Annotated in this window: 53 protein-coding genes, 2 tRNA genes and 1 riboswitch (1 of these 56 cut by a window edge); of the genes, 28 read left to right on the forward strand and 27 right to left on the reverse strand. The window is 33.9% G+C overall.

The annotated features are described in order from the left end of the window. The first annotated feature begins 163 nt into the window (after window positions 1-163). A complete protein-coding gene (locus LL966_RS16170; protein ID WP_229354692.1) occupies window positions 164-2,323 on the forward strand; it encodes a TonB-dependent receptor in 2,160 nt (719 codons plus the stop codon). Between the two features lie 51 nt (window positions 2,324-2,374). On the opposite strand, the gene LL966_RS16175 is transcribed toward LL966_RS16170, so the two are convergent. Then, window positions 2,375-2,791: a Rieske (2Fe-2S) protein gene (locus LL966_RS16175; protein WP_229354693.1), complete on the reverse strand. Its 417-nt coding sequence runs from the start codon at window positions 2,789-2,791 to the stop codon at window positions 2,375-2,377. Window positions 2,792-2,947: 156 nt separating this feature from the next. Between LL966_RS16175 and greA the strand changes: the two genes are divergently transcribed. Both greA and LL966_RS16185 read left to right on the forward strand, forming a co-directional pair. Continuing rightward, window positions 2,948-3,424 carry a transcription elongation factor GreA gene (greA, locus tag LL966_RS16180; protein WP_035685867.1) on the forward strand — a complete coding sequence of 159 codons (477 nt, stop codon included), beginning with the start codon at window positions 2,948-2,950 and terminating at the stop codon, window positions 3,422-3,424. Window positions 3,425-3,494: 70 nt separating this feature from the next. Next, window positions 3,495-3,884: an HIT family protein gene (locus LL966_RS16185; RefSeq protein ID WP_229354694.1), complete on the forward strand. Its 390-nt coding sequence runs from the start codon at window positions 3,495-3,497 to the stop codon at window positions 3,882-3,884. A 70-nt stretch (window positions 3,885-3,954) separates the two neighbouring features. Here the strand turns inward: LL966_RS16185 and LL966_RS16190 are convergent, their stop codons facing one another. Beyond that, window positions 3,955-5,106 (reverse strand): sensor histidine kinase, encoded by a 1,152-nt coding sequence (locus LL966_RS16190; RefSeq protein WP_229354696.1) that lies wholly within the window; start codon window positions 5,104-5,106, stop codon window positions 3,955-3,957. Window positions 5,107-5,266: 160 nt separating this feature from the next. On the opposite strand from LL966_RS16190, the gene LL966_RS16195 reads away from it, so the two are divergent. From LL966_RS16195 to LL966_RS16210, 4 genes are all read left to right on the forward strand, one after another. Beyond that, entirely contained in the window at window positions 5,267-6,142 is an 876-nt protein-coding gene (locus tag LL966_RS16195) for a flavin reductase family protein (protein WP_229354697.1), read from the forward strand. A gap of 33 nt (window positions 6,143-6,175) precedes the next feature. Continuing rightward, window positions 6,176-6,547: a DUF3127 domain-containing protein gene (locus LL966_RS16200; RefSeq protein WP_115888273.1), complete on the forward strand. Its 372-nt coding sequence runs from the start codon at window positions 6,176-6,178 to the stop codon at window positions 6,545-6,547. 226 nt (window positions 6,548-6,773) lie between these two features. Beyond that, window positions 6,774-7,412 carry a leucyl/phenylalanyl-tRNA--protein transferase gene (aat, locus tag LL966_RS16205; protein ID WP_229354698.1) on the forward strand — a complete coding sequence of 213 codons (639 nt, stop codon included), beginning with the start codon at window positions 6,774-6,776 and terminating at the stop codon, window positions 7,410-7,412. A 2-nt stretch (window positions 7,413-7,414) separates the two neighbouring features. Then, window positions 7,415-8,209 carry an MOSC domain-containing protein gene (locus tag LL966_RS16210; protein ID WP_229354699.1) on the forward strand — a complete coding sequence of 265 codons (795 nt, stop codon included), beginning with the start codon at window positions 7,415-7,417 and terminating at the stop codon, window positions 8,207-8,209. Here LL966_RS16210 and LL966_RS16215 read toward each other — a convergent pair. The 11 genes from LL966_RS16215 to LL966_RS16265 all read right to left on the reverse strand — a co-directional run bounded on the left by LL966_RS16215 (window position 8,206) and on the right by LL966_RS16265 (window position 17,399). Then, window positions 8,206-8,916, reverse strand: coding sequence for a HesA/MoeB/ThiF family protein (locus LL966_RS16215; RefSeq protein ID WP_229354700.1), 711 nt, complete (start codon window positions 8,914-8,916; stop codon window positions 8,206-8,208). The genes LL966_RS16210 and LL966_RS16215 overlap by 4 nt on opposite strands. Before the next feature lie 105 nt (window positions 8,917-9,021). Continuing rightward, the gene (thiH, locus tag LL966_RS16220; RefSeq protein WP_229354701.1) at window positions 9,022-10,134 is read right to left on the reverse strand and encodes a 2-iminoacetate synthase ThiH; all 1,113 of its coding nucleotides are present in this window, start codon (window positions 10,132-10,134) and stop codon (window positions 9,022-9,024) included. 157 nt (window positions 10,135-10,291) lie between these two features. Next, entirely contained in the window at window positions 10,292-11,068 is a 777-nt protein-coding gene (locus LL966_RS16225) for a thiazole synthase (RefSeq protein WP_317207145.1), read from the reverse strand. Then, window positions 11,049-11,687 carry a thiamine phosphate synthase gene (locus LL966_RS16230; protein ID WP_229354702.1) on the reverse strand — a complete coding sequence of 213 codons (639 nt, stop codon included), beginning with the start codon at window positions 11,685-11,687 and terminating at the stop codon, window positions 11,049-11,051. The genes LL966_RS16225 and LL966_RS16230 overlap by 20 nt, the downstream gene beginning before the upstream one ends. Beyond that, window positions 11,680-12,432 (reverse strand): hydroxymethylpyrimidine/phosphomethylpyrimidine kinase, encoded by a 753-nt coding sequence (locus LL966_RS16235; protein ID WP_229354703.1) that lies wholly within the window; start codon window positions 12,430-12,432, stop codon window positions 11,680-11,682. The genes LL966_RS16230 and LL966_RS16235 overlap by 8 nt, the downstream gene beginning before the upstream one ends. Beyond that, the gene (locus LL966_RS16240) at window positions 12,390-13,010 is read right to left on the reverse strand and encodes a thiamine phosphate synthase (RefSeq protein WP_229354704.1); all 621 of its coding nucleotides are present in this window, start codon (window positions 13,008-13,010) and stop codon (window positions 12,390-12,392) included. The genes LL966_RS16235 and LL966_RS16240 overlap by 43 nt, the downstream gene beginning before the upstream one ends. A gap of 38 nt (window positions 13,011-13,048) precedes the next feature. After that, the gene (thiC, locus tag LL966_RS16245; RefSeq protein ID WP_229354706.1) at window positions 13,049-14,872 is read right to left on the reverse strand and encodes a phosphomethylpyrimidine synthase ThiC; all 1,824 of its coding nucleotides are present in this window, start codon (window positions 14,870-14,872) and stop codon (window positions 13,049-13,051) included. A gap of 146 nt (window positions 14,873-15,018) precedes the next feature. Continuing rightward, on the reverse strand, window positions 15,019-15,225 hold the full coding sequence (gene thiS / locus LL966_RS16250; RefSeq protein ID WP_229354708.1) for a sulfur carrier protein ThiS: 207 nt from the start codon (window positions 15,223-15,225) through the stop codon (window positions 15,019-15,021). Between the two features lie 66 nt (window positions 15,226-15,291). Continuing rightward, window positions 15,292-15,388, reverse strand: a riboswitch (TPP riboswitch). A gap of 89 nt (window positions 15,389-15,477) precedes the next feature. Next, the gene (locus LL966_RS16255; RefSeq protein ID WP_229354710.1) at window positions 15,478-16,044 is read right to left on the reverse strand and encodes a DNA-3-methyladenine glycosylase I; all 567 of its coding nucleotides are present in this window, start codon (window positions 16,042-16,044) and stop codon (window positions 15,478-15,480) included. Next, a complete protein-coding gene (locus tag LL966_RS16260; RefSeq protein WP_229354712.1) occupies window positions 16,044-16,721 on the reverse strand; it encodes a hypothetical protein in 678 nt (225 codons plus the stop codon). Before LL966_RS16260 ends, LL966_RS16255 begins: the two co-directional genes overlap by 1 nt. 15 nt (window positions 16,722-16,736) lie before the next feature. Continuing rightward, on the reverse strand, window positions 16,737-17,399 hold the full coding sequence (locus tag LL966_RS16265; protein WP_229354714.1) for a queuosine precursor transporter: 663 nt from the start codon (window positions 17,397-17,399) through the stop codon (window positions 16,737-16,739). A 168-nt stretch (window positions 17,400-17,567) separates the two neighbouring features. On the opposite strand from LL966_RS16265, the gene LL966_RS16270 reads away from it, so the two are divergent. Further along, window positions 17,568-19,685, forward strand: a complete 2,118-nt coding sequence (locus LL966_RS16270; RefSeq protein ID WP_229354715.1) for a M3 family metallopeptidase — start codon at window positions 17,568-17,570, stop codon at window positions 19,683-19,685. 230 nt (window positions 19,686-19,915) lie between these two features. Here LL966_RS16270 and tsf read toward each other — a convergent pair whose 3' ends face one another. The 6 genes from tsf to LL966_RS16300 form a co-directional block, all read right to left on the reverse strand. Then, window positions 19,916-20,878: a translation elongation factor Ts gene (gene tsf, locus LL966_RS16275; protein ID WP_229354717.1), complete on the reverse strand. Its 963-nt coding sequence runs from the start codon at window positions 20,876-20,878 to the stop codon at window positions 19,916-19,918. 140 nt (window positions 20,879-21,018) lie between these two features. Then, complete coding sequence (rpsB, locus tag LL966_RS16280; protein WP_229354719.1) at window positions 21,019-21,786, reverse strand: 30S ribosomal protein S2; 768 nt, start codon at window positions 21,784-21,786, stop codon at window positions 21,019-21,021. A gap of 176 nt (window positions 21,787-21,962) precedes the next feature. Next, entirely contained in the window at window positions 21,963-22,349 is a 387-nt protein-coding gene (rpsI, locus tag LL966_RS16285) for a 30S ribosomal protein S9 (RefSeq protein WP_229354721.1), read from the reverse strand. Beyond that, on the reverse strand, window positions 22,349-22,804 hold the full coding sequence (gene rplM / locus LL966_RS16290) for a 50S ribosomal protein L13 (protein WP_229354723.1): 456 nt from the start codon (window positions 22,802-22,804) through the stop codon (window positions 22,349-22,351). Before rplM ends, rpsI begins: the two co-directional genes overlap by 1 nt. 193 nt (window positions 22,805-22,997) lie before the next feature. Continuing rightward, a complete protein-coding gene (locus LL966_RS16295) occupies window positions 22,998-23,810 on the reverse strand; it encodes a ferritin-like domain-containing protein (protein WP_229354725.1) in 813 nt (270 codons plus the stop codon). Window positions 23,811-23,835: 25 nt separating this feature from the next. Then, window positions 23,836-24,582, reverse strand: coding sequence for a ferritin-like domain-containing protein (locus LL966_RS16300; protein ID WP_229354726.1), 747 nt, complete (start codon window positions 24,580-24,582; stop codon window positions 23,836-23,838). Between the two features lie 208 nt (window positions 24,583-24,790). Between LL966_RS16300 and LL966_RS16305 the strand changes: the two genes are divergently transcribed. Next, complete coding sequence (locus tag LL966_RS16305; protein ID WP_229354727.1) at window positions 24,791-25,816, forward strand: LacI family DNA-binding transcriptional regulator; 1,026 nt, start codon at window positions 24,791-24,793, stop codon at window positions 25,814-25,816. A 54-nt stretch (window positions 25,817-25,870) separates the two neighbouring features. On the opposite strand, the gene LL966_RS16310 is transcribed toward LL966_RS16305, so the two are convergent. Together LL966_RS16310 and polA are read right to left on the reverse strand one after the other, a co-directional pair. Next, complete coding sequence (locus LL966_RS16310) at window positions 25,871-26,380, reverse strand: hypothetical protein (protein WP_229354728.1); 510 nt, start codon at window positions 26,378-26,380, stop codon at window positions 25,871-25,873. Window positions 26,381-26,448: 68 nt separating this feature from the next. Then, window positions 26,449-29,298, reverse strand: coding sequence for a DNA polymerase I (gene polA / locus LL966_RS16315; protein ID WP_229354729.1), 2,850 nt, complete (start codon window positions 29,296-29,298; stop codon window positions 26,449-26,451). Between the two features lie 302 nt (window positions 29,299-29,600). On the opposite strand from polA, the gene LL966_RS16320 reads away from it, so the two are divergent. From LL966_RS16320 to LL966_RS16345, 6 genes are all read left to right on the forward strand, one after another. Then, window positions 29,601-29,810, forward strand: a complete 210-nt coding sequence (locus tag LL966_RS16320) for a hypothetical protein (RefSeq protein WP_229354730.1) — start codon at window positions 29,601-29,603, stop codon at window positions 29,808-29,810. Between the two features lie 182 nt (window positions 29,811-29,992). Then, a complete protein-coding gene (locus LL966_RS16325) occupies window positions 29,993-30,667 on the forward strand; it encodes a response regulator transcription factor (protein ID WP_229354731.1) in 675 nt (224 codons plus the stop codon). Window positions 30,668-30,676: 9 nt separating this feature from the next. Then, window positions 30,677-32,011: a sensor histidine kinase gene (locus tag LL966_RS16330; protein WP_229354732.1), complete on the forward strand. Its 1,335-nt coding sequence runs from the start codon at window positions 30,677-30,679 to the stop codon at window positions 32,009-32,011. Window positions 32,012-32,110: 99 nt separating this feature from the next. After that, window positions 32,111-32,299 carry a hypothetical protein gene (locus tag LL966_RS16335; protein ID WP_229354734.1) on the forward strand — a complete coding sequence of 63 codons (189 nt, stop codon included), beginning with the start codon at window positions 32,111-32,113 and terminating at the stop codon, window positions 32,297-32,299. A gap of 162 nt (window positions 32,300-32,461) precedes the next feature. Beyond that, window positions 32,462-33,697, forward strand: a complete 1,236-nt coding sequence (locus LL966_RS16340) for a metallophosphoesterase (RefSeq protein ID WP_229354736.1) — start codon at window positions 32,462-32,464, stop codon at window positions 33,695-33,697. 73 nt (window positions 33,698-33,770) lie between these two features. Further along, window positions 33,771-34,073, forward strand: a complete 303-nt coding sequence (locus tag LL966_RS16345) for a thioredoxin family protein (protein ID WP_184157845.1) — start codon at window positions 33,771-33,773, stop codon at window positions 34,071-34,073. A 21-nt stretch (window positions 34,074-34,094) separates the two neighbouring features. Here the strand turns inward: LL966_RS16345 and LL966_RS16350 are convergent, their stop codons facing one another. Both LL966_RS16350 and LL966_RS16355 read right to left on the reverse strand, forming a co-directional pair. Continuing rightward, a complete protein-coding gene (locus tag LL966_RS16350) occupies window positions 34,095-34,736 on the reverse strand; it encodes a polysaccharide deacetylase family protein (RefSeq protein WP_229354738.1) in 642 nt (213 codons plus the stop codon). 94 nt (window positions 34,737-34,830) lie between these two features. Further along, window positions 34,831-38,109 (reverse strand): glycosyltransferase family 117 protein, encoded by a 3,279-nt coding sequence (locus tag LL966_RS16355; RefSeq protein ID WP_229354739.1) that lies wholly within the window; start codon window positions 38,107-38,109, stop codon window positions 34,831-34,833. Window positions 38,110-38,354: 245 nt separating this feature from the next. Between LL966_RS16355 and LL966_RS16360 the strand changes: the two genes are divergently transcribed. Continuing rightward, window positions 38,355-38,425: transfer RNA gene (locus LL966_RS16360), tRNA-Gln, on the forward strand. A gap of 109 nt (window positions 38,426-38,534) precedes the next feature. Next, window positions 38,535-38,605 (forward strand) — tRNA-Gln (locus LL966_RS16365). Between the two features lie 71 nt (window positions 38,606-38,676). On the opposite strand, the gene LL966_RS16370 is transcribed toward LL966_RS16365, so the two are convergent. The 3 genes from LL966_RS16370 to LL966_RS16380 all read right to left on the reverse strand — a co-directional run bounded on the left by LL966_RS16370 (window position 38,677) and on the right by LL966_RS16380 (window position 41,966). Beyond that, the gene (locus LL966_RS16370) at window positions 38,677-39,483 is read right to left on the reverse strand and encodes an AraC family transcriptional regulator (protein WP_229354740.1); all 807 of its coding nucleotides are present in this window, start codon (window positions 39,481-39,483) and stop codon (window positions 38,677-38,679) included. A 61-nt stretch (window positions 39,484-39,544) separates the two neighbouring features. Next, window positions 39,545-40,966 carry an aldehyde dehydrogenase family protein gene (locus LL966_RS16375; protein ID WP_229354741.1) on the reverse strand — a complete coding sequence of 474 codons (1,422 nt, stop codon included), beginning with the start codon at window positions 40,964-40,966 and terminating at the stop codon, window positions 39,545-39,547. 175 nt (window positions 40,967-41,141) lie between these two features. Then, window positions 41,142-41,966 (reverse strand): universal stress protein, encoded by an 825-nt coding sequence (locus tag LL966_RS16380; protein WP_229354742.1) that lies wholly within the window; start codon window positions 41,964-41,966, stop codon window positions 41,142-41,144. A gap of 171 nt (window positions 41,967-42,137) precedes the next feature. Between LL966_RS16380 and rimP the strand changes: the two genes are divergently transcribed. From rimP to LL966_RS16400, 4 genes are all read left to right on the forward strand, one after another. Beyond that, window positions 42,138-42,602 carry a ribosome assembly cofactor RimP gene (gene rimP, locus LL966_RS16385; protein ID WP_229354743.1) on the forward strand — a complete coding sequence of 155 codons (465 nt, stop codon included), beginning with the start codon at window positions 42,138-42,140 and terminating at the stop codon, window positions 42,600-42,602. Window positions 42,603-42,621: 19 nt separating this feature from the next. Further along, entirely contained in the window at window positions 42,622-43,875 is a 1,254-nt protein-coding gene (gene nusA / locus LL966_RS16390; RefSeq protein ID WP_223707140.1) for a transcription termination factor NusA, read from the forward strand. A 60-nt stretch (window positions 43,876-43,935) separates the two neighbouring features. Beyond that, window positions 43,936-46,818 carry a translation initiation factor IF-2 gene (gene infB / locus LL966_RS16395; protein WP_229354744.1) on the forward strand — a complete coding sequence of 961 codons (2,883 nt, stop codon included), beginning with the start codon at window positions 43,936-43,938 and terminating at the stop codon, window positions 46,816-46,818. 124 nt (window positions 46,819-46,942) lie between these two features. Beyond that, window positions 46,943-47,452 carry a DUF4920 domain-containing protein gene (locus LL966_RS16400; protein WP_229354745.1) on the forward strand — a complete coding sequence of 170 codons (510 nt, stop codon included), beginning with the start codon at window positions 46,943-46,945 and terminating at the stop codon, window positions 47,450-47,452. Between the two features lie 83 nt (window positions 47,453-47,535). Here LL966_RS16400 and LL966_RS16405 read toward each other — a convergent pair whose 3' ends face one another. Beyond that, the gene (locus LL966_RS16405; RefSeq protein ID WP_229354747.1) at window positions 47,536-47,925 is read right to left on the reverse strand and encodes an SPOR domain-containing protein; all 390 of its coding nucleotides are present in this window, start codon (window positions 47,923-47,925) and stop codon (window positions 47,536-47,538) included. 219 nt (window positions 47,926-48,144) lie between these two features. Between LL966_RS16405 and LL966_RS16410 the strand changes: the two genes are divergently transcribed. The 7 genes in view from LL966_RS16410 to LL966_RS16440 are tightly spaced (at most 34 nt apart) and all read left to right on the forward strand, a layout consistent with a single transcriptional unit that may run on beyond the window. After that, on the forward strand, window positions 48,145-49,473 hold the full coding sequence (locus LL966_RS16410; protein WP_229354749.1) for a c-type cytochrome: 1,329 nt from the start codon (window positions 48,145-48,147) through the stop codon (window positions 49,471-49,473). A gap of 32 nt (window positions 49,474-49,505) precedes the next feature. Then, window positions 49,506-52,565 carry a TAT-variant-translocated molybdopterin oxidoreductase gene (locus tag LL966_RS16415; RefSeq protein ID WP_229354751.1) on the forward strand — a complete coding sequence of 1,020 codons (3,060 nt, stop codon included), beginning with the start codon at window positions 49,506-49,508 and terminating at the stop codon, window positions 52,563-52,565. Window positions 52,566-52,599: 34 nt separating this feature from the next. After that, window positions 52,600-54,000: an NrfD/PsrC family molybdoenzyme membrane anchor subunit gene (nrfD, locus tag LL966_RS16420; RefSeq protein WP_042566279.1), complete on the forward strand. Its 1,401-nt coding sequence runs from the start codon at window positions 52,600-52,602 to the stop codon at window positions 53,998-54,000. Further along, the gene (locus tag LL966_RS16425; protein ID WP_229354752.1) at window positions 53,993-54,517 is read left to right on the forward strand and encodes a DUF3341 domain-containing protein; all 525 of its coding nucleotides are present in this window, start codon (window positions 53,993-53,995) and stop codon (window positions 54,515-54,517) included. Before nrfD ends, LL966_RS16425 begins: the two co-directional genes overlap by 8 nt. An 8-nt stretch (window positions 54,518-54,525) precedes the next feature. Then, window positions 54,526-55,071: a c-type cytochrome gene (locus LL966_RS16430; RefSeq protein WP_057117453.1), complete on the forward strand. Its 546-nt coding sequence runs from the start codon at window positions 54,526-54,528 to the stop codon at window positions 55,069-55,071. Window positions 55,072-55,098: 27 nt separating this feature from the next. After that, window positions 55,099-56,496, forward strand: a complete 1,398-nt coding sequence (locus tag LL966_RS16435) for a quinol:cytochrome C oxidoreductase (protein WP_229354753.1) — start codon at window positions 55,099-55,101, stop codon at window positions 56,494-56,496. Window positions 56,497-56,515: 19 nt separating this feature from the next. Further along, window positions 56,516-57,671 carry the 5' portion of a cytochrome c oxidase subunit II gene (locus LL966_RS16440; protein ID WP_229354754.1) on the forward strand. The gene runs 35 nt beyond the window's last position, so 1,156 of the gene's 1,191 nt are visible here — the first part of the coding sequence; its start codon is at window positions 56,516-56,518; its stop codon lies beyond the right edge, outside the window.

Raw genomic sequence — 57,671 nt, forward strand, 5'->3', positions numbered from 1 at the left:
TGCTCTAAATAACGAGCTGAGATCATACCCAAAGAACCTGAGCGAGTAATGTTGCTAAGGGAAAAAACGACACTTTCAAGTTTGTATACTTTATCTTGTCGTGAAACACATTTATTAATTTAACAAAAGAATAATTCCCCCTTTTATTCGTAAATATTTACGAATGAAAACTATTTTTAAAGTTGCTGAGGTACTAAGGTACAAAAACTCAGAGGTTTTTAAAAACAGAACCAAATCTGTTTTCTTTACTCTTTTATCTGTTTTCTTTACACTATTCTCTTTTGCCCAACAGCAAGATTCAACAAAAGTAAATTCTCTTGATGAGGTTTTGGTTTCTGCTATTCGTGTTACTTCAAAAACTCCGGTAAGTTTTAGTAATATGGACAAAAAAGAAATTAAGTACAGAAATTTAGGTCAAGATATTCCTGTTTTGATGAATTATCTTCCATCGGTTGTAACAACTTCTGATGCTGGAAATGGTGTTGGTTATACCGGAATTCGTGTGCGTGGAAGCGATGCCACACGTGTAAATGTAACCATCAACGGAATTCCATACAACGATGCCGAAAGTCAGGGAACTTTTTGGGTAAATATGCCCGATTTTGCTTCTTCTGTAGAAAGTCTTCAATTACAGCGCGGTGTCGGAACTTCTACAAATGGTGCAGGTGCTTTTGGTGCAAGTTTAAATATGCTGACAGATAACTATGTTAGAAAAGCAACAGGCGAAATTTCAAGTTCTGCAGGATCGTTCAATACATTAAAAAATACAGTAAAATTTAGTACTGGTCTATTAAATGATCATTTTGAAATTGCAGGCCGTTTGTCTGCTATTCAAACAGATGGCTATATCGACCGGGGCAGTGCAGATTTAAAATCATATTTCTTGCAGGGAACTTATGTCGGAAAAACAACTTTGATCAAAGCTCTTGTTTTTGGAGGAACTCAAAAAACTTACCAGTCTTGGAATGGAATTGATAGCGAAAAATTAAGCGAAAACCGCAGGTATAATTCCGCAGGAGAATATACAGACGAATCTGGTGTTACTCGTTATTACGATAATGAAACAGACAATTATAACCAGGATCATTATCAATTACACTGGAACGAATCAATTTCTGACAAGTGGAGTACAAACTTTGCACTTCATTATACAAAAGGGAAAGGGTATTATGAAAACTATAAAGAAGATGCCGAAATGTCTGAATATGGTTTAGCTGCCGTTGGAGCAGTTACTACGACAGATTTAGTGCGTCAGAAATGGTTAGACAATGATTTTTACGGAACTACTTTTTCTGCAAAATACGTAGCAGATGGACTGGATGTTATTTTAGGCGGAGGATGGAATAAATATGAAGGCGATCATTTTGGAAAAGTAATTTGGGCCAGATATGCTTCAACATCAGAATTAGGAGATCATTATTATGATGATTTTTCAACAAAAACGGATGGTAATATCTTCGCGAAAGCCAATTATCAATTAACAGAAAAACTGAGTTTTTACGGCGATTTGCAATATAGAAATGTGCATTATAAAGCGAATAGTGCAGAAACAGGTTTGGTTAATGATAATTTCAGTTTCTTTAATCCAAAAGCTGGTTTAAATTATGCATTTACTCAAAAAAGCACTTTATACTTTTCGTATGCAAGAGCGAACCGTGAGCCAAACAGAACGGACTACGAGGGAGGAAACGTGAAACCAGAGAAGTTAAATGATTATGAATTAGGATGGAGATTTAATTCGGAGAAATTTCAATTGAATTCTAATTTCTACTACATGGCTTACAAAGATCAATTAATTTTGACAGGAAGATTGGACGATGTTGGAAATCCAATTCGAGCAAATACAGAAAAAAGTTATCGTTTAGGATTTGAATTTGATGCAACAATTGCACTTACTGATAAATTTACTTTAAGACCCAACTTCACTTTGAGCAGCAACAAAAATGTTGATTTAGCTGTTGATGGCGAATATTACGGAACAACAAAAATTGCATATTCTCCACAAGTTATTGCTGGAAACGTCATTGTTTACAAACCAATTGAAGGATTATATCTTTCTTTATTGCAAAAATACGTTGGAGAACAATTCATGAATAATATAGAATTACCTTCGGCAAAATTGGCAGATTATTTTGTAAACGATTTTAATGCTTCTTACGAAATAAAACCAAATTCAATATTTAAATCAATTACCATTACCGCTTTGGTTAATAATATTTTAGACAAAAAATACATTTCAAACGGAGCAATGTGGGATATTTATCCTTATTACTATCCACAAGCAGGAAGAAATTTCTTGATTGGTTTGAGTCTAAAATTCTAACTAATCTTTTCAATAAAAAAAGCCTGAATTTACTTTCAGGCTTTTTTTTATTTAATTATAAACGTGAATCACAGTTCCAGATCCTTCTGCGCGATATTGTTTCATTGGATATTCTTTTCCTCCAAGTCCAGTAAACAGATTATATTGTGCTTTATCACAAGAACAAACAGCATAAATACCACTAATTGTCATGGCCGAGCAAGATGTAAGCGCTTGATTTGGGCACGCGGCATCAAAGGCAGTATAAGTTCCCTCACCAGTTTTCATTACAATAATTCCTTTTGCTCCGTAGTTGGCAACATAAACAGGATTACTTACATATTTTAAGTTGTTATAAGTCGGAAGATTATTATCTAAATAGACATTAACAGCGTAATTTGGAATGTAAGGATTATTGTTACTTCTGTTATTGTCGCTGCAAGAGAACAAAACAGCGGTAAAGGCGATAAAGAACCAGATTTTTTTCATTATTTGAATAAGAATTAGTTAAACAAAAATAATTTATTTAGATTTGAAATCTATATGATTAACATATAATTATGTACTATTAAAAATAATAGTATATTTGTGATAAGAAAATCCCGTCGCGATGGGATTTTTTGTATTTATATAAACGATGAAGTTATGAGTAAAGTATCTTATTATACAGCTGAAGGATTAAAAAAGTTAAAAGATGAATTGGAGCACTTGAAAAGTGTAATGCGTCCAAAGGCATCTCAAGATATAGCAGAGGCAAGAGATAAAGGAGATTTGTCTGAAAACGCCGAGTATGATGCAGCAAAAGAAGCACAGGGTTTATTAGAAATGAGAATTGCTAAGCTGGAAGAAGTCTATTCTAACGCCAGATTAATTGACGAATCACAATTGGATGTTTCGAAAGCATTGGTGCTTTCTAATGTGAAAATTAAGAATCAAAGCAACGGAATGGAAATGAAATATACGTTGGTTGCAGAAAGTGAAGCCGATTTAAAAACAGGAAAAATCTCTGTAACTTCTCCGATTGGAAAAGGTTTACTTGGAAAATCTGTTGGAGAAGTAGCAGAAATCACAGTTCCAAACGGAATTTTGAAATTCGAAATTTTAGAAATTTCAAGAGACTAAATTTTCTTTTATTTAATCGGTTAATTGTTTAATCGGTTAAAAGAATCAACGATTAAACAAATAAACAAAAATGGCATCAATATTCACTAAAATAGTAAACGGAGAAATTCCGGCTTATAAAATTGCTGAAGACGATAATTTTTTGGCATTTTTAGATGTAAATCCAAATGCTAAAGGACATACACTTTGTATTCCAAAACAAGAAATCGATAAGATTTTTGATATGGATGAAGAACTGTATTTAGGTTTAATGAAGTTTTCTAAAAAGATTGCTGCAGCCCTAGAAAAAACAGTTTCATGCAAAAGAATCGGAATAGCTGTTGTTGGACTTGAAGTGCCGCACGCGCACGTACATTTGATACCATTAAATGAAATGGATGAAATGCGTTTTATTAATAAAGTCTCTCTTTCTAAAGAAGAATTTGAAGCTTTAACAAAAGATATTCAATCGAATTTATAAAATTTTACGAGTGTCAGGCAGAGCGAAGTCGAAGCCTTTCTTAATAGAATATAAAGTGCAGTAAAATTATTTACTGCACTTTTTTATTTAGTAAAATCTGAAATGTAGTTCCTTTACCAATTTCAGAATGTAAAACCTTAATTCTTCCGTTGTGGTATTCTTCAACAATTCTTTTGGTTAAAGAAAGCCCAAGTCCCCAGCCACGTTTTTTGGTAGTAAAACCAGGTTCAAAAATGGTTTTAAATTGTTTTTTAGAAATTCCAGTTCCAGAATCTTTAATGTTGATTTTTACATGATGAGCATCTTGTTCAATTTGAAGATCTAAAGTTCCTTTTCCTTTCATAGCATCAATAGCATTTTTAACTAAATTTTCAATAGTCCAGCTATGCAAAGTCGGATTAATCATGCCGAAAATAGCATTTTCTGGCGCTTTAAACGAAAAAGCAACTTGTTTAGAAAATCGAGATTGCAAATACTCGTATGCATTTTTTGTTTCATCAACAATATCATAAAGTCCTAAAACAGGCACTGATCCAATTTTAGAAAAACGATCTGTAATAGTTTGCAGACGCTCGATATCTTTTTCTATTTCTAAGGAAATTGAAGGGTCAATGTCTTCCGTTTTTAAAATTTCAACCCATCCAATCAAGGAAGATAAAGGTGTTCCAATTTGATGTGCCGTTTCTTTAGCCATTCCCGCCCAAAGTTTATTTTGGGTCGCCATTTTTGTACTCTTGTAAAAATTATAAATTAAAGCAATACATAAGAAAATAATAAGAGCTAAAGCGATTGGATAATACTTAAGTTTATTGAGCAATTCTGAGTTTCCGTAATACAATGTCTGATATTTTCCAGGCGCATATTCAAAAGTTATAGGTTCATTCTCGTTTTTTAATTTATTCAAAAAAGCAGTTCTTTTTTTCTTGTCAATAAGAACTTCGTCTGGAACATTTTTAGCGCTCACGACTTTATCATATAGCATTATAATACCCGGAATTGTAGTGTTGTTGCTGAAAATTTGGAGAGGTAGCTCTACGTCGGTGTTTTCATTTGCATTTACAAGCGTAATTTGTGCATTTACAAAAAGCTTCATTTTTAAGCGTTCCTCAATTTTAAATATCTGGAAGAAAGTATAAGTGTTCCAGAGAATTAGAGAAATGATAAGGAAGCAAACCGAAATAATAATCCAGCGGGTTGTGTTTGTTCTTTCAGAAAAAGACATATCAATTATTTTGAGGTATAAATATAACGAAATATACACATTTTATATTTTGCGTATACCGAAAGATTTTTAGTTTTATCTGGAAAAGTATTTCTTCTAATTAAACGATTTCAATACTTTTGCAATTACCAAAATGAGGTTTGGTTAAAAAAGAAAAATTATGATTAGCATCGATCCAAAAGAGATTCCGACAGCCAAATTGCATGGATATTTGCAAAGCGCAGTGGGGCCGAGACCAATTGCTTTTGCAAGTACAATCAGTTCAAAAGGAATTCCGAATTTATCGCCTTTTAGTTTCTTTAATGTATTTAGTGCCAATCCGCCAATTTTGGTTTTTTCGCCAGCACGACGTGTTCGAGACAATACGGTCAAACATACCTTAATAAATGCGCAAGATACCCGCGAAGTGGTTATTAATGTTGTAAATTTTGATTTGGTACAACAAACATCTTTGGCGAGTACAGAATATGCAGAAGGTGTAAACGAATTTATTAAAGCTGGTTTAACACAAATTCCTTCTGATCTTGTAAAACCATATCGAGTAAAAGAATCTCCAGTTCAATTTGAATGCAAGATAACGCAGATTATTCCGTTAGGAACTGAAGGGGGAGCAGGAAATTTGATTTTGTGTGAAGTGGTAAAAATGCACATTCACGAATCTATTTTAGATGAAAATGGGGCAATAGATCAGCATAAAATTGATTTGGTTTCTAGGTTAGGAAAAGATTGGTATTCGAGATCAAATCAAGGTCTTTTTGAAGTAGTAAAACCCTTGACAACACTGGGAGTAGGTGTAGATGCGATTCCTGATTTTGTAAAAGAAAGCGCTGTTTTTGATGGAAATGATTTAGGCAAACTCGGAAACGTAGAAGTATTGCCTACAACGGAAGAAGTTAGTATATTTGTGAAAGAAAATTTTTCTGTGAAAGGAGTTTTAAGTTCCGATGATCAGCAAAAAGTGCACTTGGAAGCCAAAAAATACTTGGATAATGGCGATGTAGAATCGGCTTGGAAAGTGCTTTTAGCAAAAAAATAAAAAGAATAGAAACAATAATTAATATAAACGAAGATGGAAGTTATAGGAAAAGTAAAAGTGGTTAACCCAGAGCAGCAAGTTAGTGCATCATTCAAAAAAAGAGAATTGGTTGTAACTACAGATGAGCAGTATCCACAGCATATTTTAATCGAATTTACACAAGATAAATGCGATTTATTAAGCAGCTATAAGCAAGGAGAGCCGGTAAAAGTTTCTATCAATTTAAGAGGAAGAGAGTGGGTTAATCCACAAGGAGAAACGAGATATTTCAATAGTATTCAAGGTTGGAGAATCGAAAGAGTAGGTAACGAAGCGCCAACACAAGCGCCACCAATGCCAACTGCACAAACTTTTGCTCCAGCAACAAATGTAAGCGAAGACGAACCAGACGATTTACCGTTCTAAAAAAGGTTTAAATTCCAATATATTAAATTCCAAATTCCAATTCATTCGACTGAATTTGGGATTTGGAATTTTTTGTTTTTTTTGTCATTTCGACTGAAGGGAGAAATCACACAAGTAATTCCATAAAGTGAATCGACAATCTTTGGCGAGTTTCGAGTGTGATTTCTCCCTTCAGTCGAAATGACAAAATCGCATAAATTTTTTCAACATTGATTATTGTAGAAAGATGTATTATTTATTCAACGATTTATTTTTTCCGCCTGTTACTGAAGCCGATGAAGAAGGCGTTTTGGCTATTGGTGGCGATTTAAGTTCAGAACGTTTACAATTGGCTTACAAAAGCGGTATTTTTCCTTGGTTTAATGAAGGAGAACCGATTCTTTGGTGGGCGCCAGATCCGAGAATGGTATTGTTTTTTGATGAATTGGTCATATCGAAAAGCATGAGAAATATTCTCAATAGAAAGATGTTTAAGGTTACATATAATAAAAATTTCAGAGAAGTAATTTCGAATTGCCAGCAGATAAAACGCGATGGACAAAACGGAACTTGGATTTCTAACGAAATGATTGATGCGTACTGTAAATTAAACGAAGAAGGAATTGCAAAATCTGTTGAGGTTTGGCAGGACGAAACTTTGGTTGGCGGTTTGTATGGAATCGATTTGGGAAATATATTTTGCGGAGAAAGTATGTTTTCTAAAGTTTCAAATGCTTCAAAAGTGGCTTTTATTGCTTTAGCTTTACATTTGCAAAAACAAAATTACAAATTATTAGATTGCCAGGTTTATAATCCTCATTTAGAGAGTTTAGGTTGTCGTGAAATTGAACGTGAAGAATTTATGTCTATTTTAAAAAGTAAATAAAAATGAGCGCAGTTTACAGTGTAAAAGAAATCTATATTTATCCGATAAAAAGTTTGGCGGGAATTAGTTTAAAAAGTGCCAATGCAGAAGAAATGGGCTTTGAAAATGACCGTCGCTGGATGCTTATTAATACTGAAAATGTTCATGTTACTCAAAGAGAATATCCTAAAATGAGTCAGTTTTATCCTGAAATTTCGGGAGATAAAATTAGAATCAATTTTGAAGGAGAAACTCATGAATTCTTGATACATGAATATCTTGAAAATGCTATCGATTCGCATGTCTGGGATGATAAAAGCGAAGTTTTCGAAGTAAATAAAAATTCTTCGAAATGGTTTAGTGATAAATTAGGTTTTGAATGTAAACTGGTAAAAATTATAAAAAACGGAGACAGAAAACATGAAAGTTCTAAACTAAAAGAAACCTTCAATGTTAGCCTTGCTGACGGATATCCTTATTTATTAATTGGAACAGAAAGTCTTGATTTTTTGAATGAAAAACTAGAAGAAAAAATTACCATCAAAAGATTTCGCCCAAATATTGTTGTTAGTACCCAAAACGCTCACGAAGAAGACGATTTTAAGAGTTTTAAAATTGGAGAAGTTCAGTTTAAAAACATTAAACCTTGCGGAAGATGTATTATGGTTAATAATGATCCTCAGAAAGGAATTGTAAAAAAAGAACCTCTAAAAACGTTGAGCAAATACAGAAATGTTGATAATTCTGTTTTGTTCGGAACCAATATTGTGAGTTTAAATTCAGGAATTATTAATGTTGGTGATGAAGTTATTTTCTAAAAATTCAACTTTGTAAAATTCCAATTTAACGTATTAAAAATTACCAATTCATTCTTTAAAGCAGGTAATTCTAGAATCAGTTTCAGAGTTTCGTGTGCCATCATATTTCCAATAATTCCGGGCAAAGTTCCTAATACACCATTCAAATTACAATTAGGAACTTCTTTTGGATTAGGCATTTCTGGAAATAAGTCACGAAGATTTTTACTTCCGTTATGATTGAAAACCGCAATCTGGCCTTCAAATTTTAAAATACTTCCGTAAACCAAAGTCTTTTTTAGAAGAACGCAGGTATCATTGACTAAATATCGAGTCGAAAAATTATCAGAACCATCTACAATAATATCGTATTGTTCTATAATTTTTGATGCATTTTCTGCAGTTAACTTTTCATTAATTGCAAGAGCTTCAATCAACGGATTTAATTTGGAAACTACTTTCTGCGCCACAATGGCTTTTTGCTCTCCAATTTCATTTTCGGTGTATAAGATCTGTCGATGAAGATTATGAATTTCAATGGTGTCAAAATCCATAATTCCGATAAAACCAACTCCAGCCGTTGCAATATATTGTAAAATAGGACAACCTAAACCGCCAGCGCCAATTACTAAAATGCGTGCTTTTTTTAGTTTTTCCTGACCTTCATCACCAATTTCTGGAAGGATAGTTTGTCTGTTGTAACGCAGAAATTCTTGAATTATGCTCACTTTAAATTTTAGATTTTAGATTGTTGATTTTAGATTGTTGATTTTATATTAGAATTTGGACTCGACCGATAGCGAACAGGCGAAGCAATTTTAATATTTGAATTTTTAAATAAAACTTTTGCTCCAATCTTTCCAAACGGGTTCGTAACCTGCATTTTTTATGATTTTTGAAATTTCCTCCGCGGAACGTTCATCGCTAATTTCGAATTGTTCCAAAGATTGAGGATCTACAACATAACCGCCCGGATTTGTTTTAGAGCCCGCACTCATGCTCGTAACTCCGATTGGAATTATATTATTTCTGAATTTCTCGTTTTCTCTGGTTGAAATCGAAATTTCTAAATCTTCATTCCACAAGCGGTAAGCGCAAATTAATTGGGTTAAATCTTTATCGTCCATAATAAAATTCGGTTCGATAATACCTTCCGCAGGACGCAAACGCGGAAAAGAAACTGAATATTTGGTTTGCCAATATTTTTTTTGAAGATAATCTAAGTGCAGAGCATTAAAAAAACTGTCCGTTCGCCAGTCTTCCAAACCTAATAAGACACCTAAACCAATTTTATGAATTCCTGCAGTTCCGATTCGATCAGGAGTTTCCAATCTATAATCGAAGTTTGATTTTTTGCCTTTTGTATGATATTTTTTGTAAACTTCCTGATGATACGTTTCCTGATAAACCAAAACCGAATATACTCCAGCGTTATGCAAACGCTCATAATCTTCGGTAGAAAGAGGTTGAACTTCGACAGAAATAATTGAAAAATCTTCTTTAATTAAATTAATGGCATTTAGAAAATAATTGATGTTTACGGTATAATTAGCTTCTCCAGTAACTAATAAAACATGATCGAAACCAGTTTTTTTTAAGGATTCGACTTCTAGTTTTATTTCAGCATCAGAAAGTGTTTTTCTTTTGATTTTATTGTCTAAACTAAATCCGCAATAGGTACAAATGTTTTGGCATTCGTTGCTTAAATAAAGCGGGGCATACATTTGAATGGTTTTTCCGAAACGTTTTTTTGTTATTTCATGACACTTTTGTGCCATTTGTTCTAAATAATTTTGAGCAATTGGAGAAATCAAAGTCAGAAAATCATCAAGATTGTATTTGGTTTTGGCCAAAGTTCGTTCGACATCTTTTGATGTCGTTTGATATATTTTGGATTGAATTTTATCCCAATTATATTGCTCAAAAATAGCTTTAAATGTGTTCATTTTGAATGTGTTTTTTTACCGCAAAGTGCGCTAAGAATACGCAAAGTTCACAAAGCTTTGGGTTCTTGTTTTTGACTTTAAAGCACACAAAGCTTTGTGAACTTTGCGAAAAAACTTTGCGTTCTTTGCGGTAAAAAACTTTTGCGGTTAATATTATTTAGTCATATAAAAATGAAGTCAAAGGACTTGAAGCAACTGCATAATTTTGCTGATTAGCAACTTTGGCTTCAAAAGCTTTTCTTCCTGCTATTACAGCTTGCTTGAACGCCTCTGCCATTAATTTTGGATTTCCAGCAACAGCAATTGCAGTGTTTACCAAAACAGCATCGGCACCAATTTCCATTGCTTTTGCAGCGTCAGAAGGAGCGCCAATTCCCGCGTCGACAATAACTGGAACATTACTTTGATCGATTATAATTTCTAAAAAATCAATTGTTTTTAAACCTTTATTGCTGCCAATTGGTGATCCAAGAGGCATAACGGCAGCAGTTCCAGCGTTTTCTAAATGTTTGCATAAAACTGGATCAGCATGAATGTACGGAAGAACGAGAAAGCCTAGTTTTGCCAATTCTTCTGTGGCTTTTAATGTTTCAATCGGATCTGGCATTAAATATTTGGGATCTGGATGAATTTCTAATTTTACCCAATTCGTTTCTAAAGCTTCACGAGCCAATTGCGCTGCAAAAACGGCTTCTTTGGCATTTCTTGCTCCAGAAGTATTCGGTAATAAATTGATACTCGGATGTTGCAAATGCGATAAAATGGCGTCTGTGTCGGTTTCTAAATCAATACGTTTTAATGCAACCGTTACCAATTCGCTTTCTGAAGCCAAAATCGCTTGTTCCATTTCTTCATTCGAACCAAATTTTCCCGTTCCTAAAAATAAGCGAGATTTAAAAGATTTATCTCCTATGTTAAGCAATGATGTTTGCATATAATTTTTCGTTTAGTTGTTGAATCAGTTTCTCTTTTTCATCACTTTCTGTAATGATTCCAGAAACGGCAATTCCGTGAATCCCAGTTTCTAGTAACGGACTCACATCACGTACTGTAATTCCTCCGATAGCGTAAACAGGAATTTGGAGTTTGTTTTTTTTAAGTTTTTCAAGAATGTCAAAATAACCTGCTAAACCTAAAATCGGGCTTAACTTTTCCTTTGTGTTTGTAAATCTAAATGGTCCCAAACCAATATAATCACAGCCATTCTTGATATGGTTTTCAATATCTTCAAATGTATTTGCCGTGCCTCCTATTATTTTGTTTGTGCCTAAAATAGCTCTGGCTTCGTCAATTTTGGTATCAGTTAAACCTAAATGAATACCATCTGCGGCGATTTGTTCGGCAAGATGTAAATCGTCATTTATAATAAAATTCGCAAGATATTCTTCACACAAAGGTTTTACAGCTTCCGCTAAAGTAAAAGTATCTTTGGAGGTTTGGTTTTTAAATCGCATTTGCACCCAATTGCATCCCGCATCAAGTGCCTGATGAATGTTATACAGTTGCTGTTCGATAGTTTCGCCTTGTGAGATGTATTGCAGTTTGTTATACATAATGGTATCCGATTAAGGTTGAAGTTGAACTTAGATAGTTTTCTATATAGTTTTTAGCATTTTTACAAGCTTCAAGATTGTTTTGATTTAAAGCTAAATTTGAAGCAATTGCCGAAGAAAGCACACAGCCAGAACCATGTTTTTCAAAGCATTTTTTATCAGATGGAGGCAATTCTAAAATTTCATTTTTTAGAAATAAAAGATCTGTTCCAAGAGCAGTTTTATTATGGCCGCCTTTTAAGAGAATATGGGCTGAAGTTTCCTTTTTTCTCCAATACTCTTTTGAGATAAATCCTGGAAATAGCATTTCGATTTCATGATAATTCGGTGTTATGAGATCAATTTTTGATATGATTTTATTTAAATCCAAATAATCTTTAATATTTAAAAACTCAAATTTAGTCGTCGATTTTAAAACAGGATCCCAAACAATTTTTGTTGATGGAGAAAGCAGTTTTATTGTTGAAACAATTCGGCTTAAATCATATAAAGAAGAAAGAATTCCGATTTTCACAGCGCTTATTTTATAATTCAAAAACAAAGTTTCAATAGAACCAATGACAAAACTCAAATCTGTCCATTGAATTTCATAAAATTGATTCTCAGTCTGAATGGTATTTGCGGTTGAAATAGCAAAACCATTTACTTTATGCTGCTCAAAGGTTTTGATATCAGCCAAAATTCCGGCTCCTCCTGAAGGATCTAAACCTGCGATTGTAAGCACGAAAGGGCGATCTTCTGACATATTTTAAATTGTTTTATTGGGTTTTCATTATTCCAGATACTTCCTAAAAGAGCAATATCATCAAAACCATTTTTCATTGTTTTTTGAATATTTTCAAGATCAATTCCGCCTAAAGCAATCACTTTTGTTTTATAATTTGTTCTTGATTTTAAAGCTTCAAAAAAATCTGTTTTTGGCTCATAATTTTCTTTTGAAATGCTTTTAAAAACGGGACTTAAGAAAGCGTAATCGAAATTTTCAAGGGAATTAAAATCTTCTATCGAATGTGTTGATGTTGATTTAGATTCGTTTTTAGACCTACAAGGTTTTGAAAACCTTGCAGGACGACCAAAATTGTTTTTTCTTTCTTTTTCAGAAAAATGCAAGCGATTAATGCCAAAATCTTCCGCTAAGTGATGATGATTGTGCAAAACCAAATTTGTTCGAAATTCCAATTTTATTTGATGAATAAACTCCGCCATTTCTAATTCAGAAAAATCAGGTTTCCGAACATGAAACAAAGACAATCCTTCTTCACATAAAGAATGAATTATCTTGATTTCATCAGCAACAGCAAAAGGATTAGAGATCACAATCATATCTTTTCTCTTTATTCTTTCTTCTATTTTCTAAAACTCTAAATATAAATCTCTTTCCCTTGCTCAATAAATTCTTCTGATTTCTCCTGCATTCCTTTTTCAGCCGCAGCAACATCCCTAATTTCCTGAGATATTTTCATAGAACAGAATTTAGGACCGCACATCGAGCAGAAGTGCGCTACTTTTGCGCCATCTGCAGGAAGTGTTTCATCGTGAAATTCTCTTGCTGTATCAGGATCTAGCGCCAAATTAAATTGATCTTCCCAACGGAATTCAAAACGGGCTTTACTTAATGCATTATCGCGATATTGCGCTCCTGGATGGCCTTTTGCTAAATCTGCAGCATGAGCCGAAATTTTATAAGTGATCACTCCATCTTTTACATCTTTTTTATTTGGTAAACCGAGATGTTCTTTTGGAGTTACATAACACAGCATTGCGCAACCGTACCAGCCAATCATTGCCGCTCCAATTGCCGATGTAATATGATCGTAACCTGGTGCAATATCTGTTGTTAAAGGACCTAATGTGTAAAAAGGCGCTTCATGGCAATGTTCTAATTGTTTGTCCATGTTTTTTTTAATCATGTGCATCGGAACGTGTCCAGGCCCTTCAATAAAAACCTGAACATCATGTTTCCAAGCAATTTTGGTCAATTCGCCTAAAGTTTCTAGTTCGGCAAATTGTGCAGCATCATTCGCGTCAGCAATCGAGCCTGGACGCAAACCATCTCCAAGAGAAAAAGCGACATCATATTGTTTCATAATTTCGCAGATTTCTTCAAAATGAGTGTATAAGAAGTTTTCTTTATGATGAAATAAACACCATTTTGCCATAATTGAACCGCCTCGAGAAACAATTCCAGTCACACGATTTGCAGTTAAGTGAATATATCGAAGCAAAACTCCAGCGTGAATGGTGAAATAAGAAACACCTTGTTCTGCTTGCTCAATTAAAGTATCGCGGAAAATTTCCCAAGTCAAATCTTCGGCAATTCCTTTTACTTTTTCCAATGCCTGATAAATCGGAACGGTTCCAATTGGAACGGGTGAATTTCGGATAATCCATTCTCTGGTTTCATGAATGTTTTTTCCTGTTGATAAATCCATAATCGTGTCAGCTCCCCAACGGCAAGCCCAAACGGCTTTTTCTACTTCTTCTTCAATGCTGGAAGTGACAGCACTGTTACCAATGTTGGCATTAATTTTTACCAAGAAATTTCGACCAACAATCATCGGTTCGCTTTCTGGATGGTTAATATTGTTTGGAATTATGGCTCTTCCGCAAGCTACTTCAGAACGAACAAATTCTGGAGTGATTTTACTTTTTGGCGTATTAGCACCGAAACTATGACCGCCGTGCTGGCATTGCATAGCTTTGGTTTGCTCATTTAAAAGTTCAATTCTTTGGTTTTCGCGAATGGCAATATATTCCATTTCAGGTGTGATAATTCCTTGTTTGGCGTAATACAATTGCGTTACGTTTGCTCCTTTTTTGGCACGTTTTGGCTGATGTAAATATTCAAAACGAAGATGGTTCAGACTTTCATCACGTAATCTGCTTTGTCCGTAATCAGATGTTATTTCGCCCAAAATTTCAACATCATTTCGATCTAGAATCCAACTTTCGCGTAAGCGTGGCAGTCCTTTTCGGATATCAATTTCAACATTTGGATCTGTATATGGTCCTGAAGTATCGTAAACTGTTACAGGTGGATTTTTTTCTATTCCGCCATTTGAAAGTTTTGTGTCGCTAAGATGAATCTCGCGCATCGCTACTTTTATAGGGTGAATTTCACCATCTATATATACTTTTTTAGAATTTGGAAATGGGGTTCTGGATATTTGTTCTTCTGTTGTCATAGTTTTTTGTTTCAGGTTTGAAGTTTAAAGTTTCAACTTGTTCGGATTGCGTTTATTTACAGTATTTTTCCGTAGAGGCGCACTGCTGTGCGTCTACGTCCAGTGTGTAATTGGAATTTGGATTTTTAATTATTGGAATTTAAATTCTATCCTCCTTGAGTAGCAGAAATAATCAGAATTTCATCAGTTTCTTGTACGAAGAATTCGTTCCATTTGATTTTTGGAACAACAGTATTGTTAATAGCAACGGCGATTCCGTTTTGTTTGTTGGGAATTTCGAGATCGAGCAATGATTGAACGCTTAGCGATTCAGCATTGAATTTTTTTGTTTGTTGATTGATTTTTAGTTCCATTCCTTTTTGAGTTTAGTGTATAGTTACACGTTAGGAATGGCTACAATTACGCATAAAAATGCGCGCAGAAGTCATCTTACTTTTCCCTACGCTAGTATGAACTAGATCAGGTTCAGAGGGTAAAATCTCAGCCTACAAGTTGTAGACACCCCTAAAGTGTGAAGCAAATATAGATAATTTTTGTTTAAAAGTTTCAGGTTTCAAGTTTCAAGTTGTGCAAAATTTAAAACTTTGACTTAAAACGGAGGTTGTTTATTGGGTGTTTTTCCAGCAGTTTTCCGCGTGATCATTGATCATTCCTGTAGCTTGCATGTGTGCGTAAACAACAGTGGAGCCGACAAATTTAAATCCTCTTTTTTTTAAATCTTTACTGATTTCGTCTGAAAGAGGCGTCGTGGCTGGAACATCTTTTGAGGTTTTTGGACTGTTTATTATTGGTTTTCCGTTAGTGAATTTCCAGATATAATCTGAAAAACTTCCAAATTCTTCCTGAATTTTTATAAAAGCCTGGGCGTTTGAAACGGCTGCTTTTATTTTAAGTTTATTACGAATGATTCCACTATTTTGAAGTAGTTCTTGTATTTTATCTTCAGAATAATTGGCAATTTTTTTATAGTCGAAATAGTCGAATGCATTTCTGAAATTTTCTCTTTTGTTAAGAATTGTAATCCAGCTTAAACCGGCTTGAAACGTTTCTAGAATTAAAAACTCGAATAAAGTAGGGTCGTCGTAAACGGGAACTCCCCATTCTTCGTCGTGGTATTTTTTGTATAAATCGCTGGAAGTGCACCAGCCACATCGAATAAGATCTTTTTCCATTATTTTCCGATTTGCCAACTGTATCCTTTTACGGTAGGAATATACGCTGAACTGCCAATTATTACTAAATCAGTATAAATTTTTTTATCGTATTTAATGCCAATTGCTGTTCCTGAAGTATATAATTTATTGGCTTTAAAGGTAATTTTCATTAACCCGTCTTTGAATTTTGCATCAGAAACTTTTTCTAAAAACCAAGTCGATTTCCATTTTACCTCTATTTCATCTTCTGCAGTTTTGGTGATACTTTTAACTATCTTGACAGCTTCTCTTGGAATTTCAAAATTTTGCGTTAGTTCTTTTTGAGTAAACGTTTCCCCAATTTCACTGCTGGAAAGTATTTTTTTTAAATTATCAAATGTCATTAAGCTCTTATTCGATTGTTTTGGATCTATTAAATTGCTTTCAGCAGTCGTTTCTAAATTTTGTATTTGAGGTTTATTTTCTGTTTTTGGGCTCAACGTAAAATTGTTTTTTTGATAAGATTTTGAGCCTTTTTCCAGATTTTTTACTCCTGACTTTTCTAAATAGCTTCTTTTGAATTTTTTTTCAGAAGCGGGTTTTAATTTATTGACAGAAGAAATTAGTTCCTTTTTTGGCTGTTTTTTAGCATCATTGCTACAGCTTATTAGGAAGTAAGTTGTTGAAAGTAATATGATTGCGCAAATTTTTTTCATTATGTTAAGGTAATCTTATTCCTTGAGAGAAGTGTGCTCATTTAAATATTTTTTTATCAAATAATGACCTAAATAAATTGCAGGAGTTAAAACAATAGCGATAGCTAATTTAAAAGCGTATCCAACCAATCCTGAAGATATAAAGGTGTTGAAATCAATCTTTCCGGGAAGCCAGAAAGCAATTCCTAATACGATGAAAGAATCGAATAATTGTGAAATTACAGTTGAACCTGTTGTTCTAAGCCATATTTTTTTATGGCCTGTTCGGTTTCTAAAGAACCAAAAAACACTGACATCGATCAATTGTGAAACCATAAAAGCAATAATACTACCAACAATAATCCACATACTTTGTCCGAAAACTGCTTGAAATTGTTCGTCATTTACAGGACTAATTCCTTTTGCTGCGGGAATTACAATTGCCATAAACAAGATTAAAAAAGCGTATGCAATTAAACATGCCGTAATGAAAGAAAGTTTTTTTACGCCCTTTTCTCCAAAATATTCATTAATTAAATCTGTGGTTAAAAATACAATAGGCCAAGGCAAAATTCCTATACTCATAACAAAAGGTCCAATCTGAATTAATTTCCCTCCAATAAGTTCAGCTACAACGGCATTGGTGATAAATATTCCTGCAAGAACTACAAAAACGATCTCTTTTCTGGTTTTAAACATACTTATTTGATAATTGATGTTTCAAATTTAAGCTATTTCCTTTTAATTGATAATGGTTTTTTGAATTTGAAATTGGCTCAAGTTAAAAGTTAAAAATTATTCTTTGGTTTTCTTTTTAGTTATTTTTGGAACAATAACTAGTTCTATTATTGAATCAAATTAATGAGAATGAAAAAAATAGTATCAATTTTTATGATGAGTACAACTTTTTTTGCGTCTAACGCACAAACAAATTCTGATAATCCACTGCTGAAAAAATGGACAGGACCTTATGGTGGTGTTCCAGCTTTCAATGAGTATAAAGTGTCAGATTTTAAACCAGCAATCGAATTTGCAATTCAGGAAAAACTGAGTGAAGTAGATGCTATTGCAAACAATCCGAAAGTACCAACTTTTGACAACACGATAGCGGCAATGGAGCGCTCTGGAAAGACTATTTCGAGAATTTTAACGGTTTATGGTATCTATCGTTCCAATTTAAGCAGTCCAGAATTTAGTGTTGTAGACAGAGAAATGTCTCCAAAATTTTCTGAGTTTAGTGATAAAATCAATCAGAATAAAAAATTATTTACTAGAATTGAAACAGTTTATAATTCTAAAGAAAAGAGTAAACTTACAAGCGAGCAGCAACGTTTAATTTGGCTGTATTACAACAATTTTGTTCGTCAAGGTGCTCAGCTTAATGATGCAGATAAAGCAAAAGTAGCGGCTATCAATAAAGAATTAGCGACGCTTTTTACACGTTTCAGTCAAAATTTACTTGCAGAAGAGCATAATCAATATGTTGCTTTAAAGACAGAAAGTGATTTTGATGGTTTGCCAGCAGAAGTTAAAAATGCAGCTATAGCAGAAGCAAAAGAAAGAAAACTTGGTGTAATGGGATGTGTTGCTAATACACGTTCTTCAATTGAACCATTTTTGACATTTTCAACACGTAGAGACCTACGAGAAAAAGCCTTTGAAATTTTTGTTAAACGAGGAGACAACGGTAATGAAAATGATAACAATGCAACACTTGTTTCTATTTTGCAGCTGCGTACTCAAAAAGCGAAATTATTAGGATATCCTACTTTTGCTGACTGGAGTTTGTCTAATAAAATGGCAAAAGATCCAAAAAAGACTTTGGCTTTGATGGAGTCAGTTTGGGAACCGGCTGTTGAACAAGTGCACAAGGATGTTGCAGAAATGCAAAAAATAGTTGATGATGAAAAAGGAAATTTTAAGATTCAGCCATGGGATTACCGCTTTTATGCTGAAAAGGTTAGAAAAGCAAAATACGATTTAGATCAGAATGAAGTTAAGCCATATCTTCAGTTAGAAAACTTACGTGAAGGTATGTTTTGGGTTGCGGGTGAATTGTTTAATTTAAGCTTCAAACAAATTACCAATGTTCCAGTTTATCATCCAGATGTACGTGTGTGGGAGGTAAGTAATAAATTAACAGGCAAAGTGGTTGGTTTATGGTATTTTGATCCTTACGCGCGTGCGGGAAAACGCTCTGGAGCTTGGATGAATGCTTACCGTGATCAGCAAAAACTTGATGGCGATGTACTTACAATTGTTTCTAATAACTGTAATTTTGTTAAAGGAGCACCAAATGAGCCGATTTTAATTTCTTGGGAAGATGCAAGTACACTATTCCATGAATTTGGGCACGCACTTCATGGATTGTGTTCAAATGTAACGTATCCAAGTCTGGCAGGAACATCTGTAGCGCGAGATTATGTTGAGTTTCCTTCGCAGTTATTAGAACACTGGCTGGCAACCCCAGAAGTGTTGAATAAATTTGCGTTGCATTATAAAACAAACCAGCCTTTGCCAAAGACTTTAGTTGAAAGAATTGAAAAAGCATCTAATTTTGGAGAAGGCTTTGCTACTGTCGAAACAATTTCGAGTTCTTTGGTAGATATGAAGCTTCATTTGGCTACACAACCAATTGATCCTCATAAATTTGAAAAAGAGACTTTAGATGCGCTTCATATGCCTTCAGAAATTGTGATGCGTCATCGTATTCCTCAATTTGGACATATTTTCTCAAGCGATGGTTATGCTGCTGGTTATTACAGCTATTTATGGGCAGATGTTATCAATGCTGATGCATGGGAAGCTTTCTTAGAAGGAAAAGGACCTTATGATAAAGAAGTGGCCAAAAAGCTTTATGAAAATGTTTTTAGCATAGGAAACACTATTGATCAGGAAAAGGCATATGAGAATTTTAGAGGAAGAGCTCCAAAATCTGATGCTTTGATGCGTGCAAGAAATTTCCCGATTAAGGGTAAAAAATAATAAGATGAAAATCTGATTAAAGTCCTCGAATAATTATTTATTCGGGGATTTTTTTTGAATTGTCATGCAATTCGATCTTATAAAATAATTAAAGTCAAAGTCTTCTTTTTAGTAGTTCCAAAAGGAAGGACTTATATTATAGAGCTGGACTTCAGTCCAGTTTATGTCGAATAACAAAAAAAGCCCGAATAAATAAATATTCGGGCTTTTTTATATTGAAAAAAAATAGATTAACCTAAAGTTACTCTTTTGAAACCAGTGATTTCAACATTGAATCCTTTAACATAATCACCAACTTTTTTACTGTCATCTTTGATGAAGTTTTGATCTAGTAAAGCTTTTTCTTGATCTAAAGTAGTGTTGTCAGAAATGAAACGTTGCACTTTTCCTGGAAGAATTTTGTCCCAGATTTGTTCTGGTTTACCTTCAGCTTTTAATTCAGCTTTAGCATCTTCTTCTGCTTGTTTGATAACTTCAGGAGTTAATTGAGAGAAAGAGATGTATTTAGGAACATTTTTTAAAGTTTTTCCTAAACGTTTTGCTTCTTCATTATCTTTTTCGATTACAGCAATACGAGCAGCAAGTTCAGATTCAACGAAAGCTGGATCAAAATCTTTGTAAGATAATGTATCAGCACCCATAGAAGCAACTTGCATAGACACGTCTTTTGTTAAAGTTTCTGCATTAGCAATTGGAGCAGAAATAGCTGTTAAAGCAGCAATTTTGTTTACGTGAACATAAGATCCAACAAAAGCACCTTCTAAAATTTCGAAACCACCGATTTCGATTTTCTCACCGATAACACCTGTTTGCTCGATTAATTTTTCAGCAACAGTAATTCCGTTGAAGTCAGAAGCTAAGAACTCTTCTTTAGAAGAGAAATTGATAGCTCTTTCAACTAAATCTTTAGCTAAAGTTACGAAAGCTTCATTTTTACCTACGAAGTCAGTTTCACAGTTTAAAGTGATGATAGCTCCTTTAGTGTTGTCTGCATTGATAAAAGAAACAGCAGCTCCTTCAGAAGACTCACGGTCAGAACGGTTAGCAGCAACTTTTTGTCCTTTTTCTCTTAGGATTTGTATCGCTTTATCGAAATCTCCTTCAGCTTCAACTAAAGCTTTTTTACAGTCCATCATTCCGGCACCTGTAGATTGTCTTAATTTATTTACGTCTGCAGCAGTAATTGTTGACATAATATTTTGAATTTTTAATGTTAAAAGTAAAAAATTCCAGCTTTTAAATCCCAAACTCCAATTTTAATAAATTATCAACATAACGTTTTTAATTTTGTATTTGGAATTTGGAATTTAAAATTTGGAATTTAAAATTTGATTTATTCTTCAGTTGCAGGAGCAGCTTCAGCTTCAACAGCAGGAGCAGCTTCTTCAGTAGCTTCAACTTCTTTTTCAGAACCTCTGTCAGAAAGACCTTCGATTACTGCAGTAGTTACTAAAGATAAAATTTTGTCAATTGATTTAGAAGCATCATCATTTGCAGGAATCACGTAATCAACCTCTCTTGGGTCAGAATTCGTATCAACCATTGCGAAAACTGGAATGTTTAATTTTTGAGCTTCTTTTATTGCGATGTGTTCAGCTTTGATATCTACTACGAACAATGCTGCAGGTAGTCTAGACATATCAGCAATTGAACCTAAGTTTTTCTCTAATTTAGCACGTAGACGATCAACTTGCAAACGCTCTTTTTTAGATAACGTCATGAAAGTACCATCTTTCTTCATTTTATCAATAGAAGACATTTTTTTAACTGCCTTTCTGATAGTTACGAAGTTAGTTAGCATTCCACCAGGCCATCTTTCAGTGATGTAAGGCATGTTTGCAGCCTTTGCTTTGTCAGCAACGATGTCTTTAGCTTGTTTTTTGGTAGCTACGAATAAGATTTTTCTACCTGATGCAGCGATTTTTTTCAAAGCTTCGTTAGCTTCTTCAATTTTAGCTGCAGTTTTATATAGATTGATAATGTGAATACCATTACGCTCCATATAAATGTAAGGAGCCATGTTTGGATCCCATTTTCTAGTCATGTGTCCGAAGTGAACACCTGCTTCTAGTAATTCTTTTACTTCTATTTTGTTTGCCATTTTTGTACTAGTTTACGTTCTGTTGATTAGCAATGTATAAATGGCGATTTCTCTGGCTTTATACATTTAGATGCTAAACTATATCCTACCTCGGTAGGAGAGCAACAATAACTGTGTTTTTTAATTTCAATAAATAATTGATAATGTCTTGTCCCATTTGAACAAGACAGGTAATATTAACGTTTAGAGAACTGGAATCTCTTACGAGCTTTCTTCTGACCGAATTTCTTACGTTCAACCATTCTTGGATCTCTTGTTAATAAACCTTCTGGTTTAAGAATTCCTCTGTTTTCAGCGTTAACTTCACACATTACGCGTGCTAATGCCATTCTTACAGCCTCTGCCTGACCAGTTGAACCACCTCCGTAAACGTTTACTTTTACATCAAAGTTGTTTACATTTTCTGTCATAGACAATGGTTGTAAAACTTTGTATTGTAAAGTTGCAGTTGGAAAGTAAGTTGCGAATTCTTTTTTGTTTACAGTGATGTTTCCAGTTCCTTCAGAAACGTATACACGTGCAACAGCGGTTTTTCTTCTACCGATTTTGTGAATAACTCCCATTACTTAAGATCATTTAGGTTAACAGTTCTAGGTTTTTGAGCTCCGTGAGTATGCTCAGCACCTACAACAACATTTAGATTTCTAAAAAGTTCAGCTCCTAATTTGTTTTTAGGTAACATTCCTTTTACAGCTTTTTCTACTAATAATGCAGGGTTTTTAGCTTGCAATACTTTAGCAGTTAAAGTTCTTTGTCCTCCTGGGTAACCTGTATGACGCATGTAAATTTTGTCATTCAATTTTGTACCTGTAAGGTTAATTTTTTCTGAGTTGATAACAATTACGTTATCTCCACAGTCAACGTGCGGTGTGTAACTTGGCTTGTACTTACCTCTTAAGATCATTGCAACTTTAGAAGCAAGACGTCCTAAGTTATGACCTTCAGCGTCAACAACAATCCACTCTTTAGTTACAGTGGTTTTGTTAGCTGAAACTGTTTTGTAGCTTAATGCGTCCATAATATTATTTTAATTAAACATTCCATCCCCAATAAAGGGGATGCAAAAGTACAATTAATTATTTTAAAACCAAATACCTGAAAGAATATTTTATCTGCTGAAAATCAGGGCTTCAGTTTTTTAATTAATTAAGGAATAAAAAAACCGTCTCCACAATAAAGTGAAGACGGTTAAATATTTAGAAAAAAAATAATTATACGATAAATATATTGGCAATATCAACTACTTGCTGTGTTGTAAGTGGTTCATCATAAGCTTCGGAGCCGGCTGCAGCGCCAAAAGCGGTTGCTGTATTAAATCCTGCTTGAATGGTTACACCTTCGCCATCGTAAACAGCTTGGGTTGCTGCGGGCATTCCTGCACCTCTTTCTGCATTAGAGATCCATCCTTTTAGACCTCGTAATCTTCTAACTTCTGAAGCGTGACGAGCTTCAACAGAATGAATCTGCAATGCCGCGGTCAATAAATCGGGTGTTGTAATTAGGTTTGCGGCTTGTCCTTTATATGCTCTAACCCCAGTATCCTCGAAAGCTTGTGCTAATGCTAAAAAGGTTGGGTAATCTCCAAACGGATTAAAAGCGCCTCCGACTGTAAAGTCAAAAGTGGGTTTCGGAACAAAGTTGGCACTTGCTGTACCGCCTAATCCTGCAATCAAAAATTTTACGTGATCAGATTCGTGAGCGGCAATTTGTTGAAATACTTTTAAATCGCGCCCGCCATTTTCAGAAGCTGGAATAACACCTGAATCTAATGCCATGGCGTAAAATTCGTTTTCAAGGTATTCTAAAGTCAAAGCAAATTGTAAAGCTCCGATAGGAGTTGCTGGTGTTGCTGTAATGTCTTTAGCGAAAGCTTTATTAGTAAGAGCCGACAATCCGAAAGGAATTGAAGCTAAGGCTAAATTTTTTCCAATATTTCCAAACTGCGAAAAACTGTCTCTTCGAGAACCAGTACTATTCATTAAATTATCGTCAGTAAAGGACTCTATAAATTTTAAAATGTTCATAATTTCTAAGTTTTAACGGTTAAGATTAAGGCAAGTATTTAGCTGTAAATTTTGTGGTAATAAAATTGGCAGCAATCGGCAGTATTTTAGACGGATCTTTTGCATCGTCTAAACCTGTTGACATATTTACAATATCATCTCCGGCAAAATCTTTAGAATTCGGATTAATCAAACTTCTTATTGCAGCGGCATGTCTTGCTTCTACAGAAACAATTTTTCCTGCTAATAATAGGTAGTCGGCTGTCTTAATCAATTTACCAGCACCGTTATAGGCCGCAACTCCTGTATCTTCTAATGCTTTTGCAGTAGCCAGAACTTCGGTACGGCTGTTGAAATTTAAGGAACCATAATTAAAGGCCAAAGTAGGAAGTAATTGTGAGCTAGGATCGGGAAGTGCTCCATTTAAAGCAGCTTTGAAAAAATCTCTGTGAACGACTTCGTGGTGGTACAAGTCTGTTAAAACTTCGCGTTCAAGACTGCTGAATGCGCTATTAAAATTGCTGGCATTAACAACTTTAGTGTAAAAATCGGCTTCTAATTGTTCAAGAGCGTACGCATATGTTAATACTCCAAAATCTCCAGAACCTAAATCGAAGACACCATTTCTGATTCCTGGCAGAGAAGTGTCTGGCATATTGTTATCATTGTCGTTGTCGCTGCAACCAGCTAGAACTAAACCTGTGGTCACTAATGTTAATCCACTGAGCTTAAGAAAGCTCCTTCTGCTATTCAGTGAAGGGTCAACTTCATGAATTTTAACTTCGTTTTTCATAATCAAGTTTTTTAATAGGTTAACAACATTGGTCATTAGTTGTTTGGTATTTAATTATTAACGAAATTTTAGGAGATACGGTTTCAGAAAAATCTGCTTTTTTAATATTATTTCGAATAAATGGTATAATTTGAAATACTGCTAGTTGTTTTTTGTTGTATTTTCGGTAATTCTACTATATTTGTATTAATTACATAAACTTTTATAGATGAAAGCTAAAGCAACTCTAAAACAAATTGCCAAAGAACTAGGAGTTTCGGTATCAACAGTATCTAAAGCGCTGAATGACAGTCCGGAAATTAGTGAGCAAACAAAGGTTAAGATTAAGGAGTATGCCAAACTCAAAAATTATAAGCCGAATGTTATTGGTTTGAATTTAAAAAATCGTAAAACAAAAACGATCGGCGTAATTATTCCTAATATTTTGAATTCATTCTTCGCGAAAGTTTTTAGCGGTATTGAGAAAGTTGCCGATAAAAAAGGATACAATGTAATTACGTGTATTTCGAATGAATCTTTAGAGAAAGAAGTTCATACTTTAGAAATGCTAAGTAACGGAACAATTGATGGCTTCATTTTGTCTGTTTCGCAAGAAGCGCAAAAACTTCAAGATTACAATCATTTTTCTGAAATTATTAATGATGGAACGCCAATTGTAATGTTTGATCGCATTGCTGATGAAGTGGATTGTGATAAAGTTGTAGTAGATGATTTTGATTCGGCTTTAAACTCAACACAGCATTTAATTGATTTAGGATGTAAAAATATTGCGTTGATTTCTTCTGTAGATAATATAAGTGTTGGAAGATTAAGAACAGAAGGCTATTTGAAAGCTTTAAAAGACAATAATATTCCGGTTAACGAAAAAATTATTCTTCGTACCGATTCTGAAGAAGATATGAAAGCTAAAATCGAAGGCATTTTTGATCATAAAATTGACGGAATTTTTGCTTTGGATGAAAATGATTCAGTTGCCGCTCTAAGAGTAAGTTTGAAAAAAGGATACAGAGTTCCAGAAGATATCTCAATTATTGGTTTTGCTGACGGAATTTTAGCTTCAAGACGTTTATCGCCAAGTTTGACAACCGTAAGTCAGCACGGAGTTGAAATTGGAGAAGTAGCGGCGAAAAGATTAATCGAAAGATTAGAAGAGCCAGAAGGAACAGTTTCTGAATATGAAACAATCGTCATCAAGACAAAATTGAAAGAAAGAGAATCGACTCGAAAAAAATAAAAATAAAAAAACCATCAGCTGATGGTTTTTTTTATGAAAATAGATTTGCAGTTGTTAATTTGTTCCATCAAATACGAGATTGTCTCCATAAACATTTTTGCATGCGACGTAAATTTCTTTCGGCAATCCATTTTTGAAACTAATTTTTGAAATAATCTTTTTGTCGCATTCGTGATCTTTATTAGCAAAGATTAAAATACGATCTTTAATTTCCTTAGGTAAATTACTTTCTCTTGGAGCGTAATAATTTCCTAAATATTGATTTTTGCCATTAAATACTAATATTCTACTGGTACTTCTACATGACATGCCCCACGTCCAGATATAATTCATGATTTTGTAGGTTCTTCCTTTGTTGGTTTTTAAAATACCTAAATAGGTTAAAGAAGTTTCAGTTCCTCCTTTATCATTCCATTTCCCGAAAACATACTCTTTTCCAATTCTGTTTTTTCGAAGAACTTCCAATCTAATGTTTTCATCATTTACTTGGGCATATCCTAATTCAGAAACTCCCATTGTAAGTAAAACAAAAAATAGCTTAATTATGATTGTTCTCTTAATCATTAAAAGGTACAGTTTAGATTATTTAGAAATCTAAAATCTAAAATCAAAAATCTGAAATCTAAAATAAATTAATGCGCTTCTAACCAATCTTTCCCTAAACCTAATTCAACTTCAAGCGGAACTGCCATTTTAAATGCATTTTCCATTTCGTGTTTAATCATCGGTTGGATTTTTTCGAGTTCATCATTGTGAACATCGAACACAAGCTCATCATGTACTTGAAGCAACATTCTTGATTTCCAGTTTTCGTCACGAAGTTTTTTATGAATGTTAATCATCGCGATTTTAATTACATCGGCTGCGCTTCCTTGAATTGGTGCGTTTACAGCATTTCGCTCTGCGGCACTTCTTACAACCGCATTGGCAGAATTGATATCTTTAAGATAACGGCGACGACCTAAAATAGTCTGTACGTAACCTTTTTCTCTAGCAAAATCAACTTGTTCTGAAATATAAGATTTAAGACGAGGATATGTTTTGTAATACGCATCAATTAAAGCGGCACTTTCGCTTCTTGAAAGAGAAGTTTGGTTACTCAATCCAAAAGCAGAAACACCATAAATAATTCCAAAGTTTACAGTTTTGGCATTACTTCTTTGTTCGCGAGAAACTTCTTCTAAAGCAACATCAAAAACTTTTGCTGCTGTTGCTCTGTGAATATCTTCTCCATTTTGAAAAGCTGCAATCATATTTTCTTCACCGCTCAAAGCAGCAATAATTCGCAATTCTATTTGAGAGTAATCGGCAGAGATTAAGGTATGGTTTTCATCGCGTGCCACAAAAGCTTTACGAATCTGACGGCCTCTTTCGGTACGAATCGGAATGTTCTGCAAGTTCGGATTGTTAGAACTCAAACGTCCAGTTGCAGCAACAGTTTGCATATAATCGGTATGAACGCGCAAAGTCTTTTTATCAACTTGTTCTGGTAAAGCCAAAATATAAGTACTTTGTAATTTTACCATTTGACGCCAATCTAAAATCTGTTTTACAATCGGATTGTCATTTGCCAAATAAGTTAAAACTTCTTCTCCAGTCGCATATTGACCGGTTTTAGTTTTCTTTTGTTTTGTGCCTCCAATTTTTAGTTTGTCAAATAATATATCTCCTAATTGTTTTGGAGAAGCCAAGTTGAATTTCTCACCAGCAGTCTCGTATATTTTTTCTTCTAAAGATTTGATTTCAACTTCCATTTCAGAAGACATTCCTTTTAAGAAATCTACATCCAAACGAATTCCTTCTGTTTCCATGTCGGCTAAAACACTTACTAATGGAATTTCGATTTCATCAAATAACTTTTTAGTTTCCGTTTTGTCTAATTCTGTGGTAAAAATTTCTTTTAATTGTAAAGTGATATCAGCATCTTCGGCAGCATATTCTTTTATATCTTCTAAAGGAACATCGCGCATAGAAAGCTGATTTTTTCCTTTTTTGCCAATTAAAGTTTCAATAGATTTTGGAGAATATTTTAAATACGTTTCTGCCAAAATATCCATGTTATGACGCATATCTGGATTAATCAAATAGTGCGCAATCATGGTATCAAAAAGTTTTCCTTTTACAGTAACACCATAATTAGAAAGAATTTTTAAATCGTATTTTAAGTTTTGTCCGATTTTCTCAATATTTTCATTTTCAAAAAATGGAACAAATTTATTAATCAAAATTTGAGCTTCTTCCTGACTTTCCGGAAACGGAACATAAAATGCTTTTCCTTTTTCATAAGAGAAAGACATTCCGACTAATTCTGCATGAAGTGCGTCAATTCCTGTTGTTTCAGTATCGAAGCAAACTGAAGTCTGTTTTTCTAAATTTTGTAAAAGCATTTTAATACCTAAATCGCCTTGAATTGTTTGGTAAAAATGCTCTGTATTTTCTAAAGTACTGTAAAATGAATTTCTTGCTGCTTCGGCACTTTCATCAAGTGTAGTGCCGCCTCCGCCAAAAAGATCAAATTGGTCTTCGTTTTTAGGCTGCGGTTTTTTGTATAGTTTTGCATCTTGCTCTGGAGTTGAAGCCAGTTCATTTCCGCCACCCACTTTAAATAAATTATCAAATTGTTCTGCCATTCTTCTAAATTCCAATTCTTGAAAAATAGCGTCTGTTCTTTCGATATCAGGACGCGAAAGTTCATAATCATCTTCATTAAAAACAACATCACAGTCACAGATAATTGTGGCTAGTTTTTTAGATAAAATACCTTTTTCTTTATTAGCCTCGATATTCTCTTTCATTTTACCTTTTAATAAATGGGTATTTTCTAAAAGGTTTTCCATTGTGCCGAATTCTTTCAGGAATTTTTTGGCAGTAACTTCACCAACACCTGGTAATCCTGGAATATTATCCACGGCATCTCCCATCATTCCAAGAAAATCAATTACTTGTTCTGGTCTTTCCACTTCAAATTTTGCCAAAACTTCAGGAATTCCCCAAATTTCGATTCCATTGCCCATTCGAGCCGGTTTGTACATAAATATATTTTCAGAAACCAATTGGGCAAAATCCTTATCAGGAGTTACCATATAAACCTTGTAATTCTGTTTTTCGGCTTGTTTAGCGATTGTTCCAATCAAATCATCGGCTTCACAGCCTGCAATTTCAATAATTGGAATATGCATGGCTTTCAATAATTCCTGAATATAGGGAATAGCAATTTTAATAGCCTCTGGCGTTGCGTCACGATTGGCTTTATATTCTGCGAACATTTCGGTTCTAACCTGGCTTCCTTCTTTATCAAAAGCTACAGCCAAATGATCTGGTTTTTCTCTTTTAATAACATCCAAAAGTGAGTTCATAAAACCCATAATTGCAGATGTGTCCATTCCTTTTGAATTGATTCTCGGGTTTTTTATAAAAGCATAATAACCACGAAAAATTAATGCATAAGCATCTAGAAGAAAAAGGCGTTTTTGAGTCGACATATAAAAAATATTAGTGTGTAAAAATAAACAATTGGAGGCTCAAAAAAGAAATTTTTTTTACCATATAAGTTATATAAGTTCATTTTAGCACAAACGCGCAGTGTAGAGGCGCACCGCAGTGCATCTAAATATTTACTATGAATTTTTAAATGAACTTATATAACTTATATGGTAGAAAAACAAGAAGAGTTAATATCAAGTTAAAATTTTTTATTTGGTGGATTCTTCATTTTTTCTTCATGTTGTGAAGCTAATTTTGACATATAAATTAAAAGGTTATTAATTCTTAAATCTTAGAAATCATGAGAAATTTATTAATGTTACTAGTAGCAGTTTTAGGAACAAGTGCAATGGTTCAAGCATTTCCAGCGAAAGCAGCAAAAGAAGTTGCAACAAAAGAAGTAAAAGCAACAAAACATCCTAAACACAAATCTTCTAAAAAAGCTAAAGCAGAAAAAACAGAAGCTAAAGCAGAAGCTCCAAAAACAGAAACTGCAAAAATGAATAAATAGTATGTTTTTTGTTTTGTTTTCAGAAGATTGTATGAAGGCAAAACAGGAAGGATAATTATAAAGAATGCAGGTGTTAAAAGCTGATAAAGAAATTTGTCAGCTTTTTTCGTTAATATTTTAATAACGCATAATTTGGTTTTTTATAAATGATTACTTTTAATTGTGCTTAAACACGTTTGGTTATGAATATTTTAATTGTCGAAGATAATCGAGAACTTGCATTAGAAGTTTATGATTTTTTGTGTAATGCAGGATATGTATGTAAAATTGCGCATACTTGTGCTGATGCTTTAGAAGAATTCAACAGCAATGATTATAATGCCATGCTTCTCGATTTAGGGCTTCCGGACGGCGATGGTTTTGAGGTTTTACAAACGGTCAGAAAGACAAAATCGAAAATGGCAGTAATTGTCTTAACGGCAAGAGGCGAACTAGACGACAGAATTAATGGTTTGCATCTCGGTGCCGATGATTATTTGACCAAACCTTTTGCTCTAACCGAACTTAGCGCCAGATTATTTGCTGTTATCAGAAGAATTCATGGTTTTACTTTAAATAACCTTTCTATTAATGGTTTTGTTTTACAGCTTCAGGATTATAAAGTCAGTTTTAATGAGCAGCCAATTAATCTGACCAAAAAAGAATTTGATATTTTTCAATATTTGGTTTTGAATAAAAATCGGGTAATAACGCGTCTTCAGCTTACAGAACATATTTGGGGCGATATTTTAGAAGTCAACTCAGATTCTAATTTTATAGATGTTCATGTTCGAAATCTTAGAAAAAAGTTGGACAAACACGCTCCCATAGATTGGTTTGAAACAGTTCGAAATGTCGGTTATCGTATAAATGAATAATACATTCTTGTGAAAATAAAACATCAATTAGCCATTTTTAATGCACTGACAAGATTGTTGGTGATTTTGATTTTATGGCTGATGCTTCCTATTCTGGTTCAAAATGTGGTTTATCATCACATTAATAATAGTCTTCTCGAAAAAAAGAAGAAATTTATAGAGCATTTAAATCAAGAGGAAATTAATGATTTTATAGAAAATCCTGATGATTCAACCGAAACCTTTTCAGAATTTTCAACCCTTCATAGCGAATTTCTTGTTTTATCTCGTGTTCCGATAAAACCGCATCAGAAAAAAACAACTTTTACCAATGAGTTTCGTAAGATTGAAAATGAAGAAAGCGAATATCGAATTTTGCAACATCATTTTACTTACGAAGGCGAATATTATCAACTTGAAATCGGAAGCAGTTTGTCTGAAGTTAATGATTTGACTTTTGTGATTCGTTTCTTCATACTGATTGTTTTTGTCGTAATCTTGTTTATTACTTTTTTGGCCGATACCTTTTATATAGAATATCTTCTCAAGCCATTTTATAAAATTATTGATACAAAAATCAGACGTGTAAACGAACCCGAAACATTTGATCACACTCCGATAAAAGCGCTTTCTCGAGATTTTAGAGAGTTAGATTTTGTTTTGAACCAGATGATGGATCGTATCTCGGAAGTTTTTAAAAAAGAAAAACAATTTATCTCTAATGTTTCGCATGAACTTCTAACGCCGATTGCGCTTCTAAAAACCAAGTTAGAGAATTTATTGCAAAATGAATCTTTAGATGACAATGCATTCGATAAAATTGCTGGTTCATTGAAGACATTAGATATGCTCAAAAAAATCATTAATAATTTATTGTTGATTTCTAGAATAGATAATAATCAATATGAAGCCAATGAGGAAATTAATCTCAAAGAAATCGTTTCAGATTTACAAGAAGATCTTCAGGATCGTATTGACGACAGAGAAATTGAGTTTGTAAATAAAATGCAAAACAGTTTTGCCTTTTTAGGAAACAAAACTTTAATTCATATTCTTATTTATAATCTAGTTACAAATGCCATAAAATATAATAAGCCAAATGGAAGTATTATCGTTGAAGATGGTTTTACAACAGATCATTATTTTATTTTGGTAAAAGATTCTGGAATTGGAATGGACGAATCTCAATTGGAAAAAATATTTAGCAGATTTGCTAGAATTAGTTCAGATCAAGAAGGGCAGGGGTTAGGACTTGCTATTGCTCAAAGTATTGCTTCTTTTCATCATGTTGAAATTACAGTAGAGTCTGAATTAGGTAAAGGAACTTCTTTTGGATTGTGGTTTCAAAAGCCAATTAAAAGTTAAAAATTTCCTGTAAGACTTTTTCTTCATTTTGTCTTCATTTTACGATTATATCTTTGACTTATAAATAATGAAATAATAATAATCATAAAATTTAAAGTCATGAAAAAATTAGCAATTTTAGCAGTAGCAGTATTAGGAACTTTCTCAATGGTAAATGCACAAACAGCTCCAGCTGCAACACCAACAAAAGAAGTAAAAGTCGCTAAACACGATAAAAAAGGAAACAAAAAAGCTAAAGGAGAGAAAAAAGCAGAAGCTGTAAAAGCAGAAGCGCCTAAAGCAAAATAAAACAACATTACATGTTGAAGATTAAATAGTTTTAAAAAGGTTGGTAGGAAAAAAGCTGAAAGAGCCATCTTTCAGCTTTTTCTATTTAATAGCGTTAAATTTTTTATAATAATAAGCGATAGGATTTTTATTCTTTGCTACTTTTGTTTAAAACTATAACAAATGATCCTTCGTTTTGTAATTCTATGCGCTCTTTTTCTATTTATTGAGTTCTATTCTTATCAAGCTTTTCGAACTTTAATTAAAGTGAGATGGGTTTTGGTTAGCTACCAAGTAATAAGTTTCTTGCTTTTATTGTTTATCATATATTCTTTTTCTCAAGTAGATCGTTCCGTTGGACAAACTAGACAATTTATGTTTACAACAGGTTTAATGTTGTTAATATATGTGCCAAAAATTGTACTTACTTTGGTAATGTTCGGAGAAGATATTTTTAGAATCGGAGCTAGTATCTTGAACTATTTTGTTTACAATGCTCCTCGAAAAGAAATGATGCCTGATAGGCGAAAATTTGTAAGTCAGATTGCATTAGGCTTAGCGGCAATTCCTTTTTTATCTATAATTTACGGAATCCTTGAAGGAAAATATAATTTTAAAGTAATCAAACAAACTATATTTTTTCCAGATCTGCCAGATGCCTTTGATGGTTTTAAAATCACTCAGATTTCGGATGTTCACAGTGGAAGTTTTGATAATCCAGAGAAAATAAATTATGCGATTGACCTAATAAATCAACAAGAATCAGATTTGATTTTGTTTACTGGAGATATTGTAAATACACATGCAAAAGAAATGCATCCTTGGTTGGAGACTTTTAATAGAATAAAAGAGTACAAGTATGGAAAGTTTGCAGTTTTAGGCAATCACGATTATGGCGAATATGTAACATGGCCTTCTGAAAAAGAAAAAGATGAAAATTTTCAAGAAATAAAAAAACTTTACGGTCAGATTGATTTCAAGCTCATGCTGAATGAACATACTTATATTCAGAAAGGTGATGATAAAATTGCGCTGATTGGAGTAGAGAATTGGGGTGTGAATTTTAAGAAAGCTGGAGATTTAAATAAAGCTTCAGAAAATGTGCATCAAGACGATTTTAAAATTTTGATGAGCCACGATCCAAGTCATTGGGATGCCGAAATTAAAGAACATCCAAAGAATTTCCATCTAACTTTCGCGGGTCATACACACGGTATGCAGTTTGGAATTGAAATTCCAGGATATTTCAAATGGAGTCTAGCACAATATATCTATAAACAATGGGCAGGCTTGTACGAAAATCTCGGAAGATACGTTTATGTTAATCGCGGATTTGGTTTTCATGCCTATCCTGGACGAGTTGGAATTATGCCTGAAATAACAGTGATTGAACTAAAAAAAGGCCGTAATGTCGCTTAATTCGTTAAAAATGCTAAATTTGTATTATATTTAATTCTATTAATAGATTTAAAAACTTAAATTTTTTGGTTTTATGTCAAAATTCGGAGAACTAATAAATGCTCAAGTTCCAGTGTTAATTGATTTTTACACCGATTGGAATGAATCTTCAGTTTCAATGCATCCTGTAATTAAGGATGTTGCGGCTGCGCTTGGCGATAAAGCCAAAGTAATCAAAATTGATGTAGATAAAAATCAGGAACTAGCAGAAGCACTTCGCATAAAAGGACTTCCAACTTTAATGATTTATAAAGATGGGCAAATGATCTGGAGACAATCTGGAGAACTAGATGCGAATACAATAATAGGAATTGTTCAAGACCAATTCAACGTTTAAATAACTTCTTATTGATGTTATTTAATGAATAATGTCAAACTTATATCCGTTTTCTTTTAAAAAATGAAGTGTTCTTGGTAAAGCAAATCTCAAATTTGGAGATGCCTTGATGCTATCATGAAAAACAATTACACTGCCTGATTTTACATTTTTGGTTACGTTTTCCAGACATTTTTCAGGAGTAATGCTTTGGTCGAAATCGGCGCTCAAAACATCCCACATTACTATTTTATAGCCTAATTTTCTTAGAACTTTAGATTGTGCTTTTTTGATTTTTCCGTAAGGAGGACGAAATAATAAACGGCGTGGCGCTTTTTCTTGTTCGTCTAGAACTTCTGCGCAGTTTTTTACGTTTTCAATATAATCGTTAGTATGGATTTTCCATCCATTTACATGGTTCATCGTATGATTGCCAATAGAATGCCCTTCTGTAATTAGTTTTTCGAATAAGGCAAGATTGGCTTTAATGTTTTTTCCGATGCAAAAAAAAGTAGCTTTTGCATCAAATTTTTTCAATTCAGATAAAACCCAATCTGTGATTTCTGGAGTTGGGCCATCATCAAAGGTTAAGTATATTTTCTTTTCATTGTTGGGAATGTCCCAGCAATATTTAGAAAATACCCTTTTAATGAATGAATTTGTTTTTACCCAATAAAAGCTCATCTGGAGTGGAATTTAATTGTTGTATAAAATTAAAAAATGCAGCGCTATTTATCAAACAGTGCTGCATTTTTTTAATTGTTAAAAATTTCGTATATTATTCTTTTTCACGCCCAAAACGTTCAAAAATATTTACATACGTATTAAAAGTTGTTTTATGTTTAGCGTAAAAAGCATTGTCTTTGTTTTCCTGCATTACATGCAATAAACTTCTGTAGCGCTCAATATCTGTAATGATATCAATTGCAAGATCAGATTGATCAGAAGGAGTTAATGTGCTGTAATAGTTTAGGTTTTCTTTATACTTTTCAACTAATTTATTTAATAGGTCTTGTGCTTTCGCAGTTTCTCCAACTTTGTAGTAGCCACCAGCAAAAGGTTCAACCAAAGAATAATAGCCATACTTTTCTAAAGGCAGTTTTGTCATTGCTAAATTAATTACTTTTTTAGCTTTATCAATTTTGCCTTCAGCAATAAGCTGATTCATTAATCTAGAAAGATTAGTACGGTAGGTAATGCTGTTTCTTCTTGTTTCAGGATCATGATAGATGTTTCCATTACTATTTCCCCAATCCCATTTCATTACAATATCATACATTTTTTCTGAATCAATTTGTCCCATATCTAATGGACCTCCATCTTTAGAAGGAGTAGTTTTTACAGGAACTAGTTTGTAAACCATTCCATCCAATTGTAAATAGTCTTTCAGCCATAAATAATCTTCGTCATCAAATGCGCCTCCACTAAAGTAAATTGGTCTTTTCCAATTATTATTAGCTAAGATATCTAGCATCATCAAACGGTTTTTGTATAAAGCACTTCCTTTAATGTCAATATCTAAATAAGGAACAATAGAATCATTGTATTTAGGATTAACAATTTTATTCTGAATGATAGCGTTTTTGTCAACATTCACTCTGATTTTATTTGTTGGGTAAAAATGAATTGTTTGCCCATTTTGCAATCCGACAGTTGATTTAGGATTTTTAATAAAATCAATGAAATCCTTAATATTCCAACGGGTATCAATTTTTTGAATGTAAGCTGTATAATCTAAGTTGTCTCCTACGTATTGTTTGTGCTCAAAAGAAATAGGAAGCGGGTTAGATTCGTATGATTTAGCTTTCATTTGATCAATGTACCAATCTGTCATGAACAAACTAGTGTTTACAATCTTAACGTCTGTTCTAAAATGCTCAATTTCTTGCGCATACCAAAGAGGGAAGGTGTCATTATCTCCGATTGTAAATAAAATGGCATCTTTGTCACAAGAACTTAAATAAGCTTTTGCCATTGCAACTGCTGTGTATCTGCCAGATCTATCGTGATCGTCCCAGTTTTGAGAGGCCATTAAAATAGGAGCAGCAAGTAAACTTCCTGCAATAATAACTGGTCCCGCAATTTTAGGTGCCAGATATTTTTGAATACTTTCATAGAGCGAATAAACTCCAAATCCGATCCAAATCGCAAAGACGTAAAACGAACCTACAAGGGCGTAATCTCTTTCACGAGGTTCAAAAGGTCTTTCGTTTAGGTATATTTTTAGCGCAATTCCTGTAAATAAAAATAAAGCTAAAAGCACATAGAAGCTTTTCAAATCTTTATTTGCATGATACATTAAACCAATTAAACCTAATATAAATGGAAGGAAATAATAAGCATTTCTTCCTTTATTGTTTAATACATCTGAAGGTAAGTTGTCTTGAGAACCTAAATGAATAGAATCTAAAGCTTTAATACCGCTGATCCAGTTTCCATCCAAGTTGTCATATTTACCCTGAATATCATTTTGACGACCAACAAAGTTCCACATTAAATATCTCCAGTACATGTATCCGAATTGATATTCAAACATAAAACTAAAATTGTCAGCAACAGAAGGTTTTTCAATAAGTAAATATTGACCGTAACTTCTTAAGAATTTAACATAGCCCTCGTTGTCAATTTGTTTTTGTGCGTAGGCTTTTCTGAATTCAGAAATCGTTTTTTCAACTTCGTTGCGTAATTGAGCGGTAGCTTTGTTGTATTCATCTTCACTCAGTTGGCTCGCATCGATTCCGTATTTTGCCAAATCGTCATCATAATCGTAATTTGGGTTGATTCGGAATTTAGGAGGATTTGTAAAGTTGATATAGTTTTGAATGTGTGGTGTTTCGGTACTCCACATTCTAGGAAGAACTGTTTTCTGATTGTCATCAGAATTTTGTTCCGCATTTTTATAATTGTTGGTAATAATATATTTACCTGTTTTATAATCTCTCTCGTAGTTGGGTTTTTTATCCGAGTAAGGATTTTTTGCGTCAAGTCCAGCGAAAACTTCAGTGTATTGCGGTCCATAAAACAAAGGGTTCACGCCATATTGTTCACGATTGTAATAAGCAAGAACCTCGGTAGCATCAGAAGGTTTATTTTCGTTAATTACTGTATTGGCATTAGCACGAACAGGAAGCATTATCCAAGTTGAGAAACCAATTAAAATGAATAATACACATAAGATTATGGTGTTGTAAAATATTAAACCTTTTTGTTTAGTATATTTTAATCCGAAATAGAAAAAGGCAATAAATAATAGTGCAACAAATATAGTTCCTGAGTTAAATGGAAGTCCCATACTGTTTACCATGAAAATTTCAGTTTTTCCGAAAAATGCCATAGTTAGTGGAAGAAGTAATTTGAAAATAAATAACAAAATTCCAATAACAACTACGTTGGCAATAAGGAAATTTTTAATAGTAACTTTTTCGTAGTGTTTAAAATAGTATAGAAATCCAATTGAAGGAATTGTTAGAAGAGCCATAAAGTGAACTCCAAAAGAAAGACCAACAACGAGTGAAATGATTAACAACCATTTGTTTCCTTTCGGTTTATCCATATCTTGTTCCCAGCGTAAACCAAGCCAGAAAAGCAATGCAATTAATAATGATGCCATTGCATAAACTTCGGCTTCAACTGCATTAAACCAGAAACTGTCAGAAAATGTATAAGCTAGTGCTCCTACAAAAGAGCTTCCTAAAATAACAATTGAATTGTTTTGGTCAATCTCTGCAAAACGAGCCACAATCTTTTTTAAGATCATAGAAGAAGACCAGAACATAAATAATATAGTAAATGCGCTAGAGAAAACAGACATCATGTTAACCATTAGAGCAACATGCTGAGCATCTATTGCAAACATTGCGAAAAATGCGCCCATCATTTGAAAAAGTGGAGCTCCTGGTGGGTGACCAACTTCAAGTTTAGCTGCGGTAGCAATATATTCTCCGCAATCCCAAAAACTCATTGTAGGTTCAACTGTTAAAGTGTAAGTAATTAAAGCGATTGCAAATGCAAACCAACCAATAATTGTATTCCATTTATTGAAATTGAATTGTGCCATATTTAGGTGTTAAAAATTTGAATGTTTTCTATCCTACAAAGAAAATGTTTTTTTATGTAAAGAATCGAGCATTAACAAAAAAATCTATAAAACTATCAGGAGATAGTAATTTGTTGTATATGAAGTGTTTTGAATGATGAAGGGAATTTTAAAGTAAAAAAAAGCTAAAAAAAATATTTTTTTTAGCTAAAAAGTTTGCACAAACTAAATAAAGCCTTAAATTTGCACTCGCTTAACAGCACTGCTGGTCTATGGTGTAATGGTAACACAACTGTTTTTGGTGCAGTCTTTCTAGGTTCGAGTCCTAGTAGACCAACATAAAAAGCCTCTCAGAAATGAGAGGCTTTTTTTATGCAAAAAAAATGTTTAAAAAGTTTGCGTAAACTAAATAAAGTTATAATTTTGCACCCGCTTAACAGCACTGCTGGTCTATGGTGTAATGGTAACACAACTGTTTTTGGTGCAGTCTTTCTAGGTTCGAGTCCTAGTAGACCAACATAAAAAGCCTCTCGGAAATGAGAGGCTTTTTTTTATGCGGTAAAATTAGGATTTAGAATCTGGTGTTTTTTATTTGTGTTTTAAAGAAGAAGGTGCAATTCCGAATTTCTTTTTAAAAGTAAAAGAGAAATGAGACAAGTCTTCAAAGCCAACTCCAATATATACTTCTGAAGGTAATTTGCCTTGACTGATTAAGTAATATGCTTCTTGCAATCTTTTATTTAGCAACCATTTTCCAGGGGTTTCTTGGAAAATTTTTTGAAAATCTCTTTTAAACGTCGCTAAACTTCTTCCGGTCAAGTAAGCAAATCGTTGCATTTGTACGTTGAAATGAAAATTTTTATTCATAAATGCTTCCAGATCAATTTTTCCAGGTTCGTTAAAATCGAATAAGATATCTTTTAATTCAGGATTGACTTTTAATAAAAGATGGACGGCTTCTTTAATTTTTAAATTGAATAAAGTTTCGTTGCTTTCTTCTTCAACTTCAAGATACGATAATAGCGATTCCATGAAAGATTGGTAAAGCAGATTTGGAGCTAATGAAAACATGGCTTCGGAATTTACCTTTTTGGTGGCTGTGTAACTATATTCTTTGCTGATTTCTCGTAAAATTTCTTGGTCTAAAAAAAGAGAAATCGTTTTGAATTCTCCTCCTTCGGGTGGAATTTTGATAAATTTTGCCAAATGATTTCTTCTGCTGAAACGAAAATCTCCTGGTTTGGAATGAAAAGTGTTTTTGTTGTCTGAAGCAATCATTTCGCCAGAAATCTGATAGCTGAAAACGTGCTCAGGTATAAAATGTTCACCTTCACGACTACGTGAATAATAACAGGAGTAAAGAATCTTTGGTTTTATATTCGTTTTTGGATTCATATTGTAAAGTTACTAAAAGATCCGGATAATCTTTTTAATGTAAGACGTCCGGATCTGTAAATTATTTTTGTTGAATTAGAGCTCTAGGTTCTAAATAGGCTTCAAGGCCTAATATTCCAAATTCACGGCCGATTCCTGATTGTTTGAACCCTCCAAAAGGAGCCATTGGGTCGTGACTTATTCCATTTATTTGAACTCTGCCTGCGTTAATTTGAGAAGCAACACGTTGAGCTCGTTTAGGGTCAGATGAACTTATGTATGCTTGTAATCCGTAATTGGTGTCGTTGGCAATTTCAATTGCATCTTCTTCTGTTTTGTAAGTGATGATGGATAAAACAGGGCCGAATATTTCTTCTTGAGCAATTCGCATTTTATTGTTTACGTGAATAAAAACAGTTGGTTTTACAAAATTTCCTTTTTCTAGTCCTTCGGGTTTTCCTAATCCGCCAGTTAAAATTTCTGCGCCTTCATTAATTCCGATTTGAATATAATCCTGAACACGATTAAATTGTTTTTCGCTTACCATTGGTCCAACGGCTGTATTTGGATTTTTAGGGTCTCCTACAATTGTATTTGAAATTACTTCTTTAATAATAAGTTTGGTTTCCTCTAATTTGCTTTCTGGAATTAACAATCTAGTTCCGGCAATGCACGCTTGTCCGCTGTTCATATAGGCGGCGATTACAGCTAGTGGAATTGCTTTAGAGAAATCGGCGTCATCTAGGATAATGTTCGGAGATTTTCCGCCAAGCTCAAGTGTAACGCGTTTCATTGTGTTTACAGCCTCTTTGGCAATGATTTTTCCAACGGATGTAGATCCTGTAAAAGAGATTTTAGCAATGTCTGGATTGCGGCTTATTTCGTTGCCGACTACTTCGCCTAATCCGTTTACTATGTTAAAAACGCCTTTAGGCAGTTTTGCTTCATGCAGACATTCTGTTATTAATTGTGTTTGCTGAGCGCTCATTTCACTCGGCTTTATAACAACTGTGCATCCTGCTGCGATTGCTGTTGATAATTTGCTGCAAATAAAACCATTGCTTGAATTCCAAGGAATGATAATTCCGACAACTCCAATTGGAGCCATTTGAACTTCAGATTCTCCCATTGTTTTAGTAAATTCGTAATTCTTTAGAAGATTAATAGCAGAGTCAAAACTCTTTTGCATATAAGTAAAGCTGTTGGAGGCAAATTGAAATGTTCCTCCGTATTCCTCTACTACAATATCAATAAATTCACTTTTTCTTTTTTCAATTTCGATTTTAATGTTTTCAAGATATTGAATTCTTTCGCTTGCTGTTGTTTTTGAAAAGGTTTTAAAAGCGGTTTTAGCAGCGTCGATTGCGTTTTGCGTGTCTTCGGTATTTCCTAAAATAACCTCTCCAAGCTTTTCATTTGTTGTTGGGCTAATAAGGTTGAAATATTCTGTTCCTTTTGGAGAAACGAATTCTCCATTAATGTAGATTTTGTCTATTGTTTTCATGTTGTGTGATTTAATGAATTTTTATTTGACAAATTTCTTTAATAATAGGCTTGGCTATTTTGTTGGAAAGCTCATTTTTAATTATCTCATTTTAATCTTTAAAAAGTTAATTTGTAAATAAAAAAAAAGCCTCTCGGTTGAGAAGCTTTTTATTGTTTTTGAAAGTTCATGCTTTTTATATTTTTAAAGTGATTACAGGTTTGACTGCATGATTGACCAATCCTTCGCTTATACTTCCGTTAAAAAAGTGTGCAAAACCTGTTCTGCCGTGCGTACACATTCCGATGATGTCGGCATTTATTTTATTAGAAAAATTAATAATTCCTTTTTCAATATTAGTGTCGTTGTAAATTTGAGTGGTGTAATTGCTAATGTTGAATTGAGATACAAAATCCTGCATTGCTTTTTCGCTGGTATGCGTGGGTTTAAAGCTATTTGGTGTGCAAATGGTTACTAAGTGTAGTTTTGATTCGAATAAATTGGTGAAGTTTAGCAGTTTTTTAAAAGGTTTTTTTGCTTCTTCGGAAAAATCAGATGCAAAAACAATATTAGTAGCATTGAAATTTGAAATGTTTTTCTTGATGATTAAAACGGGAATTTCAGAATTCCGAACTACTTTTTCAGTGTTAGAGCCAATCAATAATTCTTCAATTCCAGAAGATCCGTGAGATCCCATTATAATTAGATCGACTTCGTAATCTTTGCTTATTTGTGTAATGCCGTGTATTGGCTTGTCCATTTTTACAACTTCGGTAATCGATATTCCGTCAAGATAAGATCTTGAAGAAACTTCGTCAAGCATCTCATTTGCTTTCTTCATGAAAAGCATGCTCTCAGGAATGCTGATTCCGCCCATTATCGCGTCATTTGACTGATGCGGTAGTTCAAGCATATGCAGAATGATAATTTCGGAATTATTTTTTTTTGCGATTTGAGAGGCGACTTTTAAAGCGTCTTCTGCATGTTCTGAGAAATCGGTAGGTACTAAAATTCGTTTCATAATTTTGAAGTTAAATATGAATAATTCTCTGTTTTAATGCTCTTATAAAGGTAAGAAATATTTTTAGAGCAATCAATTTATTTGATTTATAAAAAAAACACTATATTTGCACAGTTATTTATTAAAATCTAAATAATGAGGGGACTAAGTGTCCCCTCTTTTTATAAAATTATGACATTCAAAGAAAAAGTAAACGGATTAATTACAGAAGCTCTTCTGGAAAAGCCATCAGTCTTTTTGATTGATTTAGCGGTTTCGGATTCTTTTAAAATTAGTGTTGGTTTAGACGGAGATAATGGAGTGGCACTGCAGGATTGCATTGATATTAGTCGTGCAATCGAGAATAATCTTGATCGTGAAGAACAGGATTTTTCGCTTGAAGTAGCGTCAGTAGGAGTAGGATCGCCTTTGAAATTGATAAGACAATATAAGAAAAATATTGGTAGAACGCTGATTGTTACTACAAATACTGAAAAAATTGAAGCAGAATTGATAGAAGCTAACGATGTTTTTATAATTTTGTCTTGGAAAGCAAGGGAACCGAAAAAAGTAGGAAAAGGAAAAGAAACAGTTCAAAAGGAGCAACAAATACCTTATACAGAAATTAAAGAGGCAGTTGTTACAGTAACATTTTAATTTTAATTAAAGAATTCGCATGGAAAATTTAGCATTAATCGATTCATTCTCAGAGTTTAAAGATAATAAACTTATTGATCGTGTAACGCTTATGGCAATTTTAGAGGATGTGTTTAGAAATGCATTGAAGAAAAAATACGGATCTGATGATAACTTCGATATTATTATAAATCCTGATAAAGGAGATATGGAGATATGGAGAAGAAGAGTAATCGTTGCTGATGAAGATCTTGATTTTGAAAACGAAGAAATTACCTTGACGGAAGCAAGAATGATCGAAGCGGATTTTGAAATTGGCGAAGAAGTTTCTGAAGAAGTTAAATTGATTGATTTAGGAAGACGAGCTATTTTGGCACTTCGTCAAAACTTAATATCTAAAATTCACGAACACGATAATACTAATCTTTACAAGCAATTTAAAGATATTATTGGTGATATCTATACTGCAGAAGTACATCACGTGCGTCCAAGAGTAGTAATCTTGGTTGATGACGAAGGAAATGAAATTGTACTTCCGAAAGAAAAACAAATTCCATCTGACTTTTTCCGTAAAGGAGACAATGTTCGTGGAATTATTGAAAGTGTAGAATTAAAAGGAAATAAACCTCAAATCATTATGTCTAGAACTTCAGAGAAGTTTTTAGAGAAATTGTTTGAGCAAGAAATTCCAGAAGTTTTCGACGGATTAATTACAGTAAAAAATGTAGTTCGTATTCCTGGAGAAAAAGCAAAAGTAGCTGTAGATTCTTATGATGATAGAATTGATCCAGTTGGCGCTTGCGTTGGAATGAAAGGTTCTCGTATTCACGGAATTGTTCGAGAATTGGGGAATGAAAATATTGACGTAATCAATTATACAAACAATATTCAATTGTTTATTACAAGAGCATTAAGTCCTGCAAAAGTTTCTTCTATTAAAATTGATGAAGAAAACAAAAGAGCTGAAGTTTTCTTGAAATTGGAAGAAGTTTCTAAAGCAATCGGTAGAGGAGGTCATAATATTAAATTAGCAGGTCAATTGACAGGTTATGAATTAGATGTAATCCGTGAAGGAGATGTTGCAGGTACAGTTGCAGATGAAGATGATGTTGAATTAACAGAGTTTTCAGATGAAATTGAAGAATGGGTAATTGAAGAGTTTGCTAAGATAGGTTTGGATACTGCTAAAAGTATTTTGAAACACGACGTAGAAGATTTAGTAAGAAGAACAGATTTAGAAGAGGAAACTATTCTAGACGTTATGAAAATACTAAAAGAAGAGTTCGATAGTTAGGCAATAGCTGAACATTTGGCTCTAACAACACAACGAAAAAGGTAATAATAAAAAGGTTATATGTCTGAAGAGAGAGTAATAAGAATAAACAAGGTTTTAAGGGAATTAAATATTTCGTTAGAAAGAGCTGTAGATTATCTAAAAGATAAGGGAATTGCTATTGATGCAAATCCGAATGCAAAAATTTCTGACAGCGAATTTAATATCCTTCAAAGCCAATTTGCGGGCGATAAGGGGAATAAAGAGGCTTCTAAAGAGGTTGGGGAAGAGAAAAGAAAAGAAAAAGAGGCATTGCGTGTAGAGCGTGAGAAAGAGATTGAAGACAAACGCAGACAAGAAGAAGAGCGTCAAAAACAGCAAGAAATAATCAAAGCGCGAGCGGTTGTTTCTGGACCTGTGCAAGTTGGAAAAATTGACTTAAATCCAAAAAAACCTGCGATTACTCCTTCTGAGGAAACTGCTAAGGTTGAAGAACCAAAAGCTGTTGTTGCACCTGTGCAACCAGAAAAACCTGTTCAAAATGAAACTGTAAAGCCAGAACCAGTTGTGGCTCCTCCGGTTTCAGAAACAAAAAAGATTGAGCCTGTTATTACTGAGAAAAAAGAAGTTAAAGTAGAATCTCCTAAAGTTGCGCAAGAACCTATTGTGTCTACAGACCCAACAACTTCAGAAGAAACTATTACTACGCAATATCAAAAGCTTTCAGGAACTACTCTTACTGGGCAGACAATTGATTTGTCTCAATTTAATAAGCCTAAGAAAAAGAAGGAAGATCCTAAAGCGGCTCAAAATAATAAACCTGGAACTCCTGGAGTAGGTGGTAATAACGCAAATAAAAATAAGCGTAAAAGAATCGCTCCTAAACCAGGTGCGCCTGGAGCGCCAAAACCTGCTACAGGAAATAATAATGCTCCTGGAACGCCAAATCCAAATAAAATTACACCAAATAATAATGGTGGAGGTTTTAATGCTAACAGAAGTGCTAGACCTGGTTTCGTAAAAGGAAACCGTCCTGCAATTGTGGCTAAAGTAGAGCCTACAGAAGAAGAAGTAAAAAACCAAATTAGAGAAACTCTTGAAAAACTTCAAGGTAAAGGAGGTAAATCTAAAGCGGCTAAATATAGAAGAGATAAAAGAGAAACACACCGTCAGAAATCTGATGATGAGCAAAGAGCTCTTGATGAAGGAAGTAAAACAATTAAGGTTACAGAATTCGTTACAGTAGGTGAAATTGCAATTATGATGGATGTGCCGATTACTAAAGTAATTGGAACTTGTATGTCTCTTGGAATCATGGTTACCATGAATCAGCGTCTAGATGCTGAAACTCTAACAATTGTAGCAGATGAGTTTGGTTATGAAGTAGAGTTTATTACAGTTGATATCGAAGAAGCGATTGAGGTTGTTGAAGATAGAGAAGAAGATTTAGTTACTAGAGCGCCGATTGTTACTGTAATGGGTCACGTCGATCACGGTAAAACATCTTTGCTGGATTATATTCGTAAAGAAAATGTTATTGCAGGTGAGTCTGGAGGTATTACACAGCACATTGGGGCTTACGGGGTAACTTTAGATAATGGTCAAAAAATCGCATTCTTAGATACACCAGGTCACGAGGCGTTTACCGCAATGCGTGCACGTGGAGCTCAGGTTACAGATATTGCTATTATTGTTGTTGCGGCGGATGATGATATCATGCCACAGACAAAAGAAGCAATCTCTCACGCACAAGCTGCTGGAGTGCCAATTATATTTGCAATCAATAAAATTGATAAACCAAATGCTAACGTTGATAAAATTAAAGAGCGTTTAGCTGGTATGAATTTACTTGTTGAAGATTGGGGTGGAAAAATTCAGTCACATGATATTTCTGCAAAAGTTGGAACAGGAGTTAAAGAATTATTAGAGAAAGTTTTATTAGAAGCTGAAATCTTAGATTTAAAAGCAAATCCAAATAAAGCGGCTCAAGGTACTGTTGTGGAGGCTTTCCTTGATAAAGGAAAAGGATATGTTTCAACAATTTTAGTTCAACAAGGAACTTTGAAAATTGGAGATTATATGCTTGCAGGAAAACACCATGGTAAGGTTAAGGCAATGCATGATGAAAGAGGGCATACGGTTTTATCAGCAGGTCCTTCAACTCCGGTATCAGTTTTAGGTTTAGATGGAGCTGCAACGGCTGGAGATAAATTCAACGTTTTTGAAGATGAAAAAGAGGCAAAACAAATTGCATCTAAACGTTCTCAATTAATGCGTGAACAATCAGTTCGTACACAAAGACATATTACACTTGATGAGATTGGTCGTCGTATCGCTCTTGGTCAGTTTAAAGAATTAAACGTAATCCTTAAAGGAGACGTTGATGGATCTGTTGAAGCCTTATCAGATTCGTTCTCTAAGCTTTCTACTGAAGAGGTTCAGATTAATATTATTCATAAAGGAGTTGGAGCTATTACCGAAACAGATGTTAACTTGGCTTCTGCGTCAGATGCGATCATTATCGGATTTAATGTTCGTCCTGCAGGAAATGCAAGACAACTTGCAGATAAGGAAGAAATTGACATTCGTTACTACTCTATTATCTATGCCGCTATTGATGACTTGAAAGATGCAATGGAAGGAATGTTGGCGCCAGAGATGAAAGAAGAAGTATTAGGAAATGCTGAAATTCGTGAGATTTTCAAAATTTCTAAAGTGGGTTCAATCGCTGGATGTATGGTTACTGATGGTAAAATCTTAAGAACTTCTAAAATTAGAGTTATTAGAGACGGAGTTGTGGTTCATACAGGTGAACTTGTGGCTTTAAAACGTTTCAAAGACGATGTTAAAGAGGTGACGAAAGGTTATGATTGTGGTATCCAGATAAAAGGATTTAATGATATCGAAATTAACGATGTTATTGAAGCGTACCATGAAGTAGCAATTAAAAAGAAATTGAAATAAAATTCAATAATTATAAAAAAAAGTCTCAATGAAAATTGGGACTTTTTTTATAAAAAAGAATTTGTTCTGCTATGATTTATTTCAAGTTTTAATATTATTTTTGATTCAATTAAATTGATTTAAAATGAAATTAGGTATATATTCGGTCGTTTTGTTTTTAAGCTTTTCTTCTTTTTGCCTTGCGCAGGAAGATGTAGAGAAGTCAGCTCCACCTCCAGGAAATGCATTGGTAGGAGATTATTATGGAGCAGATGTTTCAGGTTCTTCTGTAAAAAATGCTATTTCTGTTAGTGAATTGGGTAGTAAGTTGCAATCTTCAGTTAAAATTGAAAATGTTGCTGTTAAAGGTGAGGTTACTGGTGTCTGTCCAAAAAAAGGCTGCTGGGTAAGTGTTAAGGCAGATGATGGCGCGTCTTTCTTTGTTAAAATGAAAGATTATGCTTTTTTTGTGCCAACAGCTCTGAAGGGTAAAAATGTGGTTCTAGAAGGAAATGCAGAAAGAAAAGTTACCTCTGTAGAAGAGCTGAAGCATTATGCAAAAGATGCTAAAAAATCGAAGGCAGAAATAGATGCAATCAAGGTGCCGAAAGAAGAAATACGATTCCTGGCAAGTGGTATTAAAGTTGTAAATTAACTATGCTGATGTTAGTGAAAAGCTATGGTTATATAAAATAAAAAGCGGGATAATATTATCCCGCTTTTTTATTTTAGGCTGTTTTATTTTCCTGGTTTAAGAAGAAAAACAGTTTTATATCGTCTTTTAATTTCTGCCAGATTTTTTTCTGCTTCGATTCTGGTTTTAAAATTACCCACAATAACCTTGTAGTTTGGTGTGTTGAAAATTATTGTTCCATCGATATTTGAATTTTCTCTTTTGAAATCTGAAAGTGTTTTCTTGGCTTCATCACTTTTGCCGCTAAAGATTTGAATTCTATAAGTATCGTTTGTATTTATTGACGTGTTAATTTTACGCTTCTCATTTAACAATTGCTCAAATTTGGGATCTTGGTTCAATGTTAAATTTTGTTCTTGTGCGTTAATATTATGTGTAAAAGCAATAGTTGTAATTGTTAATAACAATTTTTTTGAAGGACTTAAAATTCTCATAATGTGATGGTTTTTATGCAAAAATACTATTTAAAGTTTGAGTGTAAAATTTTAATATTATTTAGAATTGATATAAATTGATATTTAAGGGTATTTTAAGGTTTTGAGAATAGTTCATAAGTCGTATTTTTGTGCAAGTTTTAAAAGAGGGTCTGTGTTTTTACTGCTTTAGTACAGAAAAAATCATACCAAAAATTAGTAGACAATTATTTATACTATATGAAAAAGGTGGGTAACCATAATTCGATCTCAAGAAAATTGCTGTTTGGCTTATCGCTGACGTTAATTTTCTCCCTAACTTCATTTGCTCAAGATGCTGCTGCTCCGGCGGCGCCTGAAGCTGCTGCTGCTGCTCCTGCTGCAGGTGGCGGTGATCCAGTAAAAGGGAAGGAACTTTTTAATGCAAATTGCGCTGCATGTCACAAATTAGATGCTAAATCAACAGGTCCTGCTTTAAGGGGTGTTGCTGCTAAGCATGATATGGCTTGGATTTACAAGTGGGTGCATAACAGTTCTGACATGATTAAGTCAGGTGATCCTGTTGCTGTTAAACTTTTTGAAGAAAATAACAAATCTGTTATGACTTCTTTTCCTCAGTTATCTGAAGGTGATATTGATAACATTATAGCTTATACTTCAGAGGTAAAAGCTGAGCCTGCTCCAGGAGCTACTACATTGCCAACTGGTCCTCAGGCAGAAGGAAGTGGAATTTCAAATAATATTATTTTAGGAGCTCTTGCTCTTGTAATGGCTATTTTAGTTGTGATGTTGTTCATGGTGAACAAAGTATTGACTAAAGTGGCGAATAAAAACGGTATTGAAGTTGCTCCAAAAGAAGTTAGAACGCCAATTTGGAAAGCATTCGTTAAAAATCAATTCTTGGTTTTAGTGACTTCTATCTTTTTGCTTTTGGCAAGTGGTTATTTTGTTTACGGATACTTAATGCAAGTAGGTGTAGATCAGAATTATGAGCCAATTCAGCCAATTCACTACTCTCACAAAATTCACGCTGGTGATAATGAAATCAATTGTAAATATTGCCACTCTGCTGCACGTGTAAGTAAAACAGCTGGTATTCCTTCATTAAATGTTTGTATGAACTGTCATAAGAATATTTCTGAGGTTGCTGAAACAACTGCTACTCCTGAGTACAGTAAGGCTTTTTATGATGCGCAGATTCAAAAATTATATGATGCTGTTGGATGGGATAAGGCAAAACAAGCTTATACTGGAAAAACACAGCCTGTAAAATGGGTTCGTATTCACAATCTTCCTGATTTTGTTTACTTCAATCACTCACAACACGTTTCTGTTGCTGGAATTGAATGTCAAACTTGTCACGGACCAGTGCAAGAATTTGAAATCATGAAGCAATACTCTAAATTAACAATGGGATGGTGTGTTGATTGCCATAGAAAAACTGATGTTAAGATGGAAGGTAACGCTTACTATGATAAAATTCATGCTGAACTTTCTAAAAAATACGGTGTAGAGAAATTAACTGCAGCGCAAATGGGAGGTTTAGAATGCGGTAAATGCCACTATTAATCGATTTATTAAGATTTTAATATATATATACAATGTCATCAAACAAAAAATACTGGAAAAGTGTTGAAGAGCTAGAAAATAGCTCTATTGTTGAGGCGCTTAGAAATAACGAATTTGTTGAAGAAATTCCTACTGATGAGTTTTTGGGTAATGCTGATGCTTTATCTACATCTGGGACTTCACGTCGTGACTTTTTAAAGTACGTAGGGTTTAGTACTGCAGCTGTTACTTTAGCTGCTTGCGAAGGTCCAGTTCACAAGTCTATCCCTTATGTTTTACAACCAGAACAAATCATTCCTGGTGTTGCAGATTATTATGCAACTACAGTTTTCGATGGTTTTGATTTTGCTAACCTTTTGGTTAAAACTCGTGAGGGTCGTCCAATTAAAATTGAAAACAATACAATTGCGGGTGCTAAATTTGCAGCGAATGCAAGAATTCATGCTTCTATTTTAGGATTGTATGATAGTGCTCGTTTGAAAGAGCCAAAAGTAGATGGTAAAAATTCTACTTGGTCTGCAGTTGATTTAAAAATTAAATCAAGTTTAGCTGATGCAAAAGCTAAAGGTGGTCAAGTTGTATTATTAACTAATACTTTGGCAAGTCCATCTACAGAAAAATTAATTGCTGAGTTTATTGCTAAAAATCCAAATGCTAAGCACGTTGTTTATGATGCAGTTTCTTCATCTGAGGCATTAGATGCTTTTGAATCTGTATACGGACAAAGAGCTTTAGTTGATTACGATTTCTCAAAAGCTTCTTTAATTGTATCTGTTGGTGCTGATTTCTTGGGAGATTGGCAAGGTGGTGGATATGATTCTGGATATGCGAAAGGGCGTATTCCTCAAAATGGAAAAATGTCTCGTCACTTCCAGTTTGAATCAAATATGACATTATCTGGAGCAGCAGCTGATAAGCGTGTTCCTATGACTACAGCTGTTCAAAAACAAGCTTTAGTTCAAATTTATAATATTATTTCGGGTGCTTCTGTTCCTGTAGCTTTAGACGGAAATGTTAAAGCTGAAGTAGTAAAAGCTGCACAACAGCTTAAAGCTGCTGGATCAAAAGGAGTTTTGGTATCTGGGATTGAAGATAAAAATGCTCAATTATTAGTTTTAGCAATCAATCAAGTATTGGCTAGTGAAGCTTTTAGTGCTGCTGGAGCAAGACAAATTAGAAAAGGTTCTAATGCTGTCGTTTCGCAGTTAATCAAAGATTTGAATGCGGGAAGTGTTCATACTTTAATTATGAGTGGAGTTAATCCGGTTTATACATTAGCTGATTCTATTGCTTTTGTATCTGGGTTGAAAAAAGTTAAAACATCTGTTGCATTTTCATTAAAAGAAGATGAAACAGCGTCTGTTGTTACAGTTGCTGCTCCAGCTCCTCATTATTTAGAGTCTTGGGGAGATGTTGAAATAACAAGCGGAACTTACAGTTTAACTCAGCCTACTATTCGTCCTATCTTTAATACAAAACAATTTCAAGATGTTTTATTGTCATTAAATGACGCTGCTGGTACTTTTTATGATTACTTAAAAGTAAATTCTGGAGTATTTACTGCAGGTTCTTCTTGGAATAAAGTATTACATGATGGTGTGGCTGTTGTAGGATCTACGGCATTATCAGGAGGGGCTATTGATGCTGCTTCGGCTGCAAATGCTGTTGCAAAATCTAAGTCTGCTGGTGATTTCGAATTAGTACTATATACTAAAACGGGATTAGGAGATGGACAACATGCAAATAACCCATGGTTGCAAGAGTTTCCAGATCCAATTACAAGAGTTTCTTGGGATAACTATGTTACGGTTTCAAATGCTGATTCTAAAAAACTTGGTTTATCAAATGAAATTGTTGCAAACGGTGGTTTAAATGGTAGTTATGCTACAATTACTACAGCTGACGGTATTAAGTTGGAAAATGTTCCAGTTATCGTTCAGCCAGGTCAAGCAGTTGGAACTTTAGGTTTGGCTCTTGGTTATGGTCGTAAAGCTGCTTTAAAAGAAGAAATGCAAGTAGGTTTAAATGCTTACTCATTATATAAAGGATTTAATGGAGTTCAATCTGTATCTATTGTTAAAGCTGGAGGAGAACATGAGTTTGCTTGTGTTCAAGGTCAAAAAACTTTAATGGGTAGAGGAGATATTATTAAAGAAACTACATTAGAGGTGTTTAATAGTAAAGATGCAGAACATTGGAATGAAAAACCAATGGTATCTTTAGATCACCAAGAGGTTGAGGCTACTACAGTTGACTTATGGGAATCATTTGATCGTTCAACTGGTCACCACTTCAATCTTTCAATTGACTTAAATGCTTGTACTGGTTGTGGAGCTTGTGTTATCGCATGTCACGCTGAGAACAACGTTCCTGTTGTAGGTAAAGCTGAAGTTAGAAGAAGCCGTGATATGCACTGGTTACGTATCGATAGATACTATTCTTCTGAAAGTACTTTTGAAGGTGATAATGAAAGAAAAGAAGGAATTGCTGGTTTATCTAGTTCATTGTCTACATTCAATGAAATGGAAAAACCTGGAGATAATCCACAAGTAGCATTCCAACCAGTAATGTGTCAGCACTGTAATCACGCACCTTGTGAAACTGTATGTCCAGTTGCTGCAACATCTCATGGTCGCCAAGGTCAAAATCACATGGCTTATAACAGATGTGTTGGTACTCGTTATTGTGCAAACAACTGTCCTTATAAAGTTCGTCGTTTCAACTGGTTCTTATACAACAAGAACAGTGAATTTGATTATCATATGAATGACGATTTAGGTCGTATGGTGTTAAACCCAGACGTAAACGTTCGTTCTCGTGGAGTTATGGAAAAATGTTCTTTCTGTATCCAAAGTACTCAAGCTGTAATTCTTCAGGCAAAACGTGAAGGTAGAGTAGTAGCTAAAGATGAGTTCAACAATGCTTGTGCTTGTTCTGCAGCTTGTTCTTCTGGAGCTATGGTCTTTGGAGATGTAAATGATAAAGAAAGTGAAGTTGCTAAACTTGCAGAAAGCGAAAGAGCATACCACTTATTAGAGCATGTTGGTACAAAACCAAATGTTTTCTATCATGTAAAAGTTAGAAACACTTAGTAAAATTATTAATTAAGAAACAATATAAAGGATTATGTCGTCTCACTACGAAGCACCCATTAGAAAACCTTTAGTTATAGGTGATAAATCTTATCACGATGTAACTGTAGATGTGGCAGCACCTGTTGAAGGTCCTGCAAATAAACAATGGTGGATTGTATTTTCAATCGCATTAATAGCCTTCCTTTGGGGGTTAGGTTGTATAATTTACACCGTATCTACCGGTATCGGAACATGGGGATTAAATAAAACAGTTGGTTGGGCTTGGGATATCACTAACTTCGTTTGGTGGGTAGGTATTGGTCACGCCGGAACATTAATTTCTGCGGTATTATTACTTTTCCGTCAACGTTGGAGAATGGCTATTAACCGTTCTGCAGAAGCTATGACTATCTTCTCGGTAGTACAAGCAGGTCTATTTCCAATCATTCACATGGGACGTCCATGGTTAGCATACTGGGTATTACCTATTCCAAATCAATTTGGATCTCTATGGGTAAACTTTAACTCACCATTACTTTGGGACGTATTCGCGATTTCAACCTATCTTTCAGTATCATTGGTTTTCTGGTGGACTGGTTTATTACCTGACTTTGCAATGCTTCGTGATAGAGCTATAACTCCATTTAATAAAAGAGTTTATTCTATCTTAAGTTTTGGATGGAGCGGTAGAGCAAAAGATTGGCAACGTTTTGAAGAAGTATCTTTAGTACTTGCTGGTTTAGCTACTCCTCTTGTACTTTCTGTACACACAATTGTATCTATGGACTTTGCTACTTCTGTAATTCCTGGATGGCATACTACAATTTTCCCTCCTTACTTCGTTGCAGGAGCGGTTTTCTCTGGATTCGCAATGGTAAATACATTGTTGATCGTTATGAGAAAAGTTTCTAATCTTGAAGCATACATTACATTACAGCATATCGAATTAATGAACATCATTATTATGATTACAGGTTCGATTGTAGGTGTTGCTTACATCACTGAGTTATTCGTAGCTTGGTATTCAGGTGTAGAGTATGAGCAATATGCATTCTTAAACAGAGCTACTGGACCTTACTGGTGGGCATATTGGTCGATGATGACTTGTAACGTGTTCTCTCCACAGTTCATGTGGTTTAAAAAATTAAGAACTAGTATTATGTTCTCATTTATCATTTCAATTGTTGTAAACATCGGTATGTGGTTTGAAAGATTCGTAATTATTGTTACTTCTTTACATAGAGATTACCTTCCATCTTCTTGGACAATGTTTTCACCAACATTTGTTGATATTGGAATTTTCATTGGAACAATTGGTTTCTTCTTCGTATTGTTTTTATTGTACTCAAGAACTTTCCCTGTAATTGCTCAGGCAGAGGTTAAAACAATTTTGAAAGGAACAGGAGATAATTACATTAGAGAAAGAGCAAATAAAGATTCACATCATGAGTAATAAAGTTATATACGCCATTTATAATGACGATGACGTTTTGATGGATGCAGTAAAGAAAACTAGAGCTGCTCATCATCATATTGAAGAGGTTTTTACTCCATTCCCAGTTCACGGATTGGATAAAGCAATGGGATTAGCACCAACAAGATTAGCAATATGTGCTTTTTTATATGGATGTGTTGGTATCTCTGTTGCTACAACAATGATGTCTTACATCATGATTCATGATTGGCCACAAGATATTGGAGGTAAACCTAGTTTTAGTTTTATTCAAAATATGCCATCTTTCGTGCCAATTATGTTTGAGATGACTGTATTCTTTGCAGCTCACTTAATGGTAATTACTTTTTATATGAGAAGTAGATTATGGCCATTTAAAGAAGCGGAAAATCCAGATGTTAGAACCACGGATGATCACTTCTTAATGGAAGTATCAGTAAATGATAACGAAACAGAGTTAGTTTCTTTCTTTGAAGCGACTGGAGCTGTTGAAGTTAAAGTAATAGAAAAGAATTAATTGTAGCTATGAAAAGGATATATAAAATAACACTTTTAGTTGGTATAACTATTTTAGTTTCATCTTGCCACAATAATTCGGCACCGAACTATCAATATTTCCCAAATATGTATGAATCTGTTGCTTACGAGCCATATACAGAAGCAAAAATATTTAAAGGAGGAAAAGAAGGACAGCTTCCTGTTGCAGGAACTATTAATAGAGGTTTTGAACCTTATGAGTATGAAAATTCAACTGCTGGTTACGAATTAGCTAAGGCTAATTTGAAATCTCCTTTGGATTCTATTGAGAGAAATTCTGGAAAAGGAAAAGAACTTTTCGAAATTTACTGTATCAGCTGCCATGGAGCAACTGGAAATGGTAAAGGTAAATTGGTTGAAAGAGAAAAATTTCTTGGAGTACCTAGCTATAAAGACAGAGAAATCACTGAAGGAAGTATCTTTCACGTTGAGACTTATGGTTTAAATGCAATGGGTTCACATGCAAATCAATTAAGTGCTCACGAACGTTGGTTAGTTGCTGACTATGTTCTGAAACTAAAAAGCCAATTATAATTGTTGAACAAACTGATCGTAATAGATATGTATACATTTTCAAGTAAATTAAAAACTTTTTCTATCATCTTAATGGCCGTAGGTCTATTAGGAATTGGGTATGGTTTTTTAAGTGCACCAAAAGATATTCAAGAAGTTGAAAAAATACTAGCTGCAGATGAACATGGTTCTCATGGTGCTGCACATGAAGAAAAAGCGGAGGCATCTCACAAAGAAGCAGGGCATCATGAAGCTGCTGCTGAAGCATCACATGATTCTCATAAAGAAGCTGGGCATTCTGAAGTTTCAGGTGCAAATGAGCACGAAAAACATTTAGAGCATGTATTGCACCAATTGCAGAACAAACCTTGGTCTGCAGTATATGTAGCTTGTATTTTCTTTTTACTACTTTCAATGGGAGTTTTAGCTTTCTATGCTATCCAGCAAGTTGCTCAAGCAGGTTGGTCTCCAGTTTTGTTTAGAGTTATGCAAGGTATTACAGCTTACTTACCGGCTGGTTCTGTAATTTTCTTTATACTTTTAGTATTATGTGGATTACATTTTAACCATATTTTCGTTTGGTTAGGTGAAGGTGTAACAGATCCTAAGAGTCCAAACTACGATGCTATTATTGCTGGTAAGTCTGGATACTTAAACTTCCCTTTTTGGATTGTAAGAGCGTTCATCTTTTTACTAGGATGGAATATTTACCGTCATTTTTCTAGAAAAAACTGTTTAGCGCAAGATGAGGCAAATGATGATCTTTACTACAAAAAGAATTTCAAAGCTTCAGCTGGATTCTTAGTATTCTTCATTGTTTCTGAGTCTATAATGTCTTGGGATTGGATTATGTCTTTTGATCCACACTGGTTTAGTACTTTATTTGGATGGTATGTATTTGCTTCTTTCTTTGTAAGTGGTATTACAACTATTGCTTTAGTAACAATCTATTTAAAATCAAAAGGATATTTAGAGTATGTAAATACAAGCCATATTCACGATTTAGCTAAATTTATGTTTGGTATTAGTGTTTTTTGGACTTATTTATGGTTCTCTCAATTTATGCTAATCTGGTATGCTAATATTCCAGAAGAGGTAACTTATTTTGTGACAAGAATTCAATTATATAACTTGCCTTTCTTTGGAGCGGTTGTTATGAATTTTGTTTTCCCATTATTAATATTAATCAATACTGACTTCAAACGTCTTAACTGGGTTGTTGTAATGGCTGGTGTTGTGATATTATTAGGTCATTATGTTGATTTCTTTAATATGATTATGCCGGGTACAGTTGGAGACAAATGGTTTATTGGAGTTCCTGAAATTGCATCGATTCTTTTCTTCTTAGGTTTATTTATATTTGTTGTATTTACTGCATTAACAAAATCTCCTTTGCTTGCAAAAAGAAATCCTTTCATTGAAGAAAGTAAACATTTTCATTATTAATATTTAAAGAAGTAAACAGATGACAAGTTTGTTGGTAATTATAGTTTTAGTTTTATTAGCAGTTGCATTATGGCAATTGACCAAGATCTTTGATCTTACGCAAGTAGGAGTATCTTCGGACGATTCTCAGGTTGCATCGGATAATGACAATAACGTTCAGGGATATATTATGTTTGGCTTTTTAGCTTTCATCTATATATTTACCATTTATGGTTTACTAAAATGGGGTAATTTAGCTCTTCATACTCCTGCTTCAGAGCATGGACTTTTGGTAGATAATTTAATGAATATTACTTGGGTTTTGATTTTTACAGTTCAAGTTATCACTCAAGGTTTATTATACTGGTTTTCTTTTAAAAATAGAGGACACAAAGACAGAAAAGCTTTGTTTTTTGCAGATAGTAATAAATTAGAGGCGATTTGGAGTATTATTCCTTCTGTAGTTTTAGCATGTTTGATTCTTTATGGATTGTATGCTTGGAATAACATTATGTTTGTTGATAAAGACGAAGATGTTATTGAGATTGAATTATATGCTCAGCAATTTAAATGGACTGCAAGATATGCTGGTGCTGATAATACTTTAGGAAAAGCTAACGTAAGATTAATTGAAGGTGTTAATACTTTAGGGGTAGATATGTCTGATAAAAATTCTCAAGATGATATTGTAGTTTCTGAATTACATATTCCTAAAGGTAAAAAAGTTCACTTTAAAATGCGTTCTCAAGACGTTTTACACTCAGCATATTTTCCTCACTTTAGAGCACAAATGAACTGTGTTCCAGGTATGGTTACTGAATTTGCTTTTGTTCCAACTTACACTACTGCAGAATATAGAGAGTTACCATTTATGGTAGAAAAAGTTGCACATATCAACAAACTTAGAGCTGAAAAAAGCGTTGAGCTAGTTCAGAAAGGTGGTACAGCTTTAGATCCTTACACATTTGATTACCTATTATTGTGTAATAAAATTTGTGGAGCTTCTCACTACAATATGCAAATGAAAGTTGTTGTTGATACTCCTGAAGATTATAAAAAATGGTTAAGTGAAAAAACAACTTTAGCTCAAGATATTAAAGCGGCTGCGGCGGCTGAGAAACCAGCTGAAGGAACTGCACCAGCTACAGATAGTGCTGCAAAAGTGATCGATACTGTTAAAGCAGTTGTTGATACTG

The organism is Flavobacterium chungbukense, from assembly GCF_020805785.1.
In the GTDB taxonomy this organism is placed as follows: Bacteria; Bacteroidota; Bacteroidia; order Flavobacteriales; family Flavobacteriaceae; genus Flavobacterium; species Flavobacterium chungbukense.

Coding starts and splice junctions, on each gene's coding strand:
- LL966_RS16400 (WP_229354745.1), top strand. CDS start 46,943: ATGAAATTAGGTATATATTCGGTCGTTTTGTTTTTAAGCTTTTCTTCT.
- LL966_RS16435 (WP_229354753.1), top strand. CDS start 55,099: ATGTATACATTTTCAAGTAAATTAAAAACTTTTTCTATCATCTTAATG.
- LL966_RS16310 (WP_229354728.1), bottom strand. CDS start 26,380: ATGATTAAGAGAACAATCATAATTAAGCTATTTTTTGTTTTACTTACA.
- LL966_RS16355 (WP_229354739.1), bottom strand. CDS start 38,109: ATGGCACAATTCAATTTCAATAAATGGAATACAATTATTGGTTGGTTT.
- LL966_RS16425 (WP_229354752.1), top strand. CDS start 53,993: ATGAGTAATAAAGTTATATACGCCATTTATAATGACGATGACGTTTTG.
- LL966_RS16260 (WP_229354712.1), bottom strand. CDS start 16,721: ATGAAAAAAATTTGCGCAATCATATTACTTTCAACAACTTACTTCCTA.
- thiH (WP_229354701.1), bottom strand. CDS start 10,134: ATGAACACATTTAAAGCTATTTTTGAGCAATATAATTGGGATAAAATT.
- LL966_RS16320 (WP_229354730.1), top strand. CDS start 29,601: ATGAGAAATTTATTAATGTTACTAGTAGCAGTTTTAGGAACAAGTGCA.
- LL966_RS16335 (WP_229354734.1), top strand. CDS start 32,111: ATGAAAAAATTAGCAATTTTAGCAGTAGCAGTATTAGGAACTTTCTCA.
- LL966_RS16200 (WP_115888273.1), top strand. CDS start 6,176: ATGGAAGTTATAGGAAAAGTAAAAGTGGTTAACCCAGAGCAGCAAGTT.
- LL966_RS16345 (WP_184157845.1), top strand. CDS start 33,771: ATGTCAAAATTCGGAGAACTAATAAATGCTCAAGTTCCAGTGTTAATT.
- thiC (WP_229354706.1), bottom strand. CDS start 14,872: ATGACAACAGAAGAACAAATATCCAGAACCCCATTTCCAAATTCTAAA.
- LL966_RS16255 (WP_229354710.1), bottom strand. CDS start 16,044: ATGGAAAAAGATCTTATTCGATGTGGCTGGTGCACTTCCAGCGATTTA.
- LL966_RS16175 (WP_229354693.1), bottom strand. CDS start 2,791: ATGAAAAAAATCTGGTTCTTTATCGCCTTTACCGCTGTTTTGTTCTCT.
- thiS (WP_229354708.1), bottom strand. CDS start 15,225: ATGGAACTAAAAATCAATCAACAAACAAAAAAATTCAATGCTGAATCG.
- LL966_RS16170 (WP_229354692.1), top strand. CDS start 164: ATGAAAACTATTTTTAAAGTTGCTGAGGTACTAAGGTACAAAAACTCA.
- rpsB (WP_229354719.1), bottom strand. CDS start 21,786: ATGGCAAACAAAATAGAAGTAAAAGAATTACTAGAAGCAGGTGTTCAC.
- polA (WP_229354729.1), bottom strand. CDS start 29,298: ATGTCGACTCAAAAACGCCTTTTTCTTCTAGATGCTTATGCATTAATT.
- LL966_RS16430 (WP_057117453.1), top strand. CDS start 54,526: ATGAAAAGGATATATAAAATAACACTTTTAGTTGGTATAACTATTTTA.
- LL966_RS16230 (WP_229354702.1), bottom strand. CDS start 11,687: ATGTATAACAAACTGCAATACATCTCACAAGGCGAAACTATCGAACAG.
- LL966_RS16225 (WP_317207145.1), bottom strand. CDS start 11,068: ATGCAAACATCATTGCTTAACATAGGAGATAAATCTTTTAAATCTCGC.
- LL966_RS16375 (WP_229354741.1), bottom strand. CDS start 40,966: ATGAAAACAATAGACAAAATCTACATTAATGGAGAATTCGTTTCTCCA.
- LL966_RS16235 (WP_229354703.1), bottom strand. CDS start 12,432: ATGTCAGAAGATCGCCCTTTCGTGCTTACAATCGCAGGTTTAGATCCT.
- greA (WP_035685867.1), top strand. CDS start 2,948: ATGAGTAAAGTATCTTATTATACAGCTGAAGGATTAAAAAAGTTAAAA.
- nusA (WP_223707140.1), top strand. CDS start 42,622: ATGGAAAATTTAGCATTAATCGATTCATTCTCAGAGTTTAAAGATAAT.
- LL966_RS16370 (WP_229354740.1), bottom strand. CDS start 39,483: ATGAATCCAAAAACGAATATAAAACCAAAGATTCTTTACTCCTGTTAT.
- LL966_RS16380 (WP_229354742.1), bottom strand. CDS start 41,966: ATGAAACGAATTTTAGTACCTACCGATTTCTCAGAACATGCAGAAGAC.
- LL966_RS16210 (WP_229354699.1), top strand. CDS start 7,415: ATGAGCGCAGTTTACAGTGTAAAAGAAATCTATATTTATCCGATAAAA.
- LL966_RS16195 (WP_229354697.1), top strand. CDS start 5,267: ATGATTAGCATCGATCCAAAAGAGATTCCGACAGCCAAATTGCATGGA.
- LL966_RS16325 (WP_229354731.1), top strand. CDS start 29,993: ATGAATATTTTAATTGTCGAAGATAATCGAGAACTTGCATTAGAAGTT.
- rimP (WP_229354743.1), top strand. CDS start 42,138: ATGACATTCAAAGAAAAAGTAAACGGATTAATTACAGAAGCTCTTCTG.
- rpsI (WP_229354721.1), bottom strand. CDS start 22,349: ATGGGAGTTATTCACAAAATCGGTAGAAGAAAAACCGCTGTTGCACGT.
- LL966_RS16190 (WP_229354696.1), bottom strand. CDS start 5,106: ATGTCTTTTTCTGAAAGAACAAACACAACCCGCTGGATTATTATTTCG.
- nrfD (WP_042566279.1), top strand. CDS start 52,600: ATGTCGTCTCACTACGAAGCACCCATTAGAAAACCTTTAGTTATAGGT.
- LL966_RS16415 (WP_229354751.1), top strand. CDS start 49,506: ATGTCATCAAACAAAAAATACTGGAAAAGTGTTGAAGAGCTAGAAAAT.
- LL966_RS16270 (WP_229354715.1), top strand. CDS start 17,568: ATGAAAAAAATAGTATCAATTTTTATGATGAGTACAACTTTTTTTGCG.
- infB (WP_229354744.1), top strand. CDS start 43,936: ATGTCTGAAGAGAGAGTAATAAGAATAAACAAGGTTTTAAGGGAATTA.
- LL966_RS16405 (WP_229354747.1), bottom strand. CDS start 47,925: ATGAGAATTTTAAGTCCTTCAAAAAAATTGTTATTAACAATTACAACT.
- LL966_RS16340 (WP_229354736.1), top strand. CDS start 32,462: ATGATCCTTCGTTTTGTAATTCTATGCGCTCTTTTTCTATTTATTGAG.
- LL966_RS16300 (WP_229354726.1), bottom strand. CDS start 24,582: ATGAAAAACGAAGTTAAAATTCATGAAGTTGACCCTTCACTGAATAGC.
- LL966_RS16295 (WP_229354725.1), bottom strand. CDS start 23,810: ATGAACATTTTAAAATTTATAGAGTCCTTTACTGACGATAATTTAATG.
- LL966_RS16410 (WP_229354749.1), top strand. CDS start 48,145: ATGAAAAAGGTGGGTAACCATAATTCGATCTCAAGAAAATTGCTGTTT.
- LL966_RS16350 (WP_229354738.1), bottom strand. CDS start 34,736: ATGAGCTTTTATTGGGTAAAAACAAATTCATTCATTAAAAGGGTATTT.
- rplM (WP_229354723.1), bottom strand. CDS start 22,804: ATGGACGCATTAAGCTACAAAACAGTTTCAGCTAACAAAACCACTGTA.
- tsf (WP_229354717.1), bottom strand. CDS start 20,878: ATGTCAACAATTACTGCTGCAGACGTAAATAAATTAAGACAATCTACA.
- LL966_RS16240 (WP_229354704.1), bottom strand. CDS start 13,010: ATGATTGTGATCTCTAATCCTTTTGCTGTTGCTGATGAAATCAAGATA.
- LL966_RS16265 (WP_229354714.1), bottom strand. CDS start 17,399: ATGTTTAAAACCAGAAAAGAGATCGTTTTTGTAGTTCTTGCAGGAATA.
- LL966_RS16305 (WP_229354727.1), top strand. CDS start 24,791: ATGAAAGCTAAAGCAACTCTAAAACAAATTGCCAAAGAACTAGGAGTT.
- LL966_RS16185 (WP_229354694.1), top strand. CDS start 3,495: ATGGCATCAATATTCACTAAAATAGTAAACGGAGAAATTCCGGCTTAT.
- aat (WP_229354698.1), top strand. CDS start 6,774: ATGTATTATTTATTCAACGATTTATTTTTTCCGCCTGTTACTGAAGCC.